Raw genomic sequence first — 48,952 nt, forward strand, 5'->3', positions numbered from 1 at the left:
TGAGGCCGGCGGCGGGCGTGAGGCCGGCGGCGGGCGTAGTCCAGGCGGGTGCACAGGCCGGGCGGTAGAAGGCGCTCACTTCGGGGCCGGCGCGCAGGCTCCGCCGGGCATCAACGCCCCGGGCGCGGGCAGCTGCGGTGTCGAGCAGGGCGCAAATCAGCGCCGCGACCGGTTCGGCGGGCGCAGGCCGGGCTGCCGCTCCCGGGGCTGCCGCTACGCCCGCCCTGCCCGAATTGTCGGTAGTGGCCGCGCACCGGGGCAGGGCTAGCGTCAGGCTTCCACCAATCAACCAACAACGGAGAGCTACCCGCATGGCCGGGACGCTGCGAAAACTTCAGCCTTGGAAAAACCGGGCCGCGCCAGGGTAAGCATGGTGCCGCGGGCGCCGGCGGGCGGCCCCCCATCGGCGCGTTTGCACCAGGGCCGCGGGCAGCCGGCCAACGCCGACATTCGGCCCGGGCCGCCCCGGGCAGCGGCACAATGCTCCGCAGCGGGCGAAGTGCGGGCCAGCGGCAGCCGGCATTCGCAGCCGGGGATGGCCCGCAAACGGGGCCGGGCGGCGGCCGTGGTGAGCCCCGGCGCTGCCTGAACAGGCGGCCACGCCACGGGCAGTGCCCGGCAAGCCGGAGGAAGTGGAGCTGTTGCAGGCATGGCGTTGCTGAAAAAAACTCAGATAGCTGGCTGCTCTGGTGCGGCGGCCCCCGCTTCGTGCGGCGCGGGCTGGCCCAAACTCCAGGCCGTAAGGCTGGCCAGGGTGGCCTCGGCAATGTTGGTGAGGGCCTCGCGGGTGAGGTAGGCCTGATGGCCGGTGAGCAGCACGTTGGGGAAGGTGAGCAGGCGGGCAAACGTGTCGTCGAGCAGCAGCTCCTGGCGGTGGTCGGCGAAGAAGAGGGCTTGCTCCTTCTCGTACACATCGAGCCCCAGAAAGCCCAGCTGGCCGGTTTTGAGGGCGCGCAGCGCGGCCTCGGTATCGAGCACGCCGCCCCGGCCGGTGTTGATGAGCATCACGCCGCGCTTCATGCGGTGGAGCAGGTCATCGTTGATGAGGTGATGGGTTTCGGCACTGAGGGGCGTGTGTACCGACAGGATGTCGGCCTGCGCGCACGCCTCCGCCAGCGACACATAGCGCAGGCCGCAGGGGCCGGTCAGGGCCGGGTTGGGCTGCGCATCCACGCCCAGCAGCCGGCAGCCAAAGCCGTGGAGGATGCGCGCCACCACCGCGCCAATGCGCCCCACGCCCAGGATGCCCACCGTCTTGCCGTGCAGGTCGAAGCCCACCAGGTGGTCGAGGCGGAAGTCGTTGGCCCGCAGCTGCTGGTCGGCCTGGCGCAGGTGGCGGCACAGGGCCAGCATCAGGGCCACGGCGTGCTCGGCAATGGCGTAGGGCGAATACTCGGGCACGCTGGCCACGCGCAGGCCCAGCTGCCGCGCGGCCACCAGGTCCACGTTATCGGTGCCGGCGGCGCGCACGGCCAGGTAGCGCACGCCCAGGTCCCAGAGCTGGCCCAGCACCGCAGCCGGGGCCTCATCCCGGGTAAAGATGCTGACGGCCCGGGCCCCCTGCGCCAGGTGCGCGGTGTCGGCGCTCAGCGGGGTATCGAGCAGCGTGAGCCGATGGCGGGCCTGGTTGGCGCGCTGCAAAAAGCCGCGCTCAAACTCCTGAACACTGAAGACAGTTGCGTTCATCGGGAAAATCGCAAAGCATTCCGGGCACAGCCCGCAAACAGGACCGGGAGCTCCGGCCCGCTTTTTTTCATCAGCCAGCGCCCCACTGAAACATCGAAGCCCTCACGCATGACCACGTTTTGGTGGGGCTCGGTTTCGCCCTGGTCCACGTTCATCACGCTCACATCCGCGATAACCAGCTCATCGACGGGGGGTGAGGCGGCGGCCCGATGGCCCGTCAGGCGGAGGGCCAGAAGCATGCCCCAAAAAGCGTAGGATTTCATTACCGGCTGGGTTTAAGATTGACAAGCAGAAAAGCAGCCGCGCGCCGGGCCGCAACCAGGCCGCCGGCTCCGGGGCGTGCGGCCCCGGGAGCGTGCTGGTTGCCCGGCCTTGCCGCGGCGGTGAATGACCCATGCAAGGTTGGGCCGAAACCCGTTGGCGGCACCTGACGAGAATCAGGTAAACGGTTGATTATGCGCAGGCGGCTCCGGCCCGGGCGCCTGGTTATTTGCGGCCGGATTCACCCTCAATCTGGCCAGCCCATGGAAGCCTCCCTGCTCATCCTCACCGATTTTTTTCAGGCGGCCAACAAGGCGCTGGATTATGCCACCAACCTGGCCCGGCCGCTCCACGCGCGCCTGGTGCTGCTCCACGTCCGGCGCGATTCCGTGCTCGACCCCGAGATGCTCACCGGCACCCTCTCCAACCTGAGCCAGGAGGCCATTGACGTGGCCCTGAACAGCGTGGCCCACAGCCTGCCCGTGCCGGTAATCGCCGAAGTGGGCCACGGCCGGGTGGCGTTTGCCGCGGCCGATGCCATCTGCCGGCACCACCCGCTGCTGGTGGTGCTGGGCCGCCCCGACTACGCCGGCACCCCCGACGGGCTGGTGCAAACCACCGCGGTCGATTTGCTGCGCACGGCCCCCTACCCGATGCTGGTAGTGCCCCACGGCATCGGCTCCACCACCCCGCCCCGGCGCATCCTGCTGGCTGTCGATGGGCAGCCCTTCACCCTGGGCGGGCACGCCGGTGATGCCCGCCGGCTTTTAGCGGCGCTGGGGGCCAGCATCACGGTGTTTCACGCCGTGCCCGATGCCAGCCCCGATGAGCTGGCGCCGCAGGTGCTCGATTCGGTCACGCGCACCGGCCTGCTCGTTGGCCTGCCGCCGGTGCGGTCGCACACGGTGGTCCGGGCCCACGCGGCCCCGGCCATTCTGGAAGCCGCGCAGCCGGCCCACTACGACCTGGTGGTGCTCATTGCGCGTCACCGCAGCTTTATGGGCAATCTGTTTCACCGCAGCATCACGGCCCAGGTAATGGTAGCGAGCAAGGTGCCGGTGCTGGTGCTGCCGGCGCAATAGCCGCAGGCCCGCCCCGGCCGGGCTCAACGCGCTGCCGCGGGGCGGGCAAACGCTCATTCTGCGGCGGCCAGCTGCGATGGCCGCGAACTGGGCGGCGCGTGCTTAACTTGCCGGGGGTGAATCCTTCACCGTCACTTTCAATCCCTTCCATTTTCCCAATTTATGAGATTACCCCTACTCCTGTTTCTGGCCCTGCCGCTGTCGGCCGCGGCCCAAATGAATGGCTCCAGCTTTGGCAACTCCCAGTTTCAGGCATCGCAGCGGCAGGCCCAGATGTCCAACAATTTTCAGCGCCAGACCATGGAGCGGTCCATGTCGCGCATGAACTCCGCTTCTTCCAGCGCCCAGCGGGTGCAGTGGACCGCGCAGCGGGAAAAGCAGGTGGCCAAGCAGCACGAGAACGAGCAGAAAGCCACCGATGCCCTCGCCCGCCTCGCCCACCGGCAGGACAGCCTGCGGCTGGCGCATCCGGCCCCCAATGCCATTCAGACCGCAGCCCGCAAGAAGGCCGACGAGCAGGCCCTGGCCCAGCTGACGGTGAAAAACTACCGCGACGTGTTTCTGCCCGGCCAGGTGATGGCCGCCGAGGAAGCGCGCTCGCTGCCGGAAAAAGGGCTGCAGGACTGGCAGAACATCAGCAAGGAGCTGCTGGACAACGCCTGGTGGAGCAAGCAGGACCCCGCGCAGCTGCTGGCCAAAGTAGCGGCCTACCGCGCCACGCTCACCACGCTCACCACCACCCTGCTGGGCTTCGACCCGGCCACGGCTCCGAAGGCCGAGCGCATGCCCTCGACGGCCGCCCTGGATGCCATGCGCGCCAAAGGCGCCTTCGACCCGCAGGTGGCCACGCAGTACCTGCAGGAGGCGGCGCGGGTTGAGAAGCTGGGAGCCAGCGCGAAGCTGGTGAGTGCCCTCAATGACTTCAACCACGACGTGGCCGAGGCGGCGGCCCGCCCCGAGATGCAGCAAAACCCGCAGAAGCTGCGCAATACCGTGAAATCCGGCCTGAACGACCTCAACAAGGGCATGGCCCACTACGAGATGCAGATGGCCCAGTCGCAGGTGCTCAGCTACGCGCAGGGCACCATCGAGAAGTGCGCCACCGCATTCCTGCCCAAAGCCGATAAAAACGCCAGGAAGCGCGCCAGCTAACGCCCCCCGGCGGCCCGCACGACGCCTGCTGGGCGCGGCGGCCGGCGCTGCATCAGCCAACCTGCTCAACTGTATTTGAGCGGGTTGGCTGATTTTTTTTGGTACTGCCTGCGCCTTACCGGGTGGCGAGGCCGGCACTTTCGCGGCGCCCCTGCTCCACGCTAACCTGCTGCAGGTGCGGCCGGCCCACCACGGCCCCCACCCCAATGGTGCAGCGCACATAATACTCGCGGCCGGGCTGCACCGTCAGCACGATTTCCTCGCGGGACTCGGTTTTGGCCCAGAGCGTCACCGGGCCTGGCACGCGGCGGCGAACTTCGCCCTGGCTGCCGTTGCGGGCCCGGTAGCCCACGGAATCGCCCACGTGCACATCGTAGCCAATCATAAAGCCGGCCATCTTGCCCGGCCGGTAGAAGTGCAGCAGGGCGTAGGGCGTGCCGGCCGGTAGGGCCGCCGACGAGTTGTCCTGGGTGAGGGGGAGTAGCCGGGGGCTGCATGCCGCCAGGCCGGCCGTGCCACACGCGGCCAGCAGCAAAGTATGGAAATAACGCATGCGGCAAAGCTAGCCCCATCGGCTTGGCCGGGCAGCGGAGCTTGTGCGGCCGGGCGTTCACAGGCCGCCGGAGGGCTGCGGCCGCGCGGCGGGGACCGGGGCGGGCAGCAGCAGCGCGGCCACCAGCTCGGCCTGCGCCAGAATGCCCTGCCAGTCGGCATTGGTGGCCAGCAAATCGTCGGAATCGGGCTCTTCAAAGGCGTTGAGCAGCTGTTGCAGCCGTTGCAGCTGCTGCTCAACCGGCTCAGCAAGGCCGGCTTGCTGCCAGGCCCGTGACGAGATGAAGGCGCTGAAATAGCTTTTGCCGTACAGCTCGCGCATGGCGTGCTGAAAGCTGCGGCCCGGCTGCTCGGCCGGGGCCGAACCGCCCACGTGCCTTAGCCCCTGCAGGGCGAGGCATACCTGCTGCTGCCACAAATAAAAATCGGCCGTGTTATCCAGCCGCGGGCGCGGGCCTTCATAATAAGCAGGGGTGGCAGCGGGCAGTTCAGGCGCAATGATAGAGGGCAGGCGAACAGTTGTCATAGGTAGTAGAGAGCGTAATCACGGCAAATCAACGGAGCTGATACTCCGACAGATTCCCCGGGCCGCCGCCGTTCGACTAATCAACCTATTTCCGGGACGAGGGCTGTTTTCCCACCGCTGAAAGTGCCGGCTTCGGCGGGCAGACAAGCGGCCGGCCCCGTTGCGCGGCCGGCCCTGTGCGTTTCGGCGTGCTCATCCCTGCCCAGCCCGGGCTTCGGAACCGAAACCAGCTTCACAGGGCCGGAAACAGGGACACCGGAACGGGGCTACCGCTGGGCATCGAGATAATGCCAGGCCCATTGCAGCAGCAGCACGCTGCCCCAGGCCACCAGGCCAAACACGACCGCAAACCCCAGCAGCAGCAGCGCCACCAGCCCTTTGCCGCTGCCCTGGTGGCGGCCTTCGGCATAGTGGCGGCGCAGCAGGGCCACGTTGCGCTCGTTGCTTTTGTAGGCGAAGTCGAACACGTTGCCGAGAATTGGAATGGCTCCGACCACGGTATCAATCAGGATGTTGAGCGCCATGCGCACCACCACGGCCCCGCTGGCTCCGTGGCGCAGCATGGTGAGCAGCAGCGCTACCGAAACGGCTGTGCTGGACAGGTCGCCCACCACGGGCAGCAGGCCCAGCAGCGGGTCGAGCCCGAAGCGGAAGCGGGTGCCGGGCAGCCGGAACTGGCTGTCCATGAGGCGAGCAACGCGCTCTACCCAGCGCAGGCGCGCATCGGCATCGAAGGGAATGGGTACGGCCGAACGGTTTGGAGCAGGCATGGGCGGGCAAATTGGCGTGACGCGTCCTTATACGCACGAGCACGGGTGGCCGGGCGCATCGAAAACACCCCGCCGAAAAACAGACCGGTTTCGCGCCGCTCTCGTATGTATGGCTTAACCTCAACAGTTTTCACTCATGCGCTACGCCTTTCTCCCCCTGCCTTTGGCCCTCTTTCTGCTGGGCTGCGCCAGCACCGAGCAACCCGTTGTGGAACAACCTTCCGTAACGGCCACGCCCCCCATCAACCGCGCCTTCGATGTGCCGGCCCTGCTGGGCATGAACGCCGACCAGATTGCGCGGCCCTTGGTCAGCCAGTCCATTCGCCCCGACCACGACCAGACCCCACGCCAGGCCGCCAATGGCGCTACCGAGGCGCTCTACACGTACTGGCGCGATACCACCGCCCTGGAAGTCAGCTACGACCCGGCTACGCTCAAGGTGAACAGCTACTTCATCAAAACCAAAAGCGGCCATACCGCCGACTACACTTCGCTGCTGAAACTGGCCAACGTGAGCAAATACGACAAGCGCCTGAGCATCGAGCCCATTGCTGCGGCCGACAACCCCAATATGTACACCGGCGTGAAGCTGACCCCCGCCGAAATGTCGGCCTCGGCGCAATAGCCCCAGCCGTGCATCACCAAGGTGAAACCGGTACTGCAAAAAGCCTGGAAACAAGCTTTTTGCAGTACCGGTTTTTAATTATGCCCCGGCCAGCCGGCGGGCCAGGTCCTCAACATCAGTCCGGCGGGCCAGCACCGCCAGCCACTCGGCCGGAATGCCCGCTTCGCCGTAAGCCAGGCCCGCCAGGCCGCCGGCCACAGCCCCGGTGGTATCGGTGTCGTCGCCCAGGTTCACGGCAGCCAGCACGGTGGCGGCGTAAGTATCGTGCGTTAGCAGGCACCACAGGGCGGCTTCGAGGGTATGGACGACGTACCCAGTTGATGAAACTGCTGTTTCCGGCTGGTTTACTATTTCACCGGAAAGCACCCACCAACGGTAATGTTTATCTTCAACCACTGCTGGAATACTGCCTCTCTCCAGCCAAGGGTTGGCTAGCTCGCGCATCCGGTCACAGGCTTCGGCTGGCGAAAGCCCCATTAATAACCCATTGGCCACCAGCAAATAAAGAAAGCAGCCCAGGGTGGAGCGCGGGTGCCCATGCGTGACGCTGGCCACGGCTTCCGTGAGCGCCCAGGCGGCATCCAAATCCAGTTTTTCAGCCCGCCAGATTTCATGAAACGCCAGCGGCAAAATGCGCATCAGGGCCCCGTTGCCGTTGTCAAATTCGGAGCGCGGCCCGGCAGCGGTTGGGCTGGTACCGCGTTGCAGGCGGTCAATGGCCACGCGGGTAGCGTTGCCCACATCGAAGGTTTCGCCGTGTGCCGTCCAATAGGAATTATACAGCCAGTTGATGCTGCGGCGGGCAAAATCAGCCAAATCGGGCGGGCCGCTCAGGCCGCCGGGCTGCGCCAGAGTTTCGGCCAGGCAAAAGGTGAGCGAGGAGTCGTCGGACCAGGTGCCGGCGGGCTGGTGGTGTGTGCCATAGGCGCGCATCCCGGTCACGGGGTCTTGCTTACGCGCGGCACGGGGCTGAAACTCAACGGGTACGCCCAGGGCATCGCCCACGGCCAGGCCCAGCAAAGCAGCCCGGGCAGCAGTAGAAAGAGAAGTTTGCATGGGTGCAAGGTAGTAGATTTGCCGACTACCCAAACCTCAGTAATCGATGAGAATTTTCGTTCTGGTGCGCAGCCTCCTGACCATATTACTGGCTGGCAGCGGCCTTGTTTCTTTTGCACAGGAAATTGCCGGCAGCAAGCTCGACAACCGGCAGTCCATTCTGAACGGCCGGGCATTTGCCAATTTCCCAACTGCCGCCGAAAACAGCGCCCGCCCCACCGATATTATGTCGGCCGACCACAACATCAACCTGGAAACCCGCATACTGCTCGATATTCAAAAAATGCGGCTGGTATTTTTTGCCCAGGAATTATATGCGCTGGGCGACAAGAAATCCATCACGCAATTTGTGGCCGAAGACAGCAAAAAATCGGGCGCAAAAACCACCGTCGTGGCGGACAACGGAAATTTATTTTCCATTCTGTCAACACCCGCCGCATTCGATTCGACCCGGGATGCCATTCTGGTGAACAGCCTGTTGGTAAAGACTTCAGACAACACGGTTTTCAGAATAGCAGCCTATATAAATCCTGCCGCATACGCCAGCCGGGCCGAATTCATCAAGTTAACGGCCCGCGTTTTCGAAACGATAACGGCGGGCACCCGGCAAAACAACCGCGCAGCGCACACCGAAATACTTCCTGTTTCAAACACGAAAAAGAAGCTGAAAATATTCCTGCCGGCCAACTACACGGTCACCACCGACCAGAAATACGATTTCCAGGTTTTCGTGTTTCACCACTACCAGCCCATCGGCGATGAGCAGCGGGAAAATCTCACCATTTATGCCGGCAGTCACCCGTCTTATTTTTTCAGAAACTTCCACTTCGAGCGCGACGAAGCGCAGCTGGTGAAAGGCACGTTTCTGGGCAAGCCCATTAACTGGCTGCATTTCACCAACTTCAATAATCACCTGTACATCAAGGAGCAGCAGGTGCCCAGCGACAATATTGCCGCCGGACTAATTCTGCATGTCGGGATGCTGGGCAGCAGCGAAAGCGTGCTGGATGAGCTGACTAAAATTGCTGCTGCAATTGAATTAGTCAACTAAATTCCCAGCTCAGACATCACATAAACAGCTTGAAGAATTTATCCCAGAACCAGCTTTTTTCAGCCTGCATGAGCCGGTTCAGCAATTTATCCGAGACGTTGGCTAATTGCTGAATATCCGTTAGCGCCGAGTGGAAGGCGCGGTATTCGGCATCGGCGGAATCGCCGGGCAGGGCGGCCAGCTGGTCGAGGCTACGCTTCATCTGGTCCAACTCGCGGCGCTTGCGAGCCCGAATGATGCAGCGCGTTACCTGCAGCATGTCTTTTTCGGCCACGAAATATTCGCGCCGCTCGCCAGGACGTAGCTCTTTGTAAATCAAGCCCCAATCGAGCAGCTCGCGCACCGTCATGCTGGCGTTGCCGCGCGATATTTTCAGCTGTTCCATCAGGTCTTCGGTGCTCAACGCCGCCGGACTCACCAGCAGCAGGGCGTGTACCTGGGCCAGGGTTTTGCTCACTCCCCAGCTGGCCCCGGACACGCCCCAGGTATGAATGAACTGCGCCCTGGCCTCGGCCAGGGAAGGCGCAGGGGTAGTCGGACCAGAATTTTCGGAAGGCATACGATTATTGTCTACTAAACAGCCAAATGAAATAAGCAATATGGGGAATCAACGGCAGGAATCCCCTGACCAATTTCGACTCCACATCGAGCTTTGAGAACCATACCACCAGACTTCCGCCCCAAGCCAGGGGCAGGAAAAATAAACCAGCAAATGGCGTAAAGATTAGCAGACTGCCAATCCAGCACAAAGCAGTTCCCAGTTTAATTATTCGCATCGACTGTATTCAATAATTGCTTCATGCTTTCTGCGCAGTTCGGATAACTGAATTGAAAACCTGCATCAAGTAGCCGCTGCGGATATACTTTGCGGCTTTTGAGAATTAATTCGGTTTCGGTGCGCAGGAAAAACGCGCCGATTTCCAACAGCCACTTCGGCTGCGGCAGGGGCAGCAGTGGCCGCAGCTGCCGGCACAGCAAGCCATTGAATTCCTGGTTAGGCAGCGGGTTGGGGGCGCACACGTTGAAAGCGCCGGCTTCTGCCGTCTGCGTGGCCAGAAATTCCACGGCCCGACAGAAATCCGTAATGTGCAGCCAGCTCACCCATTGCCGGCCGCTGCCCTGTGGCGTGCACAGGCCCAGCCGGGCCAGCTTCGCCATCACCGGAAATGCGCCGCCATCACGCCCCAGCACAATTGAGGTGCGCAGGGCCACCTTGCGCGTAGCTGGTGCCGGGCACGCCGCAAAAGCCGCTTCCCACGCCCGGGCCACCTCCACCGAAAAGCCCGAGCCAATAAGCCCGGCGGCTTCGGTATTGGCAGGTTTATCGCCCCGAGTGTCGGCATAAATTGTGGCCGTGGATGAATTGAGCCAGACTTTTGGCGGAACAGTACAGGCCGCTACGGCCGCTCCCAGCACCCGTGTGCTCGCTACCCGGCTGGCAATAATCTCTCGCTTGTTGGTTTTGTTGTAGCGGCAGTCCACGGTCCGGCCGGCCATGTTCACCAATATGGCCGCGCCCTCCAACTCGGCCGCCCAGGGCCCCACCGTGCGCGCATCCCAACCAGCAGCATCGGGGCCAGCCGCGAGGTGCCGGCCAATGATAACCACCCGGTACCCCAGGGCCGTGAAGTATTCCCGCAGATGCTTCCCCAGAAATCCATTGCCCCCGGCAATAACCATTTTAGGCTTTTCCATGCGTTCCGGCCTTGTTTGAGTTGTCATGCCCCGGACCATTCCGGGCTGTGCTCATTAGACGGAACAAAAGTATCACAAGTTTCAATAATTATTGAAACTTGTGATACCTCATTTCATTGGGCTTCCCGCGCAGCAGCGTAGAATGCCTGCCGCACCCTCCGCAACAATTGCTCCGCGCTTGCCTTATCCGGCGCAGCAGGGAGGGTCGAGTCGGCGAATGCCGCTTCTACGCGCTCCACCAATTTTTCGGCTTCGGCGACTAACTCTTCGTAATCGAACTCGCCCCGCCGAATTTGCAGCAGGAATTCCCGGTTGGAACGGCGCACGTTTAATTCGCCGTCGATGGCAATTTCTTCGGCCATTTGCAGCAGCCGAAATACGTGCAGCATATTTTTGGCGTCGTAATTCTTGCCGTGCTGCACGGTATTTTGATACCGCTCGGCGTTGCGCTTTTCCACCCATTCCCAATACTCCCGAAATACCCGGCAATAGGTGCTGTAGCCGTTGCGGTTGAAGGATAAATACGCCACCGGCTCCTCCCCTTTCGGCACGGCCGACAGCTGCACGTCCTGCGAAGTTTCGGCGTCGCGCACCAGGCCCCGGTAATGGTGCTTGCGCTCCGGCGTGGCATCAACAAACAGCGCGTATAAATCGGTGAGGTGCGGCACGTTGGCCAAGCCGCACTGCGCGGCTTCGCAGCCCCTGCGCGCCAGCCAGGCGGCTACCGGCTGGGCCCCCGCGCCCACCGTCACGTAGCAGAAATCCAGCACCGATTTGCGGGCCGGTGGCTCGGGATGATTAATTTTCTTATTTAATCCTTTGGCTTTGCGAATCTGGGCCACGGCGTATTCGGCGAAGCTTTGGCGACACAGTTTCGAGAGAAAATCAGCGGCCTGAAACTGCTCAAATAGCGGGTGTCTGTAAATTACGCAGTCGGCCGGCGTACCCAATAGCTCAAGTACCGTGGGGTTATTTTTCAGCAATAATTCAACAAACCGACGCAGCTCGTAAAATACCTCGTCGTTGGTTTCATTGGCCACCTGTGGCACGTAATCAAGCCCCAAAAACTGGTCTTCGGGCAAAATAAATACACCTTTCAGGTCGGTATCGGAATGCGGCAGGCTGGTGCCATAGGCGCGGCTGCCGCTGATGGCTTCAAAAAGAATCAGGTTGTGGCGGCGCAGGTCGGCAATGGTCATCATGGGGCAGGGTTGGGGCGGCGCTTATTGCGCCAAGGCTTCGCTAATCAGGGCCTGAAATACCGCATCCAGCTCGCTGGCTACGCTGCCGGGCCGCAGCACGGCCAGCGTTTCGCGCGCGGCCTGGCCTGCCGCCAGCTCCGCCCGCAGAAACCCGCCCAGGCCAGCCGGATTCGGCACCAGGGTTTTCTCGTTGGCGGTGGCCTTGCGAGCCAGCAGTTCATCTACAGCACCTTGCAAATCAGCAGGCAACTGTTGCCGCAACGGCGCAAATTCCATGGGCGGCGGCGTGGGCCGCTCCCGAATCCAGCGGGCGGCCAGGGCCGAGCGCAGGGCGTAGAACAAGCGTTTCAGGCGGATTTCCTCGCCCGTCAGGTCGTCTTCCACGCCGTGGCGGAGCTGGCCCAGGTAGTGGTGCAGGCCGGCTTTACGGTTGAAGGCGGCGGGCATGAGCGCCGCCAGCCGCGTCCGGAAGTCCAGCACCTCGTGGTACACAATGGGCGACTGCAGCCACTCAAAAAGTGCGGCATTGGAGGCGCGCAACAGCCGCAGGGCCTTGCGCAGCTCCCAGCCGGCGAGGTCCAGCTCATCGTCGATGGGGAAATTAAGCGTGTCGCGGCCTTCGTCCAGGGTCAGGTACCAGGCCGGTGGGTGGCAGTAGATAAACCGGACGTCATAATCGGAATCGGGCGAGGGAAAACCCCAGGCGCGACTGCCCGACTCGCAGGCGTAGAGAATGCGGATGCCGTGGGTGGCTTCGAGTTGGGCCAGGGCAGTGGAAATACGGGTTTGCATGGAAGCGGGCGGGCAGTGTGGAAACCACGAAAGTAGCGGGAGCCGCAGCCCCGCGCTACTTTAGCGCCTCACTCCCCGGCGGCCCGCCGCCCATTGCTCATGCACAAAGGACGACTCGAAGCTTTCAGCGATGGCGTGCTGGCCATCATTCTCACCATCATGGTGCTGGAAATTAAGGTGCCGCACGGCGCCGATTTCGCGGCCCTGCGCCCGCTGCTGCCCGTGGTGCTCAGCTACGTGCTGAGCTTTATCTACATCGGCATCTACTGGAACAACCACCACATGATGCTGGCCAGCACCAGCCGGGTATCGGGCGGGGTGCTCTGGGCCAATCTGCACCTGCTGTTCTGGCTGTCGCTGGTGCCCTTCGCCACGGGCTGGATGGGCGAAAACCACTTCGCCCCCGCCACGCTGGCCATCTACGGCCTGACGCTGCTGATGTCGGGGGTGGCCTATTTTGTGCTTCAGAACTGCATTATTGCCATCGAAGGGCCGCATTCGGCGCTGTCCCGCGCCATCGGGCGCGACCTGAAGGGCAAGGCCTCGCCCGTGCTCTACGTGGCGGGCATCGCGGCCAGCTTCTGGCAGCCCTGGGTGGCGGGCGGCATCTACGTGGCCGTGGCGCTGATGTGGCTCATCCCCGACCGGCGCATCGAGCGCACGCTGGTGGAACGATTGTAGAGATGCGACACTTCGCGTCTCGGCGTATGCACCGCGTGGTCGTGCACCATTTACAGTTCAACGCCGAGACGCGAAGTGTCGCGTCTCTACAACCGTTCAGCGGTAGAGGCCTTCGCCGTTATCATGTTCGGATTCCCATCGGGTGGGATTGGTGATAATATAGTGCTGGATTCGTTCCAATTCGTTTTGATTACGAATAATTCTCTCGTGAAAGCGAGCCTGCCACTGGAATTCTATTTCCCGATGACGCGCAAAAGTTGTCACCGCTGATTTGAATCCACGTAGTACTGACGCCAAATTCCGCGACTGCGGCCCAAACTTATTTTCATAGCCTTGTAGAGAAGCGACACTTCGCGTCTCCTCGTCCATATCGTTGGTATTTTTATTAAATATCAATACTCCATGCAGGTGGTCAGGCATGATAATAAACGCATCCAGCTGCACAAACGACGCGAAATGCGGAATGGCCGCCCAGCACTCGGCCGCCTGCTTTCCAGTTTCAGTTGGTTGCAAAAATGCAGTGTTCCAGTCACCATTCGGCACTTCAATGTTGCCGAAATACGGTTGGCGATTTTGGGTGCAGATGGTGACGAAATACATTCCATCTTGCCCGTAATCGTAGCCGGGCAGACGGGTAGAAGGAATCCGGTATTTATTCTGGTAGAGCTCCGGCATTGAAGGATGTAGAGACGCGACACTTCGCGTCTCAGCGCGTGAACGACAAGTTGATAGCAACAAATTAATTCCCCGAAGGCAAATCTGCACCGGTCGTTCAACGAGAAGACGCGAAGTGTCGCGTCTCTACAATCGTTCTATAATCTCGGGTCCACCGCTTCGCTTTCCAGCGCTAGCACGCCGAAGACGCACTGGTGCACGCGGCGCAGGGGCTGGCCGGCCACGAATCGTTCGAGGCCCTCGACGCCGAGGGCGAACTCGCGCAGGGCGAGGTTGCGCTTGGCTTTCACGTTGCGCTGGCGGAGGCGGTCGAGGTGGCCGGGCAGCAGGTAGTCGGGGCCGTAGATGATGCGCAGGTACTCGCGGCCGCGGCACTTGAGGGCGGGCTGGAGCAGGCCGCCTTTGCCCTGGGGCACGAAGTCGTAGGGCTTCACCACCATGCCTTCGCCCCCGGCGGCGGTGAGGTCGGTCCACCACTGGATGGCGGCTTCGACTTCGGCTGGGTTGGTGAGGGGGACGACGCGGTAGGGCGTGGCGCGGAGCAAGCCAGGGTCGGCCAGGGCGAGGGCGCGCAGGGTTTCCATGTGCCAGGCGTGGTCGCGGTCGAAATAGGTGCGGCCTTCGGTGGCTAATAAATGGAAGGGGGCCAGCTTGAGGTCGTCGAGGGAGTGCACGGGCCAGCAGTAGCGGCGGTAGGCGTCGGCGTAGTGGGTGGCGGCCTGGTGGCGTGCTGTTGTGCGGGCCAGCAGGGCTTCGGCGCCGTCGAGCTGGCGGGCAGCGGCTTCGGTGAGGGCGGCTTCGACCTGGGGCAGGGCGGCGAGGGCGGCGGCAGCCACGGCGGCGTACTGGGTTTTGACCAACTCCTGGGCTTTGGCCGACCAGGGCAGCAGCTCGGCATCGAGGCAGACCCAGTCGGTGTCGAATTTCTCCCAGAAACCGGCCGTGCTCAGGGCGTCGCGCAGGCGGGCGAGGAAGGCGGTTTCGAGGGCGGCGTCAGTGAAGAAGTTGCGGCCGGTGCGGGTGTAGACCTTGCCAATGCCCTCGCCCACGAGGCCGAGGCGGCGCTGGATGGCGGCTTCGTCGCGGCCCAGCACCACCACCACGCGGCTGCCCATGTGCTTTTCCTCGCACACCAAGCGCTCCACGCCGAGGCGCTTGTAGTAGTCGAAGGCTTCGGCGGGGTGTTCGAGCAGGTCGGGCAGGGCCGAGGTTTCGGTGGGCGACATGGTGGGCGGCAGGTACAGCAGCCACTTGGGGTGCAGGGCGAAGCGCGACATCACCTCCAGGGCGGCCACGGCGTTGTCTTCGCGGATGGTGACGCCGCGCATCAGCCGGGTTTCGATGAACTGCTTGCCGGTGACGTCGCAGATGTCGAGCAGGTCGTCGTTTTCGTGCTGGGCGGACTGTAGCGCGGACTCTGTAGTCCGCGAGTCTGCGAGTTGTTCTGACTCGCGGACTACAGAGTCCGCGCTACTTGTCGTGCTACGGCTGCGGTAGTTGAGCGGCCGGGCCGGTTCGCAGTAAACTTGCGCGGCGGGCACGGCCACGAGCTCGCGCTCGGGGTAGCGCAAGGCCGTGAGGCGGCCGCCGAACACGCAGCCGGTGTCGAGGTCGATGGTGTTGTTGAGCCATTCGGCCTCGGGCACGGGGGTGTGGCCGAAGGCGACCATGGCGCGGCCCCGGTACTCGCGGGCCCACTCGTAGCGCACGGGCAGGCCGAATTCATCAATCTCGCCGGTGCTTTCGCCAAACAGCGCGAAGGCCCGCACGGCCCCCGAGCCGCGCCCCTGCATCTCCTCGGTGAGGCCGGCGTGGGCCACGACCAGCTTGCCGCCGTCGAGCACGTAGTGGCTCACCAGGCCGTCGAGGAAGCGCCGCACTTCGCTTTTGAAGGCTTCGGGCTCGGGTTTGAGCTGGGCCAGGGTTTCGGCCAGGCCGTGGTTGATGGTGACGTTTTTGCCGTTGAGGTGGCGCAGGAGCTTGATGTCGTGGTTGCCGGGCACGCAGAGGGCACTGCCGTCGCGCACCATGCTCATTACCAGGCGCAGCACTTGCGGGGAAGCCGGGCCGCGGTCCACGAGGTCGCCGAGGAAGATGGCCTTGCGGCGCGGCCCCGTGACCTCCCCCCCCGGCCCCCTCTCCTGCGGAGAGGGGGAGCCGAACGATTCCGTTTCGCTTGCGTCTGGCTCCCCTCTCCGCGGGAGAGGGGCCGGGGGTGAGGTGAACGGGGCGGTTACCCGCACGCCCAAATCCCGCACGTCCGTAATCGGCTCTTCCGTAATCTGATACCCCAGCTTCTCCAGCAGCGCGCGCAGCTCCTCGTAGCAGCCGTGCACGTCGCCGATGATGTCGAAGGGGCCGGTTTCCTCCTGGCGGTTGTTGTAGAGGCGGTCGCGGGTGATGGACTGGATGGCGTCGATTTCGCCCACGTTGCGCAGGTGGTGGATGTGCCGGAAACCTTCCTGTTTGAGGTTGCGCAGGCTGCGGCGCAGCTGCTGGCGGTGGCTGGCGATGACGTGCCGGCCCAGGTGGCGGCGGTCGGGACGCTGGGCGTTGCGCTCCTGGGCCACGGCGTCGGGCACGTCGAGCACGATGGCCACGGGCAGCACGTGGTATTGGCGGGCCAGGGCCACCAGGGGCTTGCGGCCTTCCTCCTGCACGTTGGTGGCATCGACCACGGTGAGCAGCCCGCGCTTCAGGCGCTTGGCCACCAGGTAGTGCAGCAGCTCAAAGGCATCTTTGCTGGCCGATTGGTCGTTTTCATCGTCGGCCACCAGGCCCCGGCAGGCATCGGAGGACACGATTTCCGTGGGCTTGAACAAGCGCCGCGCAAACGTGGACTTGCCCGCGCCCGTGCTGCCGATGAGGAGGATAAGGGAGAGTTCGGGGACCTTGAGGGTATCTTGGGGCATTGGAAAGGGTATTTCAGGCAACATCATGTGAAAATTCACATGGCTTGTCATCTTGGCAATATGAAAAATTTGGCAACTGCTTTCTTTTGGGTATGTATCGGTTTCACATCCTGTAGAACTCAACTATCTGTACGAAAACCATCTATTCAAGCGGCTAAAACAAAGAATCAGACACTAATTGGAGTAAAAGGGCCTAATTTCAAAGGGACTATCTTTACTAAGAAATACCCATTCCAACTTTTGTTTGTGCCAGGTATTGATTCAATTGAAATATTCACTCCTTCATTGGAAGAGGTGGAGATTGCAGAGAATTTGTTGCGTCAACAATTAAAGACGATAAATAAACTTCGGACAAACCAGCAGGCTGCCAATCCAGTCTTGCATAGGAATTTGCCTAAGTATTTCAGGCAATACGTTGGCTTTACTGATAATAATGGTGACAGAATAATTCATATCAACTTCCACTGGAATAGATATAATATTATTGACAGAATAAACAATTATATCTACTTCAATGACAGTAGAATTGATTATGAATCTGATTATTCAGCCCCTATGCATGGCGGCAGCTACTATTGGCACGTAAATGCCAATCTAACCAAGCATGTGTTGACTGATTTGGTCGTTAATGGAATTGATATAGCTTCAACTCAATCTACTACAAACACCGCCATCTGCGAGGGCGCGCCCACGCCTTCCACCTCCTCCCCCATCCCCACCAAGCGCACCTGATACCCGTGCCGCTCCGCCACTGCCGTGGCCCAGGCAGCGAATTCGTTGCGGGACCATTCGAAGCGGTGGTCGTCGTGGCGGAATTCGCCGGCGTTTAGCTTTTCGAAAAGTTGGTTGTAATCGGCGTTGGGGGTGGTGACGAAGACGTGCGCCGGGCGGGCCTGGCCAAACACCACGGCTTCGAGGGCGGCGAGGCGGTTGGGGTCGAGGTGCTCGATGACTTCGACCAGGGCCGCCGCGTCGAAACCGGCGAGGCGGTCGTCGCGGTAGAGCAGCGAGCCCTGGATGAGGTCGATGCGGGTGCGCTGGCGCGGGGGCATCTCGTCGAGGTGCAGGCGCTGGGCGGCGCGGACTAGCGCCTGGTGCGACACGTCCATGCCGAGGATGTACTCGATTTTGGGCTGGCGCAGGAGCAGGCGTAGCAGCTTGCCTTCGCCGCAGCCCAGGTCGAGCACGCGCTTGGGGGCCAGCTGGTAGATTTCGTGGGCCACTTGCTGCAGGCGCTGGTCGTGGAGGGAAGTTTTGGGCTGTAGCGTGGACTCTGCGAGTCCGCGCATCGTATCGTTTGGTTCTGCCGCTTGCGGCGGCGCAGTTTCTACAGAGCTGCTTTCTACCTCATCCATGCGCGGACTCGCAGAGTCCACGCTACTGACCTCTTCCCCTTCCAGCAGCCGTTCCAGCGTGGGGTTCACGTACGCCGCTAGATAGCGCAGGTAGCGGCGCGTGATGAAGCCGCACTCCGGATGCTGGGGCAGCCAGTCGCCGCCGCGGTGCAGCAGTTTCTCCGCTTCGTGCTCGCCGATGTAGTAGTGCTTGTCGTTATCGAGCACCGGGAGCAGGACGTAGAGGTGCGTCAGCACGTCTTGCAGGCGCAGGCCGGCGTGGCGCAGGTGCAGGGTGTAGTAGCGGCTGTCGCCCCACTCGGGCTGGGTGGGGTCGAGCGGGGTGGTTTCGGTTTCGACCTCGTAGCCCAGCGGCGCGAAGAGGCGGCGCGGCCAGTCGGGGCCGGGCGCGGAGACTACGGCTACTTTGAGGGCTAGCGGCAGGGTCTGGGCGGGCAGGTCGGGCTTGTCTTTGCAGGTGCCATTCATAGCCGTGCCGAAGGCTTTGCTCAGGGCCGCGCTCAGGAAGGACGAGGCCACGTAGGGCCGGTCATTCACGTACTGCTCCAGGGCGAAGCCTTCGCCGGATGCGCCGCCCCGGCCGCGCACGAGGCCGATGGGGTCGAGGTCGAGCAGCAGGGCGGCGGTGCAGCGCTCGGCGGTGGCTTCGGGGTAGAAGATGTGGGCCTGGCCGCCGGCTACTTCGAGGCTTTGCAGACGCGCCGGGTTCTTGTGCAGCAGGTAGCCCAGGTCGGTGGCGGGCTGGTAGGTGGTGGAGATGGTGAGGAGCATAAGCGCGGCGCGGAAATTCAGGAGGCCGAAGGTAGCACGGCCTCAGTCTGTGCGGGGCAAGGTTGAGGGCTGCGAAGTAGGTTTGCAGTCTGCAAAGCCGTCGTTCGGCATGCTTCCCTCCTCTTACCCGCGCTGTTTTTCGTGTCCGACACAATCCCTCCCGCATCGCCGACCGGCCCGTCCCTCAACGATTTCGCCAGCTTTTACCTCTATGGCCTCACCAACCATCCTTACCAGCAATCGGCTGATTTAGCGAAGTTTGGCGAGCTGTATAACCTTGTCATCGGCAACCACGGCGGCCTGGGCATCGCCAGTTCGTTCCATCCCTACCAACTGGTGAATCAGGCGGGCCTCACGGTGTGGTACGCAGCCTACGCGCAATTCTACGCCCAGCCCAACCGGCTGGAGTTATTTGCCGAAATGACCGTTGAAAAGGCTTCTTTCGTGACGGTGCCGCCGGCCTCGTTTGCCGAGTTTCACCTCTGGCCCGATACCCGGCTGACCACCGACGAGAATCCGATTTTCGGCCGTTTTATCCCGTTTGTCATCCCCTTCCTGGTGCGCAAAGACCCGGAATTGTTGCGCTGGGATGCGGAATTCGCCGCTGCTGAGGGCGACAACAGCCGCCTTCGCCCCTACCTCGATGCGGTGAATGCGGCCATCAAATTTGTGCAGCCCGCGCCGGCTTTCGTGCTGGGTTTCGGCGAGTTCGATGAGCAGCAGCCGGAACAGCTGGTGGAGAAGTTTGTGAACTGCCGCGACCTGCTGCTGTAGAGACGCGACACGTCGCGTCTCGCCGTTGAATGCGTCCCGTCAGTATGACGTGAATGCCGGGACGCATTCAACGACGCGACGCGTCTCTACAGCCCATTCCGCATCGTTCCGGCGCGGATGGCTGCATCTGCAGTACCGACCACGGCCGCGCCGCCCAGAAACCTCCGGTACCAGCGCCCCGAATCCTTCAGAATGCGTTCCTGGGTTTCGTAATCGACGTGAATGAGGCCGAAGCGCGGGCCGTAGCCCTCGGCCCATTCGAAGTTATCGGTGAGGCTCCAGGCAAAGTAGCCGGCCACGTCCACGCCTTCGTGCCGGGCGCGCAGCACCTGGCCGATGGCGGCTTGCAGGAAAGCCCGGCGCGCAGAGTCGTGCACGCGGCCATTCACGGCCGCATCCGGAAACGCTGCGCCACTTTCCGTCACAATCAGCTTTGGCGCATTTGGATAAGCGCCGTACTGTTTCAACATGTGGTAAATCGACTCGGGGAATACCTCCCAGCCCATGTCGGTGTAGGGCACGCTGCGCTGCCTGGCGGGCACCAGCGCGGCCCACTGCAAGGGCAGCCAGGGCGAGAACTTCACCACTTCGCGGGTGTAGTTCTGGATGCCCCAGAAGTCGAAATCGAAGGCCATGCGCTGCTCGTCGCCGGGCTTTTGGTAGCGTTCCAGCAGCCAGCGCAGGCTGGGCAGTTCGGCCGTGGGGTAGCCCAGGCCGAGGGTGGGCTCCACAAAAAAGCGGTTCAGCACGGCATCGGCGCGGCGGGTGGCCGCTTCGTCGTAGCCATTGCCGGGGCGGTGCGGCGTGAGGTAGGAGCACGAAAACGTGGTGCCGATTTCGGCGGTATCGGGCAGGAGCGCGCGCAGGGCGCGGCCGCCTTCGGCCTGGGCCAGCGTGGCGTGGTGGGCCGCCGCCAGAAAGGCCCCCAGGTGCCGCCGCCCCGGCGCATGAATGCCCAGCAGGTGTCCCGCGCCCACAAACACCATGGGCTCGTTGAGCACGCACCAGTGCTGCACCCGGTCGCCGAGGCGGCGGGCCATGAGCTGGGCATACTCCGAAAACCAGCCCACGATGCTGCGGTTGGTCCAGCCGCCCCGGGCCTGCAGGGCGCTGGGCAGGTCCCAGTGGTAGAGCGTGAGCCAGGGGCGCAGGTCGCGCTCCAGGCAGGCATCTACCAGGCGGTCGTAGAAATCGAGCCCTCGCCGGTTCACGGCGCCGGTGCCTTCGGGCAGCACCCGCGCCCAGGCCGCCGAAAACCGGAAATCGGTCAGGCCCATTTTGCTGGCCAGGTCGAGGTCGGTTTCGAAGCGGTTGTAGAAGTCGGCCGCCACGCGCCCGTGCTCGTTGCGCCGGATGGCGCCCTTGCGCCGCGTAAAATCGTCCCAGATGCTCGGGCCTTTGCCCTGGTGCTGCCACGCGCCCTCGGTCTGGTAGGCGGCGGCCGAAGCGCCCCAGTGAAAATCGGGGCCGAAATCGGCCCGGGCAAAAGGCAGCGGCGCGGAGGCCGGAAAGAAGGCCGCAGGCAGTGGCTCGTCGTAGCGGGGCGGTAGTTTTATCATGCGCGGGGCGCGGGGCTTAGAAATTGAAACAGATTGGCTAACGCAGATACGGGCATTATCAACATATCAAACGTCCTGCTGAACGGAGCCGAAGCGTCGGCGCCAGCGCCGCAATATTGTACGGCTGGCTTACTTACGTGGTCGGGATGCTTCGGCGGCGCTCGGCATAACCGTGCAGGTAGCCGGCCTGGCGCGGAGGCCGGCCATTTATTCGCCCAACGCCATTGCCCGGCAATTGCTCCCGCAGCAGCGCATCCAGTACGTCGGCCGTGTGGTCGGGGTAGTCGACGGGCACGGTTTCGTCGCGGTGCAGCCACTGGTCCACTTTGTCGAGGTTCTTGTCTTTGAAGCTTTTGATGACGGGCACGCCCATCCGGGCCAGGGCCGCGGCGTTGCACTGCTGCTCGTATTGCTGCTTCATGGGCATCACCAACAGCTTTTTGCCGAGGTAGAGGGCCTCGGCGGGGGTTTCGAAGCCGGCCCCGCACAGCACGCCCGCCGAGCGGGCCAGGCTGTCGAGGAAGGCCGCGCCGCTCACCGGCCACACCCGCACGTTGCCGTACTCGGCCGGCGCGTGGCTGTGCTTGCTGAACACCTCCCAGCGCGTGCTGCGGCTGAGGTACTGCAGGCGCTCCACCAGTATTTCTTCCTCGTAGGCCGGCAGGTACACGGTATAGTGGCCCTCGTTGGTGGGGTTCAGCTCGCGCACTTGCCGGCGAATGACGGGCGTGGAAATGCCCGGCCCATACTCCTGGAAATGAAAGCCGTACTGCGCCGTGCTGGGCGCGTAGTGCCTGAGCACGGCGCGGCCGGCCGGGTCTTCCTTGTCGGGGCGCGGGGCGGCGGGGTGCAGCACGGCGCTCTGGTGGCTGAGGGCTACGCAGGGCACTTCGCGCCACTTGCAGGCCCAGCTGCTCACCGGCTCGAAGTCGCTGATGACCAGGTCGTAGCTGTCGGCCGGCAGGTGGCGCACCTCGCGCAGAAACGTGGCCGACTTGAACTGCCAGAAGGTTTTCACGAAGTTGATGCCGCCCTTCTTGCCAAACAAAAAGCCCATGCCCTGGGCCCGGTATTTCACCTCAAACGGCAGCGGCAGGTCGGCCGGTGGGCCGCTTATGAGGATGTCGAGCTGGTCGCAGCGGCTTTGCAGCAGCGGCACCACGTCGAGGGCGCGGCTCAGGTGGCCGTTGCCGGTGCCCTGGATGGCATAAAGAATTCGGGACATTGATTTATTCGCGGAATAGCCAGCCGTTCAACCTCACCCCCGGCCCCTCTCCCCAGGAGAGGGGAGCTACGGCAGCTTAGTATTCAACAAATTGGCAATTCTAAACTAAGAAATTTCGTCAGGCTCCCCTCTCCTGGGGAGAGGGGCCGGGGGTGAGGTTGAAAATGAGGTCACTTAATCTTGAACTCCGCCAGCAGCCCTTCCAGCAGCGCGGCCGGGTCGGCATCGGCCAGCTCCTCGGCGGCATCGGCGGCTTCGGTTTCGGCGGTTTGCTGCATGGCGGGGTCGTCGTTGTAGTAGTAGAGCTGCCAGCCGGTGGCATCGGCATATTCCAAGGCGGTCAGGTTCTCGACCCAGTCGCCGGAGTTCAGGTAAATCACCTCCCCTTTTTCGGTGGCCAGGGGCTTGATTTCGGGCTGGTGAATGTGGCCGCAGGCCACGTAGCGGTAGCCTTCGTCGGCGGCGATGGCGGCGGCGGTGTCCTCAAAATTGCTCACGGCGGCCACGGCGGTTTTCACCCGCTCCTTCACCAGCTTGCTCAAGGCCACGCGGGGCCGGCCGAATTTGGCCAGCGCGTAGTTCACGAAGCGGTTTATCAGAATCAGCAGGTCGTAGCCGTGGCCGCCGAGCCGGGCCAGCCAGCGCGAGTGCCGCATGGTCACGTCGAACACGTCGCCGTGAAACAGCCAGGTGCGGCCGTGCGGCAGGTCGAGCACCAGCTTGTTGTCGAGGCGGAAATTGCCCAGCTTCAGGCCGGCGAATTTGCGCAGCAGCTCGTCGTGGTTGCCGGTGAGGTAGTGGATTTTAACGCCCTTGGCGGCCAGGCCGGCCAGGTAGCGCACCACCCGCATGTGCGCTGGCGGCCAGTAGTTTTTGCTGAACTGCCAGATGTCCACGATGTCGCCGTTGAGCACCAGCACCTGCGGCCGGATGCTCTTGAGGTAGCGCAGCAGCTCGCGGGCATGGCAGCCGTAGGTGCCCAGGTGCACATCGGAGATGACGGCCACCCGCACCCGGCGCTTGCGGCGCGGCCGGGGCACTTTTCCGTCGATTTCGGGCAGGAAAATGGCTTCTATGCTCATGCCGCCGCCGCTTGCGTGAACCGGCCGCCCCGGGCGGGCCCGGTGCTGCGGCGCGGCCGGATGGCCGGCCCCGGCCGCCGCCGGCCCAGCGCCCCGCCGCCCCCGAACGCCGAGCGCAGGCTGCCCAGCGTGTGCAGCACAAACGCCACCCACAGCGCCACCTGAAACAATTCGTACACGAGCCAGCGCCCCAGGCGGCGCAGCCCCGAAATCAAGGCCGGGAAGTACATAGCAGACAAGATTAGAACCAGTGAAAATCCTGCTTTCAAAGTTCATCCGGCAATATGATGCCTTGTTTACGGGCGCATTACCCTTAAATAAACTCTGTCGCCGGTGGCGCAGTCCAATTTCCGAAGCGCGTCTTCCGCCGGATTTCGGTCAGGTTTTACGTTCTTTGCTGCCCCACTTATTCACTGGTTCAACCCCTCTTATTTCATTCCTTATTAACCTTTTTATTATGCAGTTTCTACCCCGCGCAGCCCGTCATTTGCTTGTTATCGGCTTGCTGTTGATGAGCATCGGCTCGGCCCTGGGCCAGCCCACAGGCAAGGCCGCCAAGGGCCGCAAGCGCTACACCTTTGCCCAGAAGGATTCGGAGTCGCCCTACGTGCAGAACGTGACCAAGAACACCGACGAGGAGCAGGACGTGGACGGCTCGTTCACCCGCCTCGGCTACCGCTCGGCCACCGACATGCTCACCGAAATCACGGCCCTCAAAAAGCTGCACGACTGGGCCGACAGCACCTACCAGCGCCGCGTGGCGGCTATTCCGCCCGGCGGCGCGCTCATCGTCACCGTGCACCGCCAGGGCCCCAAAGGCGTGGAAATGTCCAACCTCACCCTCACCGCCACCGACAAGGCCGGCAAGGAGGTTTTCGCCCAAACGCTGCCCGCCGGCACCGGCCGCTTCTTCGGCCGCGACCTCTACCAGGGCAAATCCGTCATCCCCTTTCCCAAAATGGACCCGCAGGAGCTGAACGTAAGCATCCGCGACGCGAAGCTGTACCAGACGTTTGACTACACGCTGGCCCTGCCGGCCGCGCAGTAGATTCGTCAACATCCTCGGTACGTCATGCTGCGCGCGGCATGACGTTTTGAAGGGATATGTTCGTCCGGCGGGACGGTATTCGCTAAGCCGAATGCTGTCCCGCTTTTTTGTTCATACAATAATCCAGAACCGACAGCGGTTGCAGCAGCATGAAGCGTAAAACAGCTCTCGTTTTCAGCGTCGGGCTGCTCGGGCTGCTCGGGCTGTGGGGGACTTTCAGCTGGCCCACCTACCACTACCCCACCCAACCAGCGCTGCGCCAAAAGGCGCATTACCTGGAGCGCATCATTGCAACGCCCGAAAAGCAATCGGCTGAGCTGACAGGAATGGGCAATGCCGAATGGTCGTTGTTTTCGATGGCGTATGCGGTGTATGCCTTCACCAATATGGCCCGGCTCGACAGCGCCTTCCGGCCCGAAGCGGCCCACTACACGCGGCTGGCCATCCGTAAAATGCTGACCGGCAGCATTCCCCGCGCATTCCAGCATCCCGAGGCAACGCCTTTCACCGATTCCATAACTTCCGTGCTCTACCTCGGCCACCTCAACCTGATGCTGGGCTGCCACCGCCTGCTCGACCCCGCGTCGCCCTACAAGGCGCTGCACGATTCCCTGTCGGCCACGCTGCACCGCCGGCTTGCCACCGCGCCCAGCCACTGCCTCGAATCGTACCCCGGCGGCGTGTGGGTGCCCGACAACACCGTCGCCCTGGCCTCGCTCCAATTGCATAGCGACCTGACCGGCAGCCCCTACCGCGCTTTCTGCCAGCAATGGGTGGCCTATGCCCGCCAGCACCTCACCGACCCGCAAACCGGCCTGCTGCTCTCCAAACCCGCCACCCGCCACCAGGCCGCCGAGGAGCCGCGGGGCTCGCACCTGGGCTGGAGCATCTTTTTCCTCTACCGCTTCGCGCCCGCCTACGCCGCCGAGCAATACCGGCTTTACCAGCAGCAGTTCAGCACCAGCTTCGGTGCCATCCGCCTCTACCGCGAGCGGGCCGGCCGCTACGAAACCAGCGAAGGCGACGTCGACAGCGGCCCGCTCATCCTCGGCTACAGCATCCCGGCCAACGCCTTTGCCTTCGGCGATGCCGTGGCCCTGCGCGACTGGCGCAACGCCCAGCGCCTGCGCCGCGTCATCCGCTTCGGCAGCCGCGAGGTGGCCACGCCGCAGGAGCTGCACTACGGCGTCCGGTTCGTGGATTTACCCGTCAGCCCGCTGGCGGAGGCGCTAATCCTGCACGCGGAAACGATGACACCGTGGCGTGCTTTTACTTCCGCAGCCGCGCCCACTGCACGGCAATCACCGTCTTGGCATCCTGCAGCGGCTCGGCCAGCAGGGCATCCCAGGTGAAGTCGACCATTTCGATTTTCTCGTTTTCCTCAATCAATCCGCCGCCAGCGCCGGTTTTGTGGCTTACCTCGGCGTAGTACACGGTGATGACTTCGGAGCTGGTGCCCGGCGAGGGCCACATGGCCACGATTTCCTCGAGCTGGTCGATTTCGTAGCCCAGCTCCTCGTGAATCTCGCGGCGCACGGCCGTTTCGGGCGTCTCGTCCTGGTCAATCATGCCGGCGGCCAGCTCCAGAATCTCCTTTTCCGGGCCGATGCGAAACTGGCGCGTCAGCACGTACAGCTGCCGGGCCGTGTCGTAAACCAGCGCGGCCACGGCTTTGCCGGGCGCAAACTGTTCGCGCTTGAGCTGCACGTCGCCGTCCTGCACAATGAGCTGGTTGACTTTGTAGTGGCCGTTGAAAACGCGGGTGCGCTCGGTAATCTGCATGATGGCGGAAGGATTAGGTTCAGGGGTCAAATAACGGGAAGGGGATTAAGAACTCACGCCCGACGGCGCCTGGCCGGCGCCAACAATAACGCGCAGGGCAGCGGGCAGCGGCTCGAAGCGGCTGATTTCGGCCACCTGCGGCAGGGGCCGCGCCACGCCCAACCGATTGAGCCACACTGGGCGGATGCCCACCGCCAGCGTGCCCAGCACGTCGGCCTGCCAGTTGCCGCCCACCAGCCCGGCCTGCCCGGGCCGGGCCCCCAGCCGCTGCAGGGCCGCCTCAAAAATCTGCGGGTTGGGCTTGGGCACCCCCACGTCTTCCGAGTTGATGAGGGCAACGACCAGGCCCATCATGCCCAGAAAGCGGAGCTTTTCTTCCTGCGCCGCCGTGCGGTTGTTGGTCACGATGCCGATGCGGTAATGCGGCCTCAGCGCTTGCAGCAGGCCCGTCATGCCCAGAAAACGGGCTGGCGCAGCTGCGGGTAATTCGATTGGCTGTATAGTTGATAGAACACCTCGATATCAACGGTTTGAAAGGAGGCCAGCGGCGCGGCACTGGCCCGCAGCGTTGCCCGCGCCGTGGCAATAGGGCCGAACAGGGTGTCGTCTGAATCGAAACGGCGCTACATGGCTTCATTTCAGCCCGGCTGGTACGCCAAATCCGCGCAGCAATGACAAATCGGCCACCGCTGCGCGGATTTTTGTCAGCCCGCGAAAACGGCCACCGCTCCCTCGCGGCCGGCCCGCAGCAACTATCTGACGGGGCGCCCCTTTGCTTTTGGCTTCTGCGGCTTGCCCCCATTGCTCATCGAGTGGCGGGCGGCCTGCAGCTGCTCGTAGGCAATGCGCTGGAGCGCAACGGCTTGCCCCGGGGTGATGCCGAGGCTGGCAGCCGCTTCTTCGGTGGGGCCCAGCGTGCGCGGGTCGTGGCCCGTGACTTCGCCCAGTATGACGCAGGCGCTGAGATAGGCCCCCCAGCGGCTGGGATGGCGGTGGTCGGCCTCCCACAGCGCTATTTTGGCGGGCTCGGGCGCGTAGGGATTGGGCATGGCCACGCCTTCCTTGATGGCGCGCAGCCAGGCATCGCCGACCGGGGCCACGCCGGCAAAACGGCCGTTCTGCCGCGCCAGGCCATAATAAGCCTTGTGCAGGTCCTGCGTCATCGAGTCGAGGGGCAGGCCAGCGTAGGCAGAATTGGGCGGGTAATTTGAGGAGGCTCCGGCCCAGGTTTCGTAGAAATACACCTGGGCGGCCGGGTTGGCCGAGTGAATGGCCTGTTCCAGTTTGGTGGCGTATTCGCGGAACCGCTCGGGCTGGCCGCCCCGCCGGCCGGGCAGCGGCCCGGTGCTGAGGTCGTGCATAATGACCTTGTCCCAGCGGGCCTGCCCGATAACGGCCAACGCGCTGTCGTAGTGAAACTGCAGCGTCTGGCCACTAACGGCTTCGATGTGTACTTCGTAGTTCAGGCCGGCTTCGTCAGCCAGCTTTTTGAAGATGCCGGGCACGCCGCCCCAGGGGCCGGGCTCGTTGAGGTACATGCGGCGGCGCTGCCCCCGGCGGTCGGGCGTGAAATTCTCATCGGTGATGGCCGCCGCGTTGTAATTGAGCATGGGCGGCCGGGCCCCGTGAAAATAGCTGTTGCCAACAAACAGCATAACGACCGGCTTTTTCTTCGGCTGCGCCGCCACAGCCGAGCCAATCAGCAGGAAACCAATCAAAAACAGCGGCAGTCGGAGCAGGCGCATCGGGAATTAAGCAGAAAAGAATACGAGGATGAGAAACCGTTGAGAAAGCACCTTATGCTTTGCTTGCGGGCGAGGACTTCACTGCTCAAACGACAGGTTGGCATTGAAAAACGGCAATACGTGCTGGTATATGCGCCCCGTGGTGCCCATGATGCGGCTGCCGTGCGTGCCCTCGTACTCCTGGGCCGTGTGCCGGATGCCAAAAACGGTGAGCAGGTTGCTGAAATTGCGGCAGGCCGGCGGAATGTGCTGCACCTCGTCCTGCGCCCCCCAGTCGAAGGCCAGCGCCCGCAGCTGGCGCAGGGCGGTGGTGCGGGTTGGCAGCACGTAGGCTGGCGTGGCCAGCACCCAGCGGGCCAGCACCGCATCGCGCCGCGCCAGGCTGTCGGCGCCCAGCGAGCCGGGCAGGTCGGCCCCGAAGGGCTGCCGTCGGGGATTGGCCGAAAAGGCGCGCGCAACGGCTACCGTCGACAACGCGCTGTGGTTGTGGAGGTCGGCCGGTCTGGCAGCCCGCAGCGCCTCGGGCAGGCCGGGCCCGGGCAGGTAGCTGGGGTGCGGGCCCAGCAAGGCCGGGCTCAGGGCGTAGGCCGCGGCCCAGGTGCCGGGGTAGGCCAGCGCCAGCCGCACGGTGCCCCCGCCGCCCATGGAGTGCCCCGCCAGCCCCCGGCTGGCGGGCCGCGCCAGGGTGCGGTAGTTTTTATCCACGAATTCCACCAGCTCACGGGCGGTGAAATCGGCCCAAGGGCCGTTGGTGGCGGAGTTTACGTACCAGCTGCCGCCGAACCGGGTTTGCTCATCGGGCACCACCATGATGAAGGGCCGGATTTTGCCCTCGGCAATGGCCTGGTCGAGCAGCGCCTTCATGCCGTCTTTGTTGAAAATCAGGCTGTCGTTCCAGGTGAAGCCGTGCAGGTAGTACAACACCGGGTAGCGCTTAGCCGGACTGGCATCGTAGCCGGCGGGCAGGTACACGCTCACGCGGCGGCGAGGGGTTTCGCCGCCGGGGTTGCCCTTCAAAAGCCTGGAATTGAGGTAAGTGACGACCACGCGGCCGGGCGCGGACGTGCCGGGCTGGGCACGGATAGAATAGCGGCCGGGCAGCGCCAGCAGCAGGAATAACAGCAGTTTTTTCATGCTTTCGCTTGAAATAATCAAGAACGGTCATGCTGAGCGTGGCCGATGCCCCTCTACCGCTTCGTGGCCCCGGCCTCACCAAACCCGGGCCCCGCAAGCTGGTCATCCGTTGCAGCGGCTGAGCCCCCATTCCGGTAGCCTTGCTTCGACTGCGCTCAGCACGACGTTCTTTTTTACTTTTTCAGTTCCGCCTTCAGCGCCGCAATGACCTCCGGGTTGGGCAGGCAGTTTTTGAGTTGAATGTTCTCTAGAATCAGCGGCAGTTCGGCCGCGCTCTTCACGTCGACCAGGTAGGGCGGCCGGATGCGGAACAAAGCAGCAATGGGCTTGTCGCTGAAGCGCTTATACGTCCACTGGCACCAGCCAATGCCCACGCTGTTGAGGTTGCGGGCGGCCTCCCCCATCCACTGCGCGGAGTTTTCGCCGGTTTCGCCCACCCACACGGGCACGTGCTGGGCTTGGCGGAAGCGCAGCAGGTTGCCGATGGTGCCGAGCTGGTTGGCGTCGGGGTTGGTGGCATCGGGCGCGTTGCTCAGCGGATACTTTTTCAGGTCGTAGCGGTGGGCGTTGTAGACCAGGTTTTCGGGGTGCGTAAAGGTCTTTTTCTCAAGGTCGTTGTAGTTGTTGCCGTAGCCATTGCCTTCCAGCAGCAGCAGGTGCTGGTCGCCTTCAGCCCGCACGGTATTGATGAGCCGCTCGAACATGGGCCGGATGGGCGGGTTGCCGCCGGGCACGTTGTTGGGCTCGTTCACGAGGTCGTACATGGCAATGCGGCCGTCGTTCCGGTAGCGCCGGGCCAGGGTGGCCCACAGGCCGTTGGTGATGTCCTGGTACACCGGCTCTTTCCAGAAATCGAGCGGCTGCAGGGCATCCGAAATGTTGGCGTCGGTGCCCTGGGCGCCGGGGGCGGCGTGCAGGTCGAGCACCACGTACATCTTATTGGCCCAGCACCAGTCCAGCACCTTGTCAATCAGTCGGATGGCCTCCAGTTTCTGCGGCTCCCTGAACAGCTCGCCTTTCTGCTGCCACTCCTTCAGGCGGGCCACGTACCCGGCATAGGGCACCGTGCCCCGGATAACGCCGTTGCGCACGGCCCGCTGCTGCGCGGTCAGAAACAGGTCGTAGTGCAGCGGCAGGCGGACGCAGTTAAACCCTTGCTGCGCAATGAAATCGATATCTTGCCGGGTAATAAACCTGTCGCGGTAGCGCTGGTAGAACTTCTCCACCGCCGCGTCGCTCAGGCCGGCCTGGTACAGCCCTTTTTTCACCGAGCCCTGGGTGCCGCCGTAGCCGGGCTTCATCATGTAGCCTTCCTGCAGCAGCCAGCCGCCCAGGTTCATGCCCTGCAGCAGCACCTCGTGGTTTTGGGCATCCACTATTTTGGTGCCGTCGGCGTGGAGGAGCGGGGTTTGAGCCTGGGCAAGCGTGGCGGTGAGCAGCAGGGGTAAAAGGAATTTCATGCCGTGGCAAAAGGGAATTGGGGGGTCTGCTGAGCTTGCCGCGGTGCCGCGGCAAGCCCGGCAGGACGTTTTATTTTATGCCGGGTTTAGTTAATGACATAAGTAGCAATGGAGTGCGGGGCGCTGGTGGTCGCGGCGGCCTGGCCTTTTATCCAGAGCTGAAACTCCTGGGGCTTGTCGCTGCTGTTCATCACCACCACGGCCACTTTGCCATCGGTATTGCGGAAAGCGGTGGCTTGCAGCCAGTCGCGGGTGGTGGTGGTGGCAATGCGCTTGGCGCCGGGCCGGATGAACTTCGAGAAGTGCCCGATGTAGTAGTAGGCGTTGGTGTAGATGAGCTTGCCGGCTTTGGTGTCGCCGATGATGGGCGCGAAGCAGAAGTTGCCGACGTGGTTGGGGCCGCCGGTTTCGTCGAGCAGGATGTTCCAGTCGGTCCAGCCCACGGTGCCGGCGTTGAAGTCGTTAATCATGGAGTGGCCGTAGCGCTCGCCCAGCCGCCAGTCGCTCACCTGGTCGAACTTGAATTTCTCGACGCAGCCTTCCGTGAAAATCAGGTTGGTGTTGGGGTAGGTTTCGTGCACCTGGCGCACGTTGTCGAACAGCATGGGGCTGCCGGTCCAGGTTTCGTACCAGTGGTAGCCAATGCCCCACACGTACTTGGCGGCCTCGGGGTCGTCGAGCACGGTGCTGGCACGCTGGTACACCAGGTCGCGGTTGTGGTCCCAGGCAATCAGCTTTTTGCCGCCCAGTCCGCCTTTGGCCAGGGTTGGCCCCAGAAAATTCTTGATGAAGTCCCGCTCCTCCTCGCCCGTGTACAGGCACGACTCCCACTTCTGGGTGGCCATGGCCTCGTTCTGCACCGAGAGGCCCCAGATGGGCAGGCCCAGCTGCTCGTAGGCCTTGATGAACTTCACGTAATGGTCGGCCCAGGCCTGGTGGTACTTCGGCAGCAGCTTGCCGCCGTGCAGCCGGTCGTTGTTGTCCTTCATCCAGGCGGGCGGGCTCCAGGGAGCTACGTAAAGCGGCAGCTTGCCGCCCGCCGCCGCCGTGGCCTGCTTGATGAGCGGAATGCGAAACTGCTCGTCGTGCTTCACGCTGAAGGTTTTGAGGCTGGCATCGTTGGGGGCCACGTAGTCGTAGCTGGCGCTCGAAAAGTCGGAGCTGGCAATGCTGGTGCGCGCCAGCGTGTAGCCAATGCCGGCCGTGGGGCTGTAGTAGGCCTGCAGGAACTCCTGCTGCTGCGCCTTGGTGAGCCGGGCAAAGGTTTCGGCGGCGGCATCGGTCAGGGCGCCGCCAATGCCGAGCATTGTCTGGTAGGTTTTGTTGGGGTCCACAAACACGCACACCTGGGTTTCGAGCGGTTGCCCGGCCGGCTGAAAGGCCAGGGCCGGGCCGGCCGTCAGGCGCTGGTCGGTGCCCTGGGCGGTGGTGTACACCTGGGCTTTTTTGCCGGCCGCCGAGTAGGTGCCGGGGTCGGCGGCCGGGGCCGCCTGCTGGGCCAGGCTGCCGAGTCCCAGCGTTGATAAAGCAATGAACGGAAGAAGAATGTTCGTCATAACAACAGAAAGGGGGCAGCGCGAACCCTCCGGCCCGCGCTGCGCAGGTTAGATTATTGCTTGCTGATTTTGAATTCCGTGTGGAAGTCCGTGCCGTCGAGGCGCACCAGGTACAGGCCGCTTTTCAGGGCCGAAACATCGAGTACGTTGGCCGGGCCTGCTTCATCGTAAGTCCGGCCGATAACCTGGCGGCCGGCCGCGTCGAGCACGCTGAGGCAGTGCGCCCGCAGGCCGGCCGGCAGCTGGTAGGTCAGGGTGGCCGCCACCGGATTGGGGTAGAACGCCACTTCGGCTTGCCGGGCGCTGCCAGTGGCCAGGGCCGTGCGGGCCGCCGCGCCCTGGTCCGAGAAGTACCAGCGCTGGTTGTTGCCGCCGCCGTAGGTCCACTGCTGAACGGCCGCCCCATCGGCGGTGGAATTGTTCTGCACATCCAGGGCTTTCCCGCTGTACTGATTGAGGATGCGGTAGGTGCCGTCGCCGTTGCTGAGAATCTGCCAGAACTGGCTGCTCTGAGCCAGCCAGTCCCACTGGTGAATCAGGGCACCGTCGGCGGTGGAGGGGCCGGCCACGTCGAGCGACTTGTTGCTGTTCAGGTTCACGATGCGCACGTAGCCGCCGCCCGCGTCCACAAGCTTCCACTTCTGATTGGCGGCCCCGGCCCAGGCCCACTGCTGCACCCGGCCGCCGTTGGCCTGCGAGCTGGCCGATACCTCCAGGGCCTTGCCCCCGTTTTTCGAGCTGATTTCGTAGATGCGGCCCAGCGCCGGGCCGCTGTAGCCGCCGCCGGTGGTGCCGTTGTAGTTGCCGCCGCCGGGATAGTTCACAATGCCGTTCTGGTTGGGTGCAATTGCCCCCACCGTGCTATTGGGCACGCAGTTGGCAAACTGAATATTGGTCAGCACCTGGTTCAGGCCCGCCGTGCCGTCCACGATGAACGGCGAGTTGATGTGCAGCAGGGCCGGGTTGTTGCCGTTCTCAAAGCGCTTATAGGTCCAGTGGCACCAGCCGATGCCCACCGAGTTGAGGGCCGTAGCTGCGTCATGCATCCAGGAGTCCGAATTTTCGCCGGTTTCGCCCACCCAAATCGGCACGTCGTTGTCGATGCGGAACTGCTTCATCGTGCCGATGAAGCGCAGGCTGTTGGGCCCGCCGCCGGTCGAGTTCACCCCGTTGTCGAGGAGGTAGCCCGTGCCGCTGTAGCGGTGCGAGTTGTACACCAGGTTGGCCGTGTTGGTGAAGGTGCGCTTCTCCATGTAGTTGTAGTCGTTGCCCCAGCCGTTGCCTTCGAGCAGCAGCAAATGGTTGTCGCCCTGGGCCCGCACGGTGTTGATGAGCCGTTGCAGCAGGTCGTGAATCTGCTGGTTGCTCGGCACGTTGTTGGGCTCGTTAATCAGGTCGTACATGGCCACGCGGGCATCGTTCTTGTAGCGGCCCGCAATGGTAGCCCACAGCCGGTTGGTGATGTCCTGGTAAATGGTTTTGTTCCACAAATCCAGGGGCGTGAGCGAGTCGGCAATGTTCGCGTCGGTGCCCTGCGAGCCGGGGGCCGCGTGCAGGTCCAGTACCACGTACATATTATTGGCAGCGCACCAGCCCAATACGTTGTCAATCATGCGGTAGGCCTCCATATTGGCCGGGTCCGTAAACAGCTGGCTGGCGTTGTACCAGCCCGTGAGCGAGCTCACGTAAGAAGCGTAGGAAGTGGTGCCGCGCAGCACCGAGTTGCGCACCGCCCGCTGGCCGGGCGTCAGAAACAGGTCGTAGTGCAGCGGCAGGCGCACGCAGTTGAAGCCCTTGGAAGCAATGTAGTCGATGTCGGCTTTGGTAATGAAGTTGTTGCGGTAGTTCTGGTAAAACGTTTCCACCGCCGCGTCGCTCATGCCGAAATTGTAGAGCGTCTGCTTCACCGTGCCCTGGGTCTGCTTCCCGTTGATGCCCTGCCAGCCCGGCTTGACGATGTAGCCCTCCTGCACGGCCCAGCCGCCCAGGTTCACCCCGTTGAGCAGCACCTCCTGGTTGCTGGCATTCAGAATCCGGGGGCCGGTGGCGTGCAGAAAACTCTGGGCCGAAGCCGCGCCGGCAAGCCCGATGCCCGCCAGCAGCAATGCCAGCAGGCGCGTCAGGCGGTGGGGGGCAGCCGCTGCCGCCAGCAATTTGGTAACCGTACAAGTGGTGTGCATGATGTGGGAATTGGGCTTTGGTGAAAAAGAACGTGCGGGTCAAAGTCGAAAGGCCTGATTGGGGAAGGCCGCATCCCCGGAGGGCGCGGCCAGCGGGCGGACGCGGCTCACCGAGTCGAACACCATCGCCTGCGGCCGCCGGGCGTCGTAGGCGGGCCACTCCGCGCCGGGCGTGCCCGTGGTGATGAAGCGCACCCAGCGCTGGTGCATCCGGGCGGCCAGCGCCCGGTCGTTGGCCGCCGCCCGGGCCCCCAGCGTGTTCCAGACGTAGCCCAGCTCCCGGGCATGCACCGGCCCGGCCCCGCCGGGGGCCTGGTAATCGAACCGGTACAGCCAGACCGCGTGGCCCGCGTGGGCCAGCGTGCCGGCCAGCCGGTACGTGGCCAGGCGGTAGAGGTAATCGGTGGTGGTGCGCAGCCAGGCCTGGTCGGCGGGCTGGCGGCGGCGGGCCTGCTCGTAGGCGCGCCACACGGCTTGGCCATTGGCCCCGAACAGTTCCGTAAGCACCGGCTCGTTGGGGGTGCGCAGCTCTGGCCAGAAGCTCATAAACAGGCCGGCCTCGTCGCGGTTGGTGCCCACCAAGGCCCGCACTTTGGGCCGGCCGGCGCGGGCCAGGTGAGCCAGCGGGGCTTCGGGAATTGTCAAGCCATCGAGCACCGGGCCAAACAGCTGCAAGCCATTGGGCCCCGCTGCAATCTTTTGCTGCGCCGCCACGATGGTGGCCGTGGGCAGGGTGAGCAGCTGGGCCGCCTGGTCGGGCCCAAGCTTCAGGGCGGCCAGCAGGCGGCTCGTCACGGCCGCCGCCGTGGCCGTGTCGCGCACGGCCTGGGTGCCGCCGCTTTCCAGAATCACCTGCTGGTAGAGCCCATCGGCCGCCGGCGTTACCAGCACGGCGCTCACCAGCTTCGCCCCGGCCGACTCGCCCATCACCGTCACGCGGGCCGGGTCGCCGCCAAAGGCGGCAATGTTGGCGCGCACCCAGCGCAGGGCCGCCACCACATCGAGCACGCCCGCGTTGCCGGCCGGCCGGTAGGCCGCCCCCAGCCGGCGGCCCAGCTGCAAAAAGCCAAAGCTGCCCAGCCGGTAGTTGATGCTCACCGCCACGATGCTGTCGCGCCGGGCAAAGTTCTGCCCGGGGAAATCATCGCCCGAGCCGCCCGTGAAAGCGCCGCCGTGCACCCATACCAGCACGGGCTTGGTCCGGACCGCCCGCAGCGAAGGCGTCCAGACGTTCAGCGTCAGGCAGTTTTCATCCCCTTGCAAGCCGGCCCCGCCGCCTTGCGCGGCCCTGGGACCAAAGGTCGTGGCAGGCCGGACATCGGTCCAGGCAGGCATGGGCCGGGGCGGCAGAAAACGGCCCGCGCCCACCGGTGCTTCGGCGTAGGGAATGCCTTTGAATACCAGCACGCCCGTGGTATCGCGGGTGCCCTGCAAGCGGCCGGCCGGCGGCTGGCAAAGGGGGCCGGGCGCAACCTGCGCCGCCACCGGCGCGGCGATGGCACTCACCAGCGCGCCCGCCAGCAGCCAGGGCCGCCAGCTCGGTGCCACGGGTTGTGGCCTGGCCAAATCAGCCCTGGCTACCATACGTAAGTAGCCACCGAACCACCGTAGAGCGACGTGCTGACGACTTTGCCCTTGTACTGAATATTAAAGTTCTGCAGCGTGGTGCCGGAATTCAACACCACCAGCACCCGCTTGCCGTTGGGGGTTTTGTAGGCCACGTTGGGCAGGTTGGCGGGCATATTGGTGGCCACGCGCACCGAGCCGGGCCGCACAAACTTGCTGCTGTGGGCCACCGTGTAGTAGGCCACGTTGCGCGTCACCGCATCGCCCGAAATCGTGACGGCCCCTAGGCACTGGGTGCAGCCGTTGGGCGTGTGCGGGCCAAAGCTGGCATCACTGGCCAGGTTCCATTCCAGCACATTGCGGCTCCAGTTGCGTACCGCCCCTATTTCCAGGTTGTTGACGTGGTAGCTCAAATCACCGGCGAAGGAGGTCGTGCCGGGGGCCTGCGTCCATTGCTCGGTGAAATACACCTGCTTGGTTGGAAACTGGTCGTGGATGCCGGTCAGCGAGCTGATGCTGCCGCCGTAGAGGTGGAACGCCGAGCCGTCGACGTAGGCACTGGCGGCGGCATCGCCAAGCACGGTTGTCACAAAGTTCAGGCCGGCGGCGTCGGGGTTGTGGTCGTAGGCAATGATTTTGGTGTTGAGACCCGCAGCGCGGAAGGCCGGGCCCACGTTGCCGCGAATGAAGGCGGCCTGCTCGCTGCCCGTCATCACCATGCTGGGGTTGTTGCCGCCGTAAAGCGGTTCGTTTTGCAGCGTCACGGCATCGATGCGAATGCCTTCGGCCTGCATGTCCTGAATGTATTTCACAAAATACCGGGCGTAGGCATCGTAGTACTGCGGCAGCAGGCTGCCCCCGACGGGGCTGTTGTTCGACTTCATCCACGACGGAGCCGTCCAGGGCGAGCCCAGAATTTTAATGTTCGGATTCACGGCCAGAATTTCCTTCAGCACCGGAATAAAATAGGCCCGGTCGGGCCCCAGGCTGAAGCTGGTCAGGTTGGGGTCGGGCGTGCCCGAATCGTCGTAGGTATACACCTGGCTGCTCAGGTCCGAAGCCCCGATGCTCACCCGCAGGTAGCTCACGCCCAGATAGGTGCTGTCGGTGGCAAACAGTTCCCGGATGAGCGCCGCGCGGGCCCCGGCGGTCATCTGGCTCATCACGTAGGCACTGCCCCCGGTGAGGGTGTAGCCGAAGCCGTCCATGGTCTGGTAGGTCTGGGTGGTATCCACCGCAATAATGGGGTCCGAATTGGTATTGGCCCCGAACACCAGGCTCACCCTGGGCCGGTAGAAGAGGGCCGTTTTGTCGGGGGTGGTCAGCCATACGGCTACCTGCGACGGCCCGGCGGGCGTGACGGGGCCCGTGGGCGGATTGGCCGGCGCGGCCGGCGTGCTGTCTTTTTTGCAGCCGCTCAGCAGGAGCAGCACAAGCAGGGTAGCCCAATAGGAAATGCGGGTGGGAATGGCCATGAAGCGAGGGAAGAGGAAGTGCGGTAAAAATCGGGCATCGTGCTGCGCTGCGCGCTGCCCGACGTTTTTTGCAGGAGTGGCTCGATTACCACACGTAAGTAGCCACCGCGCCGGCCGGCAGCGTGGCCTGAGCGGTACGGCCCTGGTAGCGCAGGCCAAAGGTTTGCGGCGTGGTCTGGTCATTTTGTACCACCAGCACATGGCCGCCGGCGGGTGTGCGGTAGGCCACGTTGGGCAGCACGCCTGCGGAGGTGGAGGCTACACGCACCGAGCCCGGCCGCACGAATTTGCTGCTGTGGGCAATGGTGTAGTAAGCCACGTTGCGCGTCACCGCATCGCCGGCCAGGGTGAGGGCACCCAGGCACTCGGTGCAGCCGCCGGGCGTGTGGGGGTTCTGCTGCGGGTCGGCGGCCAGGTTCCACTCCAGCACGTTGCGGGCCCAGTTGCGGGGCGCGCCTATCTCGAGCTGCTTCACGTGCCAGCCCAGGTTGCCGGCAAAGGCCGTTTTGGAGCCCACCCACTGCTCGGTGAAGTACAGGCTTTTGTTCGGATACGCGTCGTGCACCTTGCTCAGGGCCTCAATGGGGCCGGCGTAGAGGTGAAAGGCCGAGCCGTCGACGTAGAGGTTGGCGGTGGCATCGCCGAGCACCGTGAGCGGGTACTCGGGCTTGTCGGCGTTGTGGTCGTAGCAAATGATTTTGGTGTCCAGGTTAGCCGTTTTGAAGGCCGGGCCCAGGTGTTTGCCAATGAATTCGGCCTGCTGCTCGGCCAGCATCAGCAGGCTGGGGTTGTTGCCGGGGTGCAGCGGCTCATTCTGCACCGTAACGGCGTCGAGGCGGATGCCGGCCGCCTTCATGCCCTCGATGTATTTCACAAAATACCGGGCGTAAGCGGCGTAAAACGCGGGCTTGAGCGAGCCACCTTTGGAGGCCTCGTTGGTTTTCATCCAGGCGGGCGGGCTCCAGGGCGAGCCCAGCAGCTTGATGTTCGGGTTGATGGCCAGAATTTCCTTCAGCACCGGAATGAGGTGCTTTTCGTCTTCGGCCAGGCTGAAGTTGGCCAGGGTCGGGTCGGTTTGGCCGGCGGGCAGGTCGTCGTAGCTGAAAACCCGGGCATCAAGGTCGGAAGCCCCAATGCTCAGGCGTAAGTAGCTCACGCCTATCCCATCCGCGTCCGTGCCAAATAATTCCCGCAGCAAGGCCGCGCGCTTGGCCGCGCTCATGGCGTGCAGCAGCTCGGCACTGCCCCCGGTAAGGCAATAGCCGAACCCGTCCATCGTCTGGAAGCGCTGGCCATCATTCACTTCAATCACAGCGCCGGTGGCCGCTGCCTTGCCAAAAGCCAACGTGCCGGGTTGGCGTTGCAATAGCTGGGCCTGGTCGGGCGTGGTTACCCAGGCGCTTACGCTGGAGATGGCCGGGGCTTTGGCCGCGCCCTTGCGCTGCTGCCCGTGGCCCGGCAGCAGCGTGAGGGTGAGCAGGGCCGCAGCGCCCCAGCGGAATATCGAAACAGTGGTCATGCGAAGTGCTGGAATTGGAATAATGCGACTGCCGGCAGGGTCTTACCTGGCTGGCAGTCGCATGAAATTCAAGTAGATAAAAAAGCATAGCATGCCGTCCGGGGCAGAAGGCAGAACAGATTGTTCCCACCACTAATCTGCCCCTGCCCCGAGACGACAGCCAGGCTAGTACCCCGGGTTCTGCTGAATCTGGGGGTTGTTGTTGACTTCGGCCTGCGGAATGGGGAAGACCAGGAAGTTTACGTCGCGGGCCCCGCCGGCGCGGCGGCGCGCAATGATGTCGAGGGCCGTGATGGCGTGCGTGGCCGAAGCATCGGCGATGGTGTGGCGGGCGTAGCGCACCAGGTCCCACCACCGCTCGCCCTCGAAGGCCATTTCGAGGCGGCGCTGGCGGTCGATTTCGTTGCGCAGCGCTTGCTTGCTGGCCGCCTGGGGCGAGGCCGTGGTGAGGGCCGCCAGGCCGGCGCGGGTCCGCACGCGGTTGAGCTTATCCAGGGCATCCTGGCTGGGGCCGGTTTGCTCGTTCACCGCCTCGGCGTAGGCCAGGTACACTTCGGCCATGCGCAGCACGTAGTTGTTGTCGGTCGAGTTGAAGTTGCCGCCAATGCTGCTCCACTTGAACGTGAACGGCCCCCGGTCGTTGGCGTTGGCACCCGGCGCTCTGTTTTTGGTAGCGTCGAGGTAGCTCACGTGGTCGCGGCCCACATACACGCCGTTGCTGGTGGTAATGTTGCCGTTGTAGGCCCAGCGCCGGTCATTCACGGTATCGGCAAACGCAATCAGCTCGGCACTGGGAATGTTGTACTTGGCAAACGAGTAAGTCGCAAACGGCAGCGGCATAATCAGGTCGGGCAGGATGTTGCCCCCGTCGGCCGTGCCGGCGTACTGGATTTCGAACAGCGACTCCGCGCCCTTGTTCTCGGCCGGAAACAGCGACTTGAAAGTGGTGTTGAGGGCGATGTTGCGGGCGATGACCGTGGCCGCGGCCGCCTGGGCGGCGGCCCAGTTGCGCTGGGTAAGCTGCACGCGGGCCAGCAAGGCCCCGGCCGAATTACGGCTGGCACGGTTCGGGTTGGAGAGGGGCATGCGCAGCATGGCCGTTTGCAGGTCCGCTACCACCTGGCCGTACACCTGCTCGGCGCTGGCGCGGGGCAGGTTGATTTCGGCCGGCTGGCTGCTTTCGGTGGGCTGCAGGCGCAGCGGCACCCCACCGTAGGCCCGCACCAGGTTGAAGTAGCACAGCGCCCGGATGAAGCGGGCCTCGCCCAGAATCTGGCTCCGGCGCAGGGTGTCCATCGTGATGCCCGGCACGTACTTGAGCACGATGTTGGCGCGGTTCACGCCCAGGTAGGCCTGACGAAACACGTTGCTGACCTGGCCGGTATTGGGCGTCCAGGCAATGTTCTGGAGCGCGGTTACGTCGCCGTTGATGCTGGTGACGTTGTCGGTGGGCATTTCGCCCATCGTCCACAGGTCCTGGCCGTAGGCGCCGGTGCCTTGCAGGGCATCGTACACCGCCGTGAGGCTGGACTCGGCATCATCGGAGGAGGTGAAGAAGTTGTTGGGCGTGATGCTGACCAGGGGCTCTTTCTGCAGAAAGTTGCAGCCGGCCAGCAGCGCGAGGGCACAAACGGGAAGTATAAATAGCTTTTTCATGGGAATTCTAACAAAAAATCCGACTTAGAAAGAGGCGTTCAGGCCCACCGTGTAGGTGCGCGATTGCGGGTACACGCCAAAGTCGCGGCCGAAGCCAGTGGAGGAGAAGGGGTCGGCGCTCACCTCGGGGTCGTAGCCCGAATACTTGGTCCAGGTCACCAGGTTCTGGGCCGTGCCGTAGATGCGCAGGCTCTTCAGGGCCGCGTGGCGGACGATGTTCGTGGGCAGGCTATAGGCCAGGGTCAGGTTTTTGAGGCGCACGTAGGAACCGTCTTCGATGAAGCGGGTCGACACGCGGTTGTTGCCGGCGGGGTCGCCGAATACGGGACGCGGAATGTCGGTGTTGGTGTTGGTGGGCGTCCAGTGGTTGAGCACGGCCGTGCTCTGGTTGAGGGCCGTGGTCTGGCCTTCGGTCACGGTGCGGTTCTGGTTGTAGATGTCGTTGCCGAAGCTGCCCTGGAAGAATACGCTCAGCTCGATGCCCTTGAAGGAGAAGTTGTTGGTGACCCCGGCAATGGATTTGGGGTTGGGGTTGCCAATAATGCTCTGGTCGGAGGCATTGATAACGCCGTCGCCGTTCACGTCCACGAAGCGAATATCGCCAGCCTTCGGAAACACACTGTTCTGCTTGGGCAGCGTGGCGCCTTCGGCATCCGACTGCACAATGCCCTGCACCCGGTAGCCGTAGAAGGCGCCGAGCGGACTGCCCACCTGCTGAATGCTATACCCCCCGATGAAGGTGCGCGGTACTTGTTCGCCTTTGTCGTTGGGCAGGGTGCCCAGGTCCACCACCTTGTTGCGGTTGAGGGTGAAGTTGAAGTTGGTGCTCCAGGCAAAGCTGCCGTTCTGGCCGTCCACGTTGTTGGTCACCAGGCCCAGCTCGATGCCCTTGTTCTCAATGGTGCCCACGTTCTGAATCACGCTCAGGTTGCCCGCGCCGGTGCTCTGCGGCAGCGTCACGCCCAGCAGCAGGTCGGTGGTGCGCTTGTTGTAGGCATCCACCGTAAAGGTCAGGCGGTTCTCAAACATGCCCAGGTCGATGCCGGCGTTGTACTGCGCGGTCGTTTCCCAGCGCACGTCGTTGCCGATGTCGCTTTGGGTGATGCCGCCCAGAATGGCCGAGCCGCCGCCCTGGTAGTTGCTGCCCAGCGAGTAGCGCGAAAAGCGCTGGTAGGCATAAATTTCCTGGTTGCCGTTGGCCCCGTAGCTGGCGCGCAGCTTCAGGTCCGACAAGGCTTTGGTTTTTGGGAAAAAGCTTTCCCTCGACACGCGCCAGCCCAACGACACGGCCGGGAAGTAGCCGAAGCGGTTGGCGCCGCTGAACTTGCTGCTGGCGTCGGCCCGGAAGCTCACCGTGGCCAGGTAGCGCTCGTCGTAGTTGTAGATGGCCCGGCCGAAGAAGCTCAGCAGCGACCATTGGTCGGCGTAGCTGCCCGGAATGCCCACTGCCGTGGCGCCGCCGTTGAGGTAAGGCACGGCGTTGGAGGCAAAGCCCCGGGTGCCGGCCCCCGACGTGAACCGGTCGGACGCCTGCATCGACTGGCCGCCGAGCAGCGTCAGGTTGTGCTTGTCGCCGAAGGTTTTGTTGTAGGTAAGCGTGTTCTCCAACAACCAGATAACCTGCTGGTTGGCCGCGGTATTGGCCGAGCCACGGGTTTCGGCGGCGGCGGCAGAGGTGCCGGGGTAGTTGCGGCTGTAGAACGTATTTTCCGACTGCGTGCGGAAATCCAGGCCCAGCGAGGTTTTCAGGGTCAGGTTTTTCAGAATGTCCAGCTCGCCGTACACATTGCCCAGCGCCTGGTACACAATGGCCTGGTTGCTGGTTTCGAGCAGGTTACCCACCGGGTTATCGCTCAGCGTAAAGGGGTTGGTGCCGTAGGTATTGTCGGCGTTGCGCACCGGAACGGTCGGAATCTGCGTCAGGGCGCCCAGCACCGTGCCCGAGTTGCCCAGCGCCGACTCCGAGCGCACCGTGCCGTTGGTGTGGCTGCGGCTCAGGTTGAGCGTGGTGCCCAGCCGGAACCGGTCGGTCACGTGCTGGTCGAGGTTAATCTTGAAATTGTAGCGGTCAAACCCCGATTGGATGTTGATGCCCTGCTGGTTGAAGTACCCGCCCGATATATAGTAACGGGTCTTTTCGGTGCCGCCACTCACGTTCAGCTGGTAGCTCTGCAAGTCGGCCGGCCGGAAAATCTCGTCCTGCCAGTCGGTGTTGTAGGGCGGCAGGTTGTTCAGGTCGGGGTAGCCCGGCGCACGGCCGGCATTGGTCAGGATTTCGTTGTATTCCTGCGCAAACTGGCGCGCATTCAGCACGTCCAGCTTCTTGCGCAGGTACTGGCGGCCATAGTACACGTTCAGGCCCACCTGGGCCTGGCCGGCTTTGCCTTTTTTGGTCGTAATCACCACCACCCCGTTGGCCGCCCGCAGGCCATAGATGGCGGCGGCAGCCCCGTCCTTCAGCACGTCAATGCGCTCAATGTCATTCGGGTTGAGGGTATTGAGCGGGTTCAGGCGCTGGTTGTTGTTCGAAAGCTCCTGCTGGTAGTCCGGCAGTATCGGAATGCCGTCAATCACGTACAGAGGCGAGCCGTTCAGGCTGAGCGAAGCATTGCCGCGCACCCGCACGTTGATGCCCGCGCCGGGCGCCCCGCTGGGGGCCGTCACCTGCACGCCGGGGGCCTGGCCCTGCAGGGCCTGGTCGAAGCCGGCCACGGGCTGGCGGGCAATGGCAGCCGAATTCACCGATGCCACCGAGGTGGTCAGCTCCTGCCGGTTCTGTGTGCCGTAGCCCACCACTACTACTTCTTTCAGCGCCTGCGTATCGTCCTTCATCTGTACGCTGAAGGATGTGGTGCTGCCCACCGGCACCTCCTGGCGTATAAACCCTACCGAGCTAAATACGAGCGTGCTGCCTTCCGGCACGCTCAGCGCAAAGTTGCCGCTGACATCGGTGGCCGTGCCCACGGTCGTGCCTTTCACCAGCACCGTTACGCCGGGCAGCCCCTCCCCGGCCGCGTTCGTGACGCGGCCCGTTACGGGAATGTCGCGCAGCACCCGCGCCTGCGGGGCCAGCCGCAGCCCCGCAGCGGCGTGAATGGCCGGCGTAGCGGAAAAGCCGGTGAGCAATGTGCCGCTCAGCGCCGAGGTGAGCAGCACCTTCCGGAAGGTCCCAGGGCCTGTTAAGAATGGTAAGGGAGTTGACATAAATTGTGAGTTGGGTGGGAAATGAAAAAATGGGCATTCCAGAACTAGCGCCCGATGCTGGCCAGCGTTGTATTGGGAAACTGGCCGTTGCTAGTCTGTATTCGGCAACATACTGCCCCAAAGCGCCCATTGAGCCGGGCTTTGCCATTGCAAACGATTGGGGCGTGGTAGCTCAATCCAGCATGAAGCTTTCCACAAAGGTCCCGGCATCGCCCCCCCAGCACTATCTCATTCGTACCAAATACTGTTCAACACCCAATTTTCGCTCCTTCTACCTGTTTTACAGTCAGTTAAAGGGCATAAAAAAGTTACACCTACTGCGTAAGTGTAACTTTTAGAACACCATTCAAGAAATTATTTCAGTGCGCCGATGAGGCGTGCAAGCTCCGGAACTTCGATGGCGTGAGCTGGTAGCGGGTGCGGAAGCTCGCCGTGAAGTATGACGGGCTGGAGAAGCCCAGCTCGTAGGCAATCTCGGCAATGGTGAGGGTGTCGTCGAGCAGCAGCTCCCGCGCTTTGGTCAGCCGCAGGCCCTGAATGAAATCGGTGACCCCGGTGTTCAGCACCGCTTTCACTTTGCGGTAAAGCTGCATGCGCGACACGCCCAGGCTGCGGGCAATGTCCTCGACGCTGAGGTCGGTTTTGGCCAGATTGGCCTCGACAATGGCCGTGAGGTCGGCCAGAAATTTCTGGTCGGCCTGGGTGGTGGCTCCGGTGGTATCCACGCTCAGCTCGCGGCGGAAATGCTCGCGCTGGCGGGCCCGGTTGGCCAGCAGGGTGCGCACACTCTCCAGCAGGAAAGTGGGGTTGAAGGGCTTGGTCAGGTAGAGGTCGGCGCCGGCCTGCACGCCTTCCACCTGCTGCTCGGCCGCGCCCCGCGCCGTGAGCATGATGACGGGGATGTGCGAGGTGCGCCAATCGGCCCGCAGCTGGGCCACCACCTCCAGGCCGCTCAGGCCGGGCATCATCACGTCGCACACTATCAGGTCGGGAATGAGGTCGGTGGCCATGGTAAAGCCGGAGTGGCCGTCGGTGGCGCTCTGCACCCGGTAGGCAGTGCCCAGCTTGCGGACCAGAAAGTCGTTCACCTCCTGGTTGTCCTCAATCACGAGCACCAGGGTTTCGCTGGTGGCTTCAGCCGGGGGCTCGGCGGCGGGCAGCAGCTCAGCGGCCAGCGGCTCGGGCTCAGGCTCGTCCAGCGACAGCACCACGGGCCGGGTCAGGTCGTCGGCCCGCAGGGTATCGGGAAGTTCGCGGGGCAGCGTCACGGTAAACGTGCTGCCCTTGCCCGGCTGGCTGCTGAACGAGAGCTGCCCCTGGTGCAGCCGTGCCAGGCCCTGCGCCAAAGCCAGCCCCATGCCCGAGCCCTTCGCCACTGCGCCCTGGTCGCCCTGGTAAAACCATTCAAAAATGTGGCCCCGGTCCTGCTCACTGATGCCGCGCCCGGTGTCGGTCACGCTCACCTGCAAGGCCCGGCCCTGGTCAGCCGTTTGCAGGCTAACGGTAATCTGGCCGTGGTCAGGGGTGAATTTGAGGGCATTAGACAGCAGGTTAAAGAACACCTTGTCCAGAATATTGCCGTCGAACCAGGCCGTCAGCACCGGCTCGGCGGCCAGGAAGCGCAGGTGCACGTCGCGCAGCCGGGCCGGTTTCTCAAAGGCATCCACTATTTCGCGCACAAACGTCACCAGGTTGCCCTGCGTGGCATGCACGGCCATTTTGCCCACCTCAATCTTGCGGAAGTCCAGCAGCTGGTTCACCAGTTGCAGCAGGCGCTGGGTGTTGCGCCGCACCAGCCCCAGGTCCTGCCGCTGGGCGCTGCTGAAGGTGGCGCTGTTGCTCAAGAGCTCCTCCACCGGCCCCAGAATGAGGGTAAGGGGCGTGCGCAGCTCGTGCGAGAAGTTGGTGAAGAAGCGCAGCTTGGCCTCGGTGTCGGTGCGGGCACGCTCGGCCATTGCCTCCAGTTGGTTGCGCTGCGACAGAATTTCCTCGTTCTGAGCGGTCAGCTGCCGGTTTATTTTGTCATTCTCGGTGTTCTGCTGCGTCAGCTGGCGGTTAATTTTATCATTTTCAGCATTTTGCAGAGCCAGCTGCAAATTAATCAGCCGGTTTTTCCGAGCCGAGCGCCAGGCCACTGCGCCCAGTACCAGTGCGCCCAGCAGCGACGCCAGCGAAACGTACAGCGCCACCTGCTGGCTGGCATAGGTAGCCTGCAACTGCTGCAGCAGTTGCTGCTGCCGGTCAATGTCCTGCTGCTGGTCCACCATTTTATCGGTTTGCTGCTGCATGGTCAGCACATTGGTCGAGTCGATGACCATCGTGCCCAGCGTGTTTTCCCGCCTGAATGGCTGCTTGTGCAGAATCTTCAGGGCCGTGCGAATGGCGTCCTCGCCGCCGGGCGGGTAGGAAATAGAGGCCGTCAGCATCTTGCGGCGCACCAGGTCCAGGCCTTCGCCGGCGCCGGCAATGCCATCGACCCCGATGATGCGGATGCGGTGGCCCAGGCCCAGCTGCCGGCAGAGCTTGTACGCCCCGCGGCCCATGCCGTCGTTGTGGGCGAAGATGAGCGACACTTCCGGGTGGGCTTTCAGCGCATCCAGCAGCACGGGCTTCACACTGGCCTCGGTCCAGTTGCCGGCCACCTGGCTCACTACCTGCAAGCCGGGATGGTCCTTCAACGCCTGGGCAAACCCCTCGTGCCGGCCCGACGTAGCCGATGAGCCCGGGGTGCCCATTATTTCGAGCAGCTTGCCCTGGCCGTGCAGCAGGCGGGCAGCATAGCGGGCAGCCGTCTGGCCCACCACCGCGTTGTTGCCGCCCACAAAAGCCGTATAGTCCTCCGACGCCGTGCGGCGGTCCAGCAGCACCACGGGAATGCCGCGGCGGTAGGCCTCTTCCACGGCCGGGGTCACCGGCTCCGCCTCGTAGGGCGAAACGATGAGCAGGTCGATGCCACCGCTTACCAGCTCGTGGATTTGCCGGGCCTGCAATTCGCTGTTGTCATCCGAATCCAGCATTCGGAGCTCCACATCAGGGTGGAAGTTGAGTTCGCGCTGCATGCCCGTGAGCATGGCCTTGCGCCACGGCCCGCTGGTGCTGCACTGGGCAAAGCCGATGCGGTAGCGGGGCGGCTGCCTGGCCGACTGGACACATCCTGCCACCAGCAGGGAAACCAGCAGCCATGCTGCCAGCAGCTTTTGCCGATTGAATGATACCTGTTTCAACTCTTTCAGCATCCTGAATTAAAAAACAATTAGCCCCCTTTCCGAAGCTGCCAACCGCAGTGGTTGCTCAAAGCAAGGTTTCCCAAACGATTGCTGGAAGGCTGAAATATTACCTAAGCCATCCGTAAAAGTAATAAAATCCTTGCGCAGTGCCGGAAAAGCCGCACGTTTCCACTGGGTTTCCTCCGCTTTCACATACAACAGACTGGTAGGCCAATCCTGTTTGCCGCAGGCCTGATTCCGCGGCCGCCCAGCCGGCGGGCTTAGCCGGGCTGAAGCCAAAACGCGCGGCACGACCATCTGTGTTGTACCTTTGTGCCCACCAGGGCCGCCGTCGGAGCAGCCCGCTGCCCGGCCGCGTCGGGCAAAGCCCCGCGCCTCGGCTGCCTCCGCAAGTAAGCGCACCTCACTCCAACTTCTCTTCAGACAGGGAATCTGACGGCCTCCGACGAGCCGCCAACCCCGCCCACGCCTGGCCTCGTCCGGCGTGGCCATGCCCGCCTACGCTTATTCGTAGGCTGAACCACTCCTTTTGCGGATACGTGTCCGCCAAGCTCTTACTTCAGTACATCGTCCTGACGACTTTGTACGACTACTTATTTCCAACATGACGTTTGACGATTTAAATCTGATTGACCCCATCCTCAAAGCCCTTAAAGAGGAAGGCTATACCAACCCCACTCCTATCCAGGAGCAAGCCATTCCCCACGTGCTCGAAGGCAAAGACCTGCTTGGCGTGGCCCAGACCGGCACCGGCAAAACGGCCGCCTTCACCGTGCCCATCCTGCAGGTGCTGCACCGCACCGCCCAGGTGGCCAACCACGCCCCGCGCGCCATTCGCTGCCTTGTGCTCACGCCTACCCGTGAGCTGGCCATCCAGATTAACGAAAGCTTTGGGGCCTACGGCCGCCATCTGAGCCAGATTCGCCACACCGTTATTTTCGGCGGCGTGGGCCAGGGCTCGCAGGTTGCGGCCCTCAAGCGCGGCGTGGAAGTGCTCATTGCCACGCCCGGCCGCCTGCTCGACCTCATGAACCAGGGCTTCGTGGACCTGCGCCAGATAGAGGTTTTCGTGCTCGACGAAGCCGACCGCATGCTCGACATGGGTTTTATCCACGACATTAAGCGCATCCTGCCCAAGCTGCCCGCCAAGCGCCAGACCCTGTTTTTCTCGGCTACCATGCCCGGCCAGATTCAGGAGCTTGCCGCGACCATTCTGCGCCCCAACCCCGTGCGCGTGGCCGTGACGCCCGTGAGCAGCACCGCCGATACGGTGACGCAATCGGTTTATCTGGTCGAGAATAACGACAAGCCCGCCCTGCTCCGCCACATTTTGCAGGACAAGGACATCAAGCGCGTGCTCGTCTTCACCCGCACCAAGCACGGGGCCGATAAAGTGGTGAAAGCCCTGGCCGCCAACCAGATTCCGGCCGAAGCCATCCACGGCAACAAAAGCCAGAACCACCGCCAGCGTGCCCTCTCCAACTTCAAAGCCGGCAGCACCCGCGTGCTGGTGGCCACCGACATTGCCGCCCGCGGCATCGACGTGGACGAGCTGACCCACGTCATCAACTACGAAATCCCGAACGAGCCCGAAACCTACGTGCACCGCATCGGCCGCACCGGCCGGGCCGGCGCGTTCGGCACCGCATTTTCTTTCGTGGAAGACGAGGAACGGGCTTACCTGCAGGACATTCAGAAGCTCATCAGCCGCCAGATTGACGTGGAAGCCGAGCATCCGTTCGTGTCGGGCCGCATCAAGCCCGTGATGCTGCACGGCAACGAGCGTATTATCCGGCCCAAGGGTCCGGCGGGGCGGCCGGCCCGCTCCGGACCCCGCGACGGCGGCCAGGGTGGCAACGACGGCGGTCGTTCGGGCGGTGGCCAGGGCGGCGCACGCGCCGGCGGCCAGGGCAGCC

General features: G+C 63.5%; 41 protein-coding genes. 10 read left to right on the plus strand and 31 right to left on the minus strand.

The window, feature by feature from the left end; translation table 11 throughout:
- From ACYVHT_RS20900 to ACYVHT_RS20910, 3 genes are all read right to left on the minus strand, one after another.
- The coding region (locus ACYVHT_RS20900; RefSeq protein WP_460556795.1) for a hypothetical protein at positions 1-289 on the minus strand (289 nt) is incomplete at its 3' end.
- Between the two features lie 380 nt (positions 290-669).
- Entirely contained in the window at positions 670-1,686 is a 1,017-nt protein-coding gene (locus tag ACYVHT_RS20905; RefSeq protein WP_460556799.1) for a 2-hydroxyacid dehydrogenase, read from the minus strand.
- A complete protein-coding gene (locus ACYVHT_RS20910) occupies positions 1,683-1,925 on the minus strand; it encodes a hypothetical protein (RefSeq protein ID WP_460556802.1) in 243 nt (80 codons plus the stop codon). Before ACYVHT_RS20910 ends, ACYVHT_RS20905 begins: the two co-directional genes overlap by 4 nt.
- Positions 1,926-2,210: 285 nt before the next feature.
- Here ACYVHT_RS20910 and ACYVHT_RS20915 point away from each other — a divergent pair, with 285 nt between their 5' ends.
- Positions 2,211-3,029: a universal stress protein gene (locus tag ACYVHT_RS20915; protein WP_460556805.1), complete on the plus strand. Its 819-nt coding sequence runs from the start codon at positions 2,211-2,213 to the stop codon at positions 3,027-3,029.
- Positions 3,030-3,191: 162 nt separating this feature from the next.
- The gene (locus ACYVHT_RS20920) at positions 3,192-4,181 is read left to right on the plus strand and encodes a hypothetical protein (RefSeq protein WP_460556809.1); all 990 of its coding nucleotides are present in this window, start codon (positions 3,192-3,194) and stop codon (positions 4,179-4,181) included.
- A 115-nt stretch (positions 4,182-4,296) separates the two neighbouring features.
- On the opposite strand, the gene ACYVHT_RS20925 is transcribed toward ACYVHT_RS20920, so the two are convergent.
- The 3 genes from ACYVHT_RS20925 to ACYVHT_RS20935 all read right to left on the minus strand — a co-directional run bounded on the left by ACYVHT_RS20925 (position 4,297) and on the right by ACYVHT_RS20935 (position 6,029).
- Positions 4,297-4,734 carry a hypothetical protein gene (locus ACYVHT_RS20925; protein ID WP_460556812.1) on the minus strand — a complete coding sequence of 146 codons (438 nt, stop codon included), beginning with the start codon at positions 4,732-4,734 and terminating at the stop codon, positions 4,297-4,299.
- 57 nt (positions 4,735-4,791) lie between these two features.
- The gene (locus ACYVHT_RS20930; RefSeq protein WP_460556815.1) at positions 4,792-5,259 is read right to left on the minus strand and encodes a hypothetical protein; all 468 of its coding nucleotides are present in this window, start codon (positions 5,257-5,259) and stop codon (positions 4,792-4,794) included.
- Positions 5,260-5,525: 266 nt separating this feature from the next.
- The gene (locus ACYVHT_RS20935) at positions 5,526-6,029 is read right to left on the minus strand and encodes a DUF4112 domain-containing protein (RefSeq protein ID WP_460556818.1); all 504 of its coding nucleotides are present in this window, start codon (positions 6,027-6,029) and stop codon (positions 5,526-5,528) included.
- A gap of 136 nt (positions 6,030-6,165) precedes the next feature.
- Between ACYVHT_RS20935 and ACYVHT_RS20940 the strand changes: the two genes are divergently transcribed.
- Complete coding sequence (locus ACYVHT_RS20940; protein ID WP_460556821.1) at positions 6,166-6,654, plus strand: hypothetical protein; 489 nt, start codon at positions 6,166-6,168, stop codon at positions 6,652-6,654.
- A 78-nt stretch (positions 6,655-6,732) separates the two neighbouring features.
- On the opposite strand, the gene ACYVHT_RS20945 is transcribed toward ACYVHT_RS20940, so the two are convergent.
- Positions 6,733-7,710 (minus strand): ADP-ribosylglycohydrolase family protein, encoded by a 978-nt coding sequence (locus ACYVHT_RS20945; RefSeq protein ID WP_460556824.1) that lies wholly within the window; start codon positions 7,708-7,710, stop codon positions 6,733-6,735.
- A gap of 46 nt (positions 7,711-7,756) precedes the next feature.
- Between ACYVHT_RS20945 and ACYVHT_RS20950 the strand changes: the two genes are divergently transcribed.
- The gene (locus ACYVHT_RS20950; protein WP_460556827.1) at positions 7,757-8,761 is read left to right on the plus strand and encodes a hypothetical protein; all 1,005 of its coding nucleotides are present in this window, start codon (positions 7,757-7,759) and stop codon (positions 8,759-8,761) included.
- 16 nt (positions 8,762-8,777) lie between these two features.
- Here the strand turns inward: ACYVHT_RS20950 and ACYVHT_RS20955 are convergent, their stop codons facing one another.
- From ACYVHT_RS20955 to ACYVHT_RS20970, 4 genes are all read right to left on the minus strand, one after another.
- A complete protein-coding gene (locus tag ACYVHT_RS20955; protein WP_460556830.1) occupies positions 8,778-9,320 on the minus strand; it encodes a GbsR/MarR family transcriptional regulator in 543 nt (180 codons plus the stop codon).
- Between the two features lie 203 nt (positions 9,321-9,523).
- Positions 9,524-10,456 carry an epimerase gene (locus ACYVHT_RS20960; protein ID WP_460556833.1) on the minus strand — a complete coding sequence of 311 codons (933 nt, stop codon included), beginning with the start codon at positions 10,454-10,456 and terminating at the stop codon, positions 9,524-9,526.
- 113 nt (positions 10,457-10,569) lie between these two features.
- Positions 10,570-11,658 (minus strand): DNA polymerase beta superfamily protein, encoded by a 1,089-nt coding sequence (locus ACYVHT_RS20965; protein ID WP_460556836.1) that lies wholly within the window; start codon positions 11,656-11,658, stop codon positions 10,570-10,572.
- A 21-nt stretch (positions 11,659-11,679) separates the two neighbouring features.
- Positions 11,680-12,450 carry a nucleotidyltransferase domain-containing protein gene (locus ACYVHT_RS20970; RefSeq protein WP_460556839.1) on the minus strand — a complete coding sequence of 257 codons (771 nt, stop codon included), beginning with the start codon at positions 12,448-12,450 and terminating at the stop codon, positions 11,680-11,682.
- 99 nt (positions 12,451-12,549) lie between these two features.
- On the opposite strand from ACYVHT_RS20970, the gene ACYVHT_RS20975 reads away from it, so the two are divergent.
- A complete protein-coding gene (locus ACYVHT_RS20975; protein ID WP_460556842.1) occupies positions 12,550-13,131 on the plus strand; it encodes a TMEM175 family protein in 582 nt (193 codons plus the stop codon).
- 96 nt (positions 13,132-13,227) lie between these two features.
- Here the strand turns inward: ACYVHT_RS20975 and ACYVHT_RS20980 are convergent, their stop codons facing one another.
- Positions 13,228-13,806: a transposase gene (locus ACYVHT_RS20980; protein WP_460556844.1), complete on the minus strand. Its 579-nt coding sequence runs from the start codon at positions 13,804-13,806 to the stop codon at positions 13,228-13,230.
- A 137-nt stretch (positions 13,807-13,943) separates the two neighbouring features.
- Positions 13,944-16,718 carry a polynucleotide kinase-phosphatase gene (locus ACYVHT_RS20985; protein ID WP_460556848.1) on the minus strand — a complete coding sequence of 925 codons (2,775 nt, stop codon included), beginning with the start codon at positions 16,716-16,718 and terminating at the stop codon, positions 13,944-13,946.
- A 27-nt stretch (positions 16,719-16,745) separates the two neighbouring features.
- Here ACYVHT_RS20985 and ACYVHT_RS20990 point away from each other — a divergent pair, with 27 nt between their 5' ends.
- The gene (locus ACYVHT_RS20990) at positions 16,746-17,450 is read left to right on the plus strand and encodes a hypothetical protein (protein WP_460556851.1); all 705 of its coding nucleotides are present in this window, start codon (positions 16,746-16,748) and stop codon (positions 17,448-17,450) included.
- Here ACYVHT_RS20990 and ACYVHT_RS20995 read toward each other — a convergent pair.
- Positions 17,369-18,844 (minus strand): 3' terminal RNA ribose 2'-O-methyltransferase Hen1, encoded by a 1,476-nt coding sequence (locus ACYVHT_RS20995; protein ID WP_460556854.1) that lies wholly within the window; start codon positions 18,842-18,844, stop codon positions 17,369-17,371. The genes ACYVHT_RS20990 and ACYVHT_RS20995 overlap by 82 nt on opposite strands.
- A 141-nt stretch (positions 18,845-18,985) precedes the next feature.
- Between ACYVHT_RS20995 and ACYVHT_RS21000 the strand changes: the two genes are divergently transcribed.
- Positions 18,986-19,618: a hypothetical protein gene (locus tag ACYVHT_RS21000; RefSeq protein ID WP_460556857.1), complete on the plus strand. Its 633-nt coding sequence runs from the start codon at positions 18,986-18,988 to the stop codon at positions 19,616-19,618.
- Positions 19,619-19,704: 86 nt separating this feature from the next.
- On the opposite strand, the gene ACYVHT_RS21005 is transcribed toward ACYVHT_RS21000, so the two are convergent.
- From ACYVHT_RS21005 to ACYVHT_RS21020, 4 genes are all read right to left on the minus strand, one after another.
- Positions 19,705-21,177, minus strand: a complete 1,473-nt coding sequence (locus ACYVHT_RS21005; protein ID WP_460556860.1) for a glycoside hydrolase family protein — start codon at positions 21,175-21,177, stop codon at positions 19,705-19,707.
- 133 nt (positions 21,178-21,310) lie between these two features.
- Positions 21,311-22,402, minus strand: a complete 1,092-nt coding sequence (locus tag ACYVHT_RS21010; protein WP_460556863.1) for a glycosyltransferase family protein — start codon at positions 22,400-22,402, stop codon at positions 21,311-21,313.
- A gap of 170 nt (positions 22,403-22,572) precedes the next feature.
- A complete protein-coding gene (locus tag ACYVHT_RS21015) occupies positions 22,573-23,484 on the minus strand; it encodes a UDP-2,3-diacylglucosamine diphosphatase (RefSeq protein WP_460556865.1) in 912 nt (303 codons plus the stop codon).
- Positions 23,481-23,714 (minus strand): hypothetical protein, encoded by a 234-nt coding sequence (locus ACYVHT_RS21020; protein ID WP_460556868.1) that lies wholly within the window; start codon positions 23,712-23,714, stop codon positions 23,481-23,483. The genes ACYVHT_RS21015 and ACYVHT_RS21020 overlap by 4 nt, the downstream gene beginning before the upstream one ends.
- Positions 23,715-23,941: 227 nt before the next feature.
- Between ACYVHT_RS21020 and ACYVHT_RS21025 the strand changes: the two genes are divergently transcribed.
- Both ACYVHT_RS21025 and ACYVHT_RS21030 read left to right on the plus strand, forming a co-directional pair.
- The gene (locus ACYVHT_RS21025) at positions 23,942-24,532 is read left to right on the plus strand and encodes a hypothetical protein (protein ID WP_460556870.1); all 591 of its coding nucleotides are present in this window, start codon (positions 23,942-23,944) and stop codon (positions 24,530-24,532) included.
- Between the two features lie 149 nt (positions 24,533-24,681).
- The gene (locus ACYVHT_RS21030) at positions 24,682-25,884 is read left to right on the plus strand and encodes a hypothetical protein (protein ID WP_460556872.1); all 1,203 of its coding nucleotides are present in this window, start codon (positions 24,682-24,684) and stop codon (positions 25,882-25,884) included.
- Here the strand turns inward: ACYVHT_RS21030 and ACYVHT_RS21035 are convergent.
- The 13 genes from ACYVHT_RS21035 to ACYVHT_RS21095 form a co-directional block, all read right to left on the minus strand.
- Positions 25,802-26,314: an NUDIX hydrolase gene (locus ACYVHT_RS21035; protein WP_460556875.1), complete on the minus strand. Its 513-nt coding sequence runs from the start codon at positions 26,312-26,314 to the stop codon at positions 25,802-25,804. The genes ACYVHT_RS21030 and ACYVHT_RS21035 overlap by 83 nt on opposite strands.
- Positions 26,315-26,359: 45 nt before the next feature.
- The gene (locus tag ACYVHT_RS21040; protein ID WP_460556878.1) at positions 26,360-26,767 is read right to left on the minus strand and encodes an HAD family hydrolase; all 408 of its coding nucleotides are present in this window, start codon (positions 26,765-26,767) and stop codon (positions 26,360-26,362) included.
- Positions 26,768-27,066: 299 nt separating this feature from the next.
- A complete protein-coding gene (locus ACYVHT_RS21045) occupies positions 27,067-28,059 on the minus strand; it encodes a hypothetical protein (RefSeq protein WP_460556880.1) in 993 nt (330 codons plus the stop codon).
- A 78-nt stretch (positions 28,060-28,137) separates the two neighbouring features.
- Complete coding sequence (locus tag ACYVHT_RS21050) at positions 28,138-29,193, minus strand: alpha/beta hydrolase (RefSeq protein ID WP_460556883.1); 1,056 nt, start codon at positions 29,191-29,193, stop codon at positions 28,138-28,140.
- A 173-nt stretch (positions 29,194-29,366) separates the two neighbouring features.
- Positions 29,367-30,653: a glycoside hydrolase family 5 protein gene (locus tag ACYVHT_RS21055; RefSeq protein WP_460556886.1), complete on the minus strand. Its 1,287-nt coding sequence runs from the start codon at positions 30,651-30,653 to the stop codon at positions 29,367-29,369.
- Between the two features lie 86 nt (positions 30,654-30,739).
- Entirely contained in the window at positions 30,740-32,209 is a 1,470-nt protein-coding gene (locus ACYVHT_RS21060) for a glycoside hydrolase family 30 protein (protein ID WP_460556889.1), read from the minus strand.
- A 53-nt stretch (positions 32,210-32,262) separates the two neighbouring features.
- Entirely contained in the window at positions 32,263-34,389 is a 2,127-nt protein-coding gene (locus tag ACYVHT_RS21065) for an RICIN domain-containing protein (protein ID WP_460556891.1), read from the minus strand.
- A 39-nt stretch (positions 34,390-34,428) separates the two neighbouring features.
- Positions 34,429-35,937: a carboxylesterase/lipase family protein gene (locus ACYVHT_RS21070; protein WP_460556894.1), complete on the minus strand. Its 1,509-nt coding sequence runs from the start codon at positions 35,935-35,937 to the stop codon at positions 34,429-34,431.
- A gap of 29 nt (positions 35,938-35,966) precedes the next feature.
- Complete coding sequence (locus ACYVHT_RS21075) at positions 35,967-37,430, minus strand: glycoside hydrolase family 30 protein (RefSeq protein ID WP_460556897.1); 1,464 nt, start codon at positions 37,428-37,430, stop codon at positions 35,967-35,969.
- A gap of 85 nt (positions 37,431-37,515) precedes the next feature.
- A complete protein-coding gene (locus ACYVHT_RS21080; protein WP_460556900.1) occupies positions 37,516-38,949 on the minus strand; it encodes a glycoside hydrolase family 30 protein in 1,434 nt (477 codons plus the stop codon).
- Between the two features lie 165 nt (positions 38,950-39,114).
- Positions 39,115-40,605: a RagB/SusD family nutrient uptake outer membrane protein gene (locus ACYVHT_RS21085; RefSeq protein ID WP_460556903.1), complete on the minus strand. Its 1,491-nt coding sequence runs from the start codon at positions 40,603-40,605 to the stop codon at positions 39,115-39,117.
- A 24-nt stretch (positions 40,606-40,629) separates the two neighbouring features.
- Positions 40,630-43,809: a SusC/RagA family TonB-linked outer membrane protein gene (locus ACYVHT_RS21090; protein WP_460556907.1), complete on the minus strand. Its 3,180-nt coding sequence runs from the start codon at positions 43,807-43,809 to the stop codon at positions 40,630-40,632.
- A 359-nt stretch (positions 43,810-44,168) separates the two neighbouring features.
- Positions 44,169-47,045: a substrate-binding domain-containing protein gene (locus ACYVHT_RS21095; RefSeq protein ID WP_460556910.1), complete on the minus strand. Its 2,877-nt coding sequence runs from the start codon at positions 47,043-47,045 to the stop codon at positions 44,169-44,171.
- A 595-nt stretch (positions 47,046-47,640) separates the two neighbouring features.
- Here ACYVHT_RS21095 and ACYVHT_RS21100 point away from each other — a divergent pair.
- Positions 47,641-48,952, plus strand: a 1,312-nt coding sequence (locus tag ACYVHT_RS21100) for a DEAD/DEAH box helicase (protein WP_460556913.1), incomplete at its 3' end; no start/stop codon positions are given.

This window comes from Hymenobacter daeguensis (assembly GCF_054780555.1).

Excerpts from the sequence above, each read along its gene's own strand:
- ACYVHT_RS20905 (WP_460556799.1), bottom strand. The coding sequence starts at position 1,686 with ATGAACGCAACTGTCTTCAGTGTTCAGGAGTTTGAGCGCGGCTTTTTG.
- ACYVHT_RS20910 (WP_460556802.1), bottom strand. The coding sequence starts at position 1,925 with ATGCTTCTGGCCCTCCGCCTGACGGGCCATCGGGCCGCCGCCTCACCC.
- ACYVHT_RS20915 (WP_460556805.1), top strand. The coding sequence starts at position 2,211 with ATGGAAGCCTCCCTGCTCATCCTCACCGATTTTTTTCAGGCGGCCAAC.
- ACYVHT_RS20920 (WP_460556809.1), top strand. The coding sequence starts at position 3,192 with ATGAGATTACCCCTACTCCTGTTTCTGGCCCTGCCGCTGTCGGCCGCG.
- ACYVHT_RS20925 (WP_460556812.1), bottom strand. The coding sequence starts at position 4,734 with ATGCGTTATTTCCATACTTTGCTGCTGGCCGCGTGTGGCACGGCCGGC.
- ACYVHT_RS20930 (WP_460556815.1), bottom strand. The coding sequence starts at position 5,259 with ATGACAACTGTTCGCCTGCCCTCTATCATTGCGCCTGAACTGCCCGCT.
- ACYVHT_RS20935 (WP_460556818.1), bottom strand. The coding sequence starts at position 6,029 with ATGCCTGCTCCAAACCGTTCGGCCGTACCCATTCCCTTCGATGCCGAT.
- ACYVHT_RS20940 (WP_460556821.1), top strand. The coding sequence starts at position 6,166 with ATGCGCTACGCCTTTCTCCCCCTGCCTTTGGCCCTCTTTCTGCTGGGC.
- ACYVHT_RS20945 (WP_460556824.1), bottom strand. The coding sequence starts at position 7,710 with ATGCAAACTTCTCTTTCTACTGCTGCCCGGGCTGCTTTGCTGGGCCTG.
- ACYVHT_RS20950 (WP_460556827.1), top strand. The coding sequence starts at position 7,757 with ATGAGAATTTTCGTTCTGGTGCGCAGCCTCCTGACCATATTACTGGCT.
- ACYVHT_RS20955 (WP_460556830.1), bottom strand. The coding sequence starts at position 9,320 with ATGCCTTCCGAAAATTCTGGTCCGACTACCCCTGCGCCTTCCCTGGCC.
- ACYVHT_RS20960 (WP_460556833.1), bottom strand. The coding sequence starts at position 10,456 with ATGGAAAAGCCTAAAATGGTTATTGCCGGGGGCAATGGATTTCTGGGG.
- ACYVHT_RS20965 (WP_460556836.1), bottom strand. The coding sequence starts at position 11,658 with ATGATGACCATTGCCGACCTGCGCCGCCACAACCTGATTCTTTTTGAA.
- ACYVHT_RS20970 (WP_460556839.1), bottom strand. The coding sequence starts at position 12,450 with ATGCAAACCCGTATTTCCACTGCCCTGGCCCAACTCGAAGCCACCCAC.
- ACYVHT_RS20975 (WP_460556842.1), top strand. The coding sequence starts at position 12,550 with ATGCACAAAGGACGACTCGAAGCTTTCAGCGATGGCGTGCTGGCCATC.
- ACYVHT_RS20980 (WP_460556844.1), bottom strand. The coding sequence starts at position 13,806 with ATGCCGGAGCTCTACCAGAATAAATACCGGATTCCTTCTACCCGTCTG.
- ACYVHT_RS20985 (WP_460556848.1), bottom strand. The coding sequence starts at position 16,718 with ATGCCCCAAGATACCCTCAAGGTCCCCGAACTCTCCCTTATCCTCCTC.
- ACYVHT_RS20995 (WP_460556854.1), bottom strand. The coding sequence starts at position 18,844 with ATGCTCCTCACCATCTCCACCACCTACCAGCCCGCCACCGACCTGGGC.
- ACYVHT_RS21005 (WP_460556860.1), bottom strand. The coding sequence starts at position 21,177 with ATGATAAAACTACCGCCCCGCTACGACGAGCCACTGCCTGCGGCCTTC.
- ACYVHT_RS21010 (WP_460556863.1), bottom strand. The coding sequence starts at position 22,402 with ATGTCCCGAATTCTTTATGCCATCCAGGGCACCGGCAACGGCCACCTG.
- ACYVHT_RS21015 (WP_460556865.1), bottom strand. The coding sequence starts at position 23,484 with ATGAGCATAGAAGCCATTTTCCTGCCCGAAATCGACGGAAAAGTGCCC.
- ACYVHT_RS21020 (WP_460556868.1), bottom strand. The coding sequence starts at position 23,714 with ATGTACTTCCCGGCCTTGATTTCGGGGCTGCGCCGCCTGGGGCGCTGG.
- ACYVHT_RS21025 (WP_460556870.1), top strand. The coding sequence starts at position 23,942 with ATGCAGTTTCTACCCCGCGCAGCCCGTCATTTGCTTGTTATCGGCTTG.
- ACYVHT_RS21030 (WP_460556872.1), top strand. The coding sequence starts at position 24,682 with ATGAAGCGTAAAACAGCTCTCGTTTTCAGCGTCGGGCTGCTCGGGCTG.
- ACYVHT_RS21035 (WP_460556875.1), bottom strand. The coding sequence starts at position 26,314 with ATGCAGATTACCGAGCGCACCCGCGTTTTCAACGGCCACTACAAAGTC.
- ACYVHT_RS21040 (WP_460556878.1), bottom strand. The coding sequence starts at position 26,767 with ATGACGGGCCTGCTGCAAGCGCTGAGGCCGCATTACCGCATCGGCATC.
- ACYVHT_RS21045 (WP_460556880.1), bottom strand. The coding sequence starts at position 28,059 with ATGCGCCTGCTCCGACTGCCGCTGTTTTTGATTGGTTTCCTGCTGATT.
- ACYVHT_RS21050 (WP_460556883.1), bottom strand. The coding sequence starts at position 29,193 with ATGAAAAAACTGCTGTTATTCCTGCTGCTGGCGCTGCCCGGCCGCTAT.
- ACYVHT_RS21055 (WP_460556886.1), bottom strand. The coding sequence starts at position 30,653 with ATGAAATTCCTTTTACCCCTGCTGCTCACCGCCACGCTTGCCCAGGCT.
- ACYVHT_RS21060 (WP_460556889.1), bottom strand. The coding sequence starts at position 32,209 with ATGACGAACATTCTTCTTCCGTTCATTGCTTTATCAACGCTGGGACTC.
- ACYVHT_RS21065 (WP_460556891.1), bottom strand. The coding sequence starts at position 34,389 with ATGCACACCACTTGTACGGTTACCAAATTGCTGGCGGCAGCGGCTGCC.
- ACYVHT_RS21075 (WP_460556897.1), bottom strand. The coding sequence starts at position 37,430 with ATGGCCATTCCCACCCGCATTTCCTATTGGGCTACCCTGCTTGTGCTG.
- ACYVHT_RS21080 (WP_460556900.1), bottom strand. The coding sequence starts at position 38,949 with ATGACCACTGTTTCGATATTCCGCTGGGGCGCTGCGGCCCTGCTCACC.
- ACYVHT_RS21085 (WP_460556903.1), bottom strand. The coding sequence starts at position 40,605 with ATGAAAAAGCTATTTATACTTCCCGTTTGTGCCCTCGCGCTGCTGGCC.
- ACYVHT_RS21090 (WP_460556907.1), bottom strand. The coding sequence starts at position 43,809 with ATGTCAACTCCCTTACCATTCTTAACAGGCCCTGGGACCTTCCGGAAG.
- ACYVHT_RS21095 (WP_460556910.1), bottom strand. The coding sequence starts at position 47,045 with ATGCTGAAAGAGTTGAAACAGGTATCATTCAATCGGCAAAAGCTGCTG.